The organism is Nocardia sp. CC227C (genome assembly GCF_030767025.1).
Taxonomy (GTDB): Bacteria; Actinomycetota; Actinomycetes; order Mycobacteriales; family Mycobacteriaceae; genus Nocardia.
Genome location: NZ_JASITE010000005.1, coordinates 401,908 through 459,100, shown reverse-complemented (window position 1 = coordinate 459,100; position 57,193 = coordinate 401,908). Strand labels below are relative to the sequence as shown.

At 69.6% G+C, this 57,193-nt stretch carries 52 protein-coding genes (2 of these 52 running past the window's edge); 27 read left to right on the top strand and 25 right to left on the bottom strand.

Annotated features, from left to right (window positions below; all coding sequences use genetic code 11):
- On the bottom strand, window positions 1-1,469 hold the 5' portion of the coding sequence (locus QMO76_RS13170; protein ID WP_306361530.1) for a VWA domain-containing protein. 154 nt of this gene lie to the left of the window's left edge; only the first 1,469 of its 1,623 coding nucleotides appear in the window; the start codon lies at window positions 1,467-1,469; its stop codon lies off the left edge, out of view.
- A gap of 210 nt (window positions 1,470-1,679) precedes the next feature.
- Here QMO76_RS13170 and QMO76_RS13165 point away from each other — a divergent pair, with 210 nt between their 5' ends.
- Entirely contained in the window at window positions 1,680-2,333 is a 654-nt protein-coding gene (locus QMO76_RS13165) for a TetR/AcrR family transcriptional regulator (RefSeq protein WP_306361529.1), read from the top strand.
- On the top strand, window positions 2,330-3,184 hold the full coding sequence (locus QMO76_RS13160) for a 3-hydroxyacyl-CoA dehydrogenase (RefSeq protein WP_306361528.1): 855 nt from the start codon (window positions 2,330-2,332) through the stop codon (window positions 3,182-3,184). Before QMO76_RS13165 ends, QMO76_RS13160 begins: the two co-directional genes overlap by 4 nt.
- A 21-nt stretch (window positions 3,185-3,205) precedes the next feature.
- Here QMO76_RS13160 and QMO76_RS13155 read toward each other — a convergent pair whose 3' ends face one another.
- Window positions 3,206-4,813, bottom strand: coding sequence for a putative glycoside hydrolase (locus QMO76_RS13155; protein ID WP_306361527.1), 1,608 nt, complete (start codon window positions 4,811-4,813; stop codon window positions 3,206-3,208).
- A gap of 106 nt (window positions 4,814-4,919) precedes the next feature.
- On the opposite strand from QMO76_RS13155, the gene QMO76_RS13150 reads away from it, so the two are divergent.
- Window positions 4,920-5,909, top strand: coding sequence for a polysaccharide deacetylase family protein (locus QMO76_RS13150; protein WP_306361526.1), 990 nt, complete (start codon window positions 4,920-4,922; stop codon window positions 5,907-5,909).
- Between the two features lie 26 nt (window positions 5,910-5,935).
- Here QMO76_RS13150 and QMO76_RS13145 read toward each other — a convergent pair whose 3' ends face one another.
- From QMO76_RS13145 to QMO76_RS13135, 3 genes are read right to left on the bottom strand one after another with little or no spacing between them, the layout of a single operon-like run.
- Window positions 5,936-7,300, bottom strand: coding sequence for an aminotransferase class I/II-fold pyridoxal phosphate-dependent enzyme (locus QMO76_RS13145; protein ID WP_306361525.1), 1,365 nt, complete (start codon window positions 7,298-7,300; stop codon window positions 5,936-5,938).
- Complete coding sequence (locus tag QMO76_RS13140) at window positions 7,297-13,638, bottom strand: SDR family NAD(P)-dependent oxidoreductase (protein ID WP_306361524.1); 6,342 nt, start codon at window positions 13,636-13,638, stop codon at window positions 7,297-7,299. Before QMO76_RS13140 ends, QMO76_RS13145 begins: the two co-directional genes overlap by 4 nt.
- A 56-nt stretch (window positions 13,639-13,694) precedes the next feature.
- Window positions 13,695-14,324 (bottom strand): GNAT family N-acetyltransferase, encoded by a 630-nt coding sequence (locus tag QMO76_RS13135; protein WP_306361523.1) that lies wholly within the window; start codon window positions 14,322-14,324, stop codon window positions 13,695-13,697.
- Window positions 14,325-14,681: 357 nt separating this feature from the next.
- On the opposite strand from QMO76_RS13135, the gene QMO76_RS13130 reads away from it, so the two are divergent.
- On the top strand, window positions 14,682-14,966 hold the full coding sequence (locus QMO76_RS13130) for a hypothetical protein (RefSeq protein ID WP_306361522.1): 285 nt from the start codon (window positions 14,682-14,684) through the stop codon (window positions 14,964-14,966).
- Window positions 14,967-15,018: 52 nt separating this feature from the next.
- Here QMO76_RS13130 and QMO76_RS13125 read toward each other — a convergent pair whose 3' ends face one another.
- From QMO76_RS13125 to QMO76_RS13115, 3 genes are all read right to left on the bottom strand, one after another.
- Entirely contained in the window at window positions 15,019-15,429 is a 411-nt protein-coding gene (locus QMO76_RS13125) for an RNHCP domain-containing protein (RefSeq protein WP_306361521.1), read from the bottom strand.
- Window positions 15,429-15,809, bottom strand: coding sequence for an RNHCP domain-containing protein (locus QMO76_RS13120; RefSeq protein WP_306361520.1), 381 nt, complete (start codon window positions 15,807-15,809; stop codon window positions 15,429-15,431). Before QMO76_RS13120 ends, QMO76_RS13125 begins: the two co-directional genes overlap by 1 nt.
- 254 nt (window positions 15,810-16,063) lie before the next feature.
- Window positions 16,064-17,629 (bottom strand): adenylate/guanylate cyclase domain-containing protein, encoded by a 1,566-nt coding sequence (locus QMO76_RS13115; protein ID WP_306361519.1) that lies wholly within the window; start codon window positions 17,627-17,629, stop codon window positions 16,064-16,066.
- 106 nt (window positions 17,630-17,735) lie between these two features.
- Here QMO76_RS13115 and QMO76_RS13110 point away from each other — a divergent pair, with 106 nt between their 5' ends.
- The gene (locus tag QMO76_RS13110) at window positions 17,736-18,755 is read left to right on the top strand and encodes an MsnO8 family LLM class oxidoreductase (RefSeq protein ID WP_306361518.1); all 1,020 of its coding nucleotides are present in this window, start codon (window positions 17,736-17,738) and stop codon (window positions 18,753-18,755) included.
- Between the two features lie 79 nt (window positions 18,756-18,834).
- Window positions 18,835-19,416: a TerD family protein gene (locus QMO76_RS13105; protein WP_306361517.1), complete on the top strand. Its 582-nt coding sequence runs from the start codon at window positions 18,835-18,837 to the stop codon at window positions 19,414-19,416.
- Window positions 19,417-19,437: 21 nt separating this feature from the next.
- Here the strand turns inward: QMO76_RS13105 and QMO76_RS13100 are convergent, their stop codons facing one another.
- Both QMO76_RS13100 and QMO76_RS13095 read right to left on the bottom strand, forming a co-directional pair.
- Window positions 19,438-21,915, bottom strand: coding sequence for a phosphoketolase (locus QMO76_RS13100; protein WP_306361516.1), 2,478 nt, complete (start codon window positions 21,913-21,915; stop codon window positions 19,438-19,440).
- Between the two features lie 575 nt (window positions 21,916-22,490).
- Window positions 22,491-23,093 carry a TetR/AcrR family transcriptional regulator gene (locus tag QMO76_RS13095; RefSeq protein WP_306361515.1) on the bottom strand — a complete coding sequence of 201 codons (603 nt, stop codon included), beginning with the start codon at window positions 23,091-23,093 and terminating at the stop codon, window positions 22,491-22,493.
- Window positions 23,094-23,163: 70 nt separating this feature from the next.
- Here QMO76_RS13095 and QMO76_RS13090 point away from each other — a divergent pair, with 70 nt between their 5' ends.
- A complete protein-coding gene (locus tag QMO76_RS13090) occupies window positions 23,164-24,306 on the top strand; it encodes an acyl-CoA dehydrogenase family protein (RefSeq protein WP_306361514.1) in 1,143 nt (380 codons plus the stop codon).
- A 17-nt stretch (window positions 24,307-24,323) separates the two neighbouring features.
- Here the strand turns inward: QMO76_RS13090 and QMO76_RS13085 are convergent, their stop codons facing one another.
- From QMO76_RS13085 to QMO76_RS13075, 3 genes are all read right to left on the bottom strand, one after another.
- The gene (locus QMO76_RS13085) at window positions 24,324-24,515 is read right to left on the bottom strand and encodes a hypothetical protein (protein WP_306361513.1); all 192 of its coding nucleotides are present in this window, start codon (window positions 24,513-24,515) and stop codon (window positions 24,324-24,326) included.
- A gap of 161 nt (window positions 24,516-24,676) precedes the next feature.
- Window positions 24,677-25,243: a hypothetical protein gene (locus tag QMO76_RS13080; protein ID WP_306361512.1), complete on the bottom strand. Its 567-nt coding sequence runs from the start codon at window positions 25,241-25,243 to the stop codon at window positions 24,677-24,679.
- A gap of 654 nt (window positions 25,244-25,897) precedes the next feature.
- Complete coding sequence (locus QMO76_RS13075; protein ID WP_306361511.1) at window positions 25,898-26,767, bottom strand: LysR family transcriptional regulator; 870 nt, start codon at window positions 26,765-26,767, stop codon at window positions 25,898-25,900.
- A 19-nt stretch (window positions 26,768-26,786) separates the two neighbouring features.
- Here QMO76_RS13075 and dapA point away from each other — a divergent pair, with 19 nt between their 5' ends.
- Window positions 26,787-27,725 (top strand): 4-hydroxy-tetrahydrodipicolinate synthase, encoded by a 939-nt coding sequence (gene dapA / locus QMO76_RS13070; RefSeq protein WP_306361510.1) that lies wholly within the window; start codon window positions 26,787-26,789, stop codon window positions 27,723-27,725.
- 18 nt (window positions 27,726-27,743) lie between these two features.
- Here dapA and QMO76_RS13065 read toward each other — a convergent pair whose 3' ends face one another.
- Genes QMO76_RS13065 through QMO76_RS13055 form a run of 3 tightly spaced genes read right to left on the bottom strand, consistent with a single transcriptional unit; the run spans window position 27,744 to window position 28,545 of the window.
- Entirely contained in the window at window positions 27,744-27,905 is a 162-nt protein-coding gene (locus tag QMO76_RS13065) for a hypothetical protein (protein ID WP_306361509.1), read from the bottom strand.
- 44 nt (window positions 27,906-27,949) lie between these two features.
- Window positions 27,950-28,336 (bottom strand): 50S ribosomal protein L7/L12, encoded by a 387-nt coding sequence (gene rplL / locus QMO76_RS13060; protein WP_306361508.1) that lies wholly within the window; start codon window positions 28,334-28,336, stop codon window positions 27,950-27,952.
- Between the two features lie 41 nt (window positions 28,337-28,377).
- Entirely contained in the window at window positions 28,378-28,545 is a 168-nt protein-coding gene (locus tag QMO76_RS13055) for a hypothetical protein (protein WP_306361507.1), read from the bottom strand.
- Window positions 28,546-28,733: 188 nt separating this feature from the next.
- Between QMO76_RS13055 and QMO76_RS13050 the strand changes: the two genes are divergently transcribed.
- The 8 genes from QMO76_RS13050 to QMO76_RS13015 all read left to right on the top strand — a co-directional run bounded on the left by QMO76_RS13050 (window position 28,734) and on the right by QMO76_RS13015 (window position 36,461).
- On the top strand, window positions 28,734-29,729 hold the full coding sequence (locus QMO76_RS13050; protein ID WP_306361506.1) for an alpha/beta hydrolase: 996 nt from the start codon (window positions 28,734-28,736) through the stop codon (window positions 29,727-29,729).
- A gap of 1 nt (window position 29,730) precedes the next feature.
- Window positions 29,731-30,624 (top strand): SDR family oxidoreductase, encoded by an 894-nt coding sequence (locus QMO76_RS13045; RefSeq protein WP_306361505.1) that lies wholly within the window; start codon window positions 29,731-29,733, stop codon window positions 30,622-30,624.
- A 1-nt stretch (window position 30,625) separates the two neighbouring features.
- A complete protein-coding gene (locus tag QMO76_RS13040) occupies window positions 30,626-31,546 on the top strand; it encodes a ferritin-like domain-containing protein (RefSeq protein WP_306361504.1) in 921 nt (306 codons plus the stop codon).
- On the top strand, window positions 31,543-33,060 hold the full coding sequence (locus QMO76_RS13035; RefSeq protein ID WP_306361503.1) for an NAD(P)/FAD-dependent oxidoreductase: 1,518 nt from the start codon (window positions 31,543-31,545) through the stop codon (window positions 33,058-33,060). Before QMO76_RS13040 ends, QMO76_RS13035 begins: the two co-directional genes overlap by 4 nt.
- A 98-nt stretch (window positions 33,061-33,158) precedes the next feature.
- Window positions 33,159-33,938, top strand: a complete 780-nt coding sequence (locus tag QMO76_RS13030; RefSeq protein WP_306361502.1) for a MerR family transcriptional regulator — start codon at window positions 33,159-33,161, stop codon at window positions 33,936-33,938.
- A 233-nt stretch (window positions 33,939-34,171) separates the two neighbouring features.
- A complete protein-coding gene (locus QMO76_RS13025; protein WP_306361501.1) occupies window positions 34,172-35,206 on the top strand; it encodes a Gfo/Idh/MocA family oxidoreductase in 1,035 nt (344 codons plus the stop codon).
- Window positions 35,207-35,418: 212 nt separating this feature from the next.
- Complete coding sequence (locus QMO76_RS13020; protein WP_306361605.1) at window positions 35,419-35,709, top strand: helix-turn-helix domain-containing protein; 291 nt, start codon at window positions 35,419-35,421, stop codon at window positions 35,707-35,709.
- A 14-nt stretch (window positions 35,710-35,723) separates the two neighbouring features.
- Window positions 35,724-36,461, top strand: a complete 738-nt coding sequence (locus QMO76_RS13015) for a DJ-1/PfpI family protein (protein WP_306361500.1) — start codon at window positions 35,724-35,726, stop codon at window positions 36,459-36,461.
- Between the two features lie 5 nt (window positions 36,462-36,466).
- On the opposite strand, the gene QMO76_RS13010 is transcribed toward QMO76_RS13015, so the two are convergent.
- Both QMO76_RS13010 and QMO76_RS13005 read right to left on the bottom strand, forming a co-directional pair.
- On the bottom strand, window positions 36,467-36,976 hold the full coding sequence (locus tag QMO76_RS13010) for a nitroreductase family protein (RefSeq protein ID WP_306361499.1): 510 nt from the start codon (window positions 36,974-36,976) through the stop codon (window positions 36,467-36,469).
- A gap of 10 nt (window positions 36,977-36,986) precedes the next feature.
- Window positions 36,987-37,592, bottom strand: a complete 606-nt coding sequence (locus tag QMO76_RS13005; protein ID WP_306361498.1) for a phosphoribosylanthranilate isomerase — start codon at window positions 37,590-37,592, stop codon at window positions 36,987-36,989.
- A 54-nt stretch (window positions 37,593-37,646) separates the two neighbouring features.
- Between QMO76_RS13005 and QMO76_RS13000 the strand changes: the two genes are divergently transcribed.
- From QMO76_RS13000 to QMO76_RS12980, 5 genes are all read left to right on the top strand, one after another.
- Complete coding sequence (locus QMO76_RS13000; RefSeq protein ID WP_306361497.1) at window positions 37,647-38,381, top strand: TIGR02206 family membrane protein; 735 nt, start codon at window positions 37,647-37,649, stop codon at window positions 38,379-38,381.
- Between the two features lie 143 nt (window positions 38,382-38,524).
- Window positions 38,525-39,907: a hypothetical protein gene (locus QMO76_RS12995; protein ID WP_306361496.1), complete on the top strand. Its 1,383-nt coding sequence runs from the start codon at window positions 38,525-38,527 to the stop codon at window positions 39,905-39,907.
- A gap of 145 nt (window positions 39,908-40,052) precedes the next feature.
- The gene (locus QMO76_RS12990) at window positions 40,053-40,919 is read left to right on the top strand and encodes a metal ABC transporter substrate-binding protein (protein WP_306361604.1); all 867 of its coding nucleotides are present in this window, start codon (window positions 40,053-40,055) and stop codon (window positions 40,917-40,919) included.
- Entirely contained in the window at window positions 40,916-41,680 is a 765-nt protein-coding gene (locus QMO76_RS12985) for a metal ABC transporter ATP-binding protein (protein WP_306361495.1), read from the top strand. The genes QMO76_RS12990 and QMO76_RS12985 overlap by 4 nt, the downstream gene beginning before the upstream one ends.
- Before the next feature lie 2 nt (window positions 41,681-41,682).
- Window positions 41,683-42,567 (top strand): metal ABC transporter permease, encoded by an 885-nt coding sequence (locus QMO76_RS12980; protein ID WP_306361494.1) that lies wholly within the window; start codon window positions 41,683-41,685, stop codon window positions 42,565-42,567.
- A gap of 4 nt (window positions 42,568-42,571) precedes the next feature.
- Here the strand turns inward: QMO76_RS12980 and QMO76_RS12975 are convergent, their stop codons facing one another.
- The 3 genes from QMO76_RS12975 to QMO76_RS12965 are packed head-to-tail and all read right to left on the bottom strand — an operon-like array spanning window position 42,572 to window position 44,272.
- Window positions 42,572-43,411 carry a helix-turn-helix transcriptional regulator gene (locus QMO76_RS12975; RefSeq protein WP_306361493.1) on the bottom strand — a complete coding sequence of 280 codons (840 nt, stop codon included), beginning with the start codon at window positions 43,409-43,411 and terminating at the stop codon, window positions 42,572-42,574.
- The gene (locus tag QMO76_RS12970) at window positions 43,408-43,944 is read right to left on the bottom strand and encodes a DUF6879 family protein (protein WP_306361492.1); all 537 of its coding nucleotides are present in this window, start codon (window positions 43,942-43,944) and stop codon (window positions 43,408-43,410) included. The genes QMO76_RS12975 and QMO76_RS12970 overlap by 4 nt, the downstream gene beginning before the upstream one ends.
- A complete protein-coding gene (locus QMO76_RS12965) occupies window positions 43,913-44,272 on the bottom strand; it encodes a hypothetical protein (RefSeq protein ID WP_306361490.1) in 360 nt (119 codons plus the stop codon). The genes QMO76_RS12970 and QMO76_RS12965 overlap by 32 nt, the downstream gene beginning before the upstream one ends.
- 202 nt (window positions 44,273-44,474) lie before the next feature.
- Here QMO76_RS12965 and QMO76_RS12960 point away from each other — a divergent pair, with 202 nt between their 5' ends.
- On the top strand, window positions 44,475-44,927 hold the full coding sequence (locus QMO76_RS12960) for a hypothetical protein (protein WP_306361489.1): 453 nt from the start codon (window positions 44,475-44,477) through the stop codon (window positions 44,925-44,927).
- Here the strand turns inward: QMO76_RS12960 and QMO76_RS12955 are convergent.
- Window positions 44,903-45,355 (bottom strand): helix-turn-helix domain-containing protein, encoded by a 453-nt coding sequence (locus QMO76_RS12955; RefSeq protein ID WP_306361488.1) that lies wholly within the window; start codon window positions 45,353-45,355, stop codon window positions 44,903-44,905. The genes QMO76_RS12960 and QMO76_RS12955 overlap by 25 nt on opposite strands.
- Window positions 45,356-45,449: 94 nt before the next feature.
- Window positions 45,450-47,744 (bottom strand): esterase-like activity of phytase family protein, encoded by a 2,295-nt coding sequence (locus QMO76_RS12950; RefSeq protein WP_306361603.1) that lies wholly within the window; start codon window positions 47,742-47,744, stop codon window positions 45,450-45,452.
- 325 nt (window positions 47,745-48,069) lie between these two features.
- On the opposite strand from QMO76_RS12950, the gene QMO76_RS12945 reads away from it, so the two are divergent.
- Window positions 48,070-48,528, top strand: a complete 459-nt coding sequence (locus QMO76_RS12945; RefSeq protein WP_306361487.1) for a hypothetical protein — start codon at window positions 48,070-48,072, stop codon at window positions 48,526-48,528.
- A gap of 44 nt (window positions 48,529-48,572) precedes the next feature.
- On the opposite strand, the gene QMO76_RS12940 is transcribed toward QMO76_RS12945, so the two are convergent.
- The gene (locus QMO76_RS12940; RefSeq protein ID WP_306361486.1) at window positions 48,573-49,187 is read right to left on the bottom strand and encodes a TetR/AcrR family transcriptional regulator; all 615 of its coding nucleotides are present in this window, start codon (window positions 49,185-49,187) and stop codon (window positions 48,573-48,575) included.
- 99 nt (window positions 49,188-49,286) lie between these two features.
- Here QMO76_RS12940 and QMO76_RS12935 point away from each other — a divergent pair, with 99 nt between their 5' ends.
- The 4 genes from QMO76_RS12935 (at window position 49,287) to QMO76_RS12920 (ending at window position 56,612) form a co-directional block, all read left to right on the top strand.
- Entirely contained in the window at window positions 49,287-51,518 is a 2,232-nt protein-coding gene (locus tag QMO76_RS12935; protein WP_306361485.1) for an MMPL family transporter, read from the top strand.
- 86 nt (window positions 51,519-51,604) lie between these two features.
- Window positions 51,605-51,856: a hypothetical protein gene (locus QMO76_RS12930; protein WP_306361484.1), complete on the top strand. Its 252-nt coding sequence runs from the start codon at window positions 51,605-51,607 to the stop codon at window positions 51,854-51,856.
- Window positions 51,857-52,221: 365 nt separating this feature from the next.
- Complete coding sequence (locus tag QMO76_RS12925) at window positions 52,222-54,870, top strand: ABC transporter ATP-binding protein/permease (RefSeq protein WP_306361483.1); 2,649 nt, start codon at window positions 52,222-52,224, stop codon at window positions 54,868-54,870.
- Complete coding sequence (locus tag QMO76_RS12920; protein ID WP_306361482.1) at window positions 54,867-56,612, top strand: ABC transporter ATP-binding protein; 1,746 nt, start codon at window positions 54,867-54,869, stop codon at window positions 56,610-56,612. The genes QMO76_RS12925 and QMO76_RS12920 overlap by 4 nt, the downstream gene beginning before the upstream one ends.
- 197 nt (window positions 56,613-56,809) lie before the next feature.
- Here QMO76_RS12920 and QMO76_RS12915 read toward each other — a convergent pair whose 3' ends face one another.
- A protein-coding gene (locus tag QMO76_RS12915; protein WP_306361481.1) for an ABC transporter permease crosses the window boundary here: on the bottom strand, window positions 56,810-57,193 show its final stretch. Its footprint extends 405 nt past the window's final position; only the last 384 of its 789 coding nucleotides appear in the window; its start codon lies off the right edge, out of view; the stop codon is at window positions 56,810-56,812.

Here is a 57,193-nt window from a genome sequence, read left to right as displayed (position 1 = left end):
GTGTCCAGTCCGTCGCCGCCCTCGGTGTCGGCCCCGTCGGTCATCAGGATGATCAGTTGTTTGCGGTCCGGTTCGGCCGGTCCGCTGAACTGGTCGGCGGCCGCGGACAGACACCGGTAGATGCCGGTTTGGCCGCGCGGCTTGCTGTAGTGCACGGCATCGCGCAGCTGCTCGAGTTCGCCCGCCGCATTGCCGCGGATCCACGGGGTTGCGTGTGTGTCCTGGTCGAACAACAGGATGGCGGTGCGGTCCTTCGGTCCGGTCTGGAGCAGGTATTTCTTCGATTCCACGGGGTCGAAGAGCAGATCGGCGGCGCGCCGCACCCCCGCCCACCCCTCGTTGCCCGCCATGCTGCTGGAGGCGTCGATGCAGTAGACCAGGTCGGTGGGGGTGCGGTAGACGGTCTGGTAGTTCTCCAGAGCGGCGTTGATGACCGGTGCGGACGGATAGGTGATGGGCTGCTCGGTGAGGGTGGCGCGAATCCCCCAAGCCGGGTCGAACGCCGTGGTGGGAGCATCGGGCAGGGACAGGCCGATACTGGTGATGGGCCGTCGTCCCAGCTCCGCCAGCCGCCGCTGGGTGTCGGCGTCGAGCAGGAAATCCTGGAGGCGCTGGAAGTTGCGCAGCTTCTCCGGATTGTCGCCGTGCGGCAGGAATCCCAGCGGCGCGTCCGAGATGGCCAGGACGCCCGCCGGATAGATGACGTGCAGCGGCTCCTGACCGCTGCGCACCAGCTCCTGATTGCGCTCGATCACCAGATCCTCATAGGTGAACAGCGTCTTGCACCGCTGCGGCGCGGCCAGGCATTCGTCCATGAGCAGGCCGGTGGACGGCGGCGTCTTGGCGAACGCGCGGGCGAAGCGGGTGATGCCCGCACGCACCGGTTCGGAGTCGAGCTGTTCGCGGGTGAGCGGCTCGCCCGGACCGTTGCCCGCGAAATAGTTGAGGAAGCCCAGCAGAACCGTTGCCCCGGAGTTGGATTGGGTCGGATTGGTCATCCACGCGGTGGTCCGCTTCGTTTCGACCGCGGCGAGGATCTCCTCGATGCCGACGTCGCGGCCGGTGAAGCCCAAGGCGTCCAGTTCCGCTCGGCGGCCCGCGAACACCAGCGGGGTACCGAACATGGGCCGTGCCTCCCGCAGCCGATGCCCGGTGTCGCCGAGTTGCTGGAATACGCTGCTGGCGAACCAGAACGCGTCGTAGGGCGCATCGCCGCCGTCGAGCAACCGCGCCTGATCGACCGATCCGAGCCTGGTCATGGTGCAGGTCAGCCCCTGCTCCGCACACCACGGCCGCACGATCCGCTCGAATACCGCCTCATGTTCGGAACCCGCCACGATATTCAGCACGTTCGCACGGTCGTCGTAGCTGGTGATCGGCCCGGTCTCCGGCTCGTCCGCACATCCGGCCACCGTCGCGGCCACTGTGATCAACGCGGCGGCAAGCACTTTCACGTACCGGTAGGTCACTGGCGATACCTCCCCCTCGCTGACGCGATCAAAGCACGGGACGGCTCGCGGCGGGTGAACGATCGATGACGGGTGGGAGAAACCTCATCGGCCGGTGCGGGCCGCTCGACAGCGGTGGGTGGCACGGGCAAGCTGGGGTGGGTTGCGCGATCGGTTGCCGCGAGTACGCTCATTAATGAGTGCACTCACTGATAGGCAGGGAGGTGCGACATGGTTCACTCGCCTCGGGCAGCCCAGGCCGGGCGGCGAGCTCGGAAGATGCTGGACAAGCAGGACCGCATCTTCGAAGCGGCCGCACATCTTTTCGCCGAATACGGTTTCGAGCGGGTGACCACGCAGCAGATCTCCGATCGCGCGGATATCGCCGCCGGGACGCTGTTCCGGTACGCGGCGTCCAAGGGGGAATTGCTGCTCATGGTCTACAACGAGGAGTTCCGGGCGGCGCTGGCCGCCGGGGAGCGGGTGGCGCGGGAGCTGGCCGAGCCCGTGGCGGCCGTCACCGCGCTGGTGCGCCCGGTGCTGGACCTCGCCGCGCGCCGGGCCGAGAACACCATTGCCTACCAGCGGGAACTGCTGTTCGGGCCGCCCACCGAGAAGTACCGCGCCGAGGGGCTCGCCCTCGTGCAGCGGCTCGAATCCACCATCGCCGACCTACTCGCGGCATCGGCCCGATCGCGCGGGGCCGAGCCGCCGGACCTGGACGAGCGGGCCGAACTGGCCGGGCGCAGCGTCTTCGCCGTACTGCATCTGGCGCTCGCACAGCCCGCCACGGGCGCTCATCCGGGTCATGACGCCGCCGCGGACCTGCGGGGGCAGATCGCGCAGATCGTCGCCGGATTCCTGGCGCGGAAAGGAGAGCAATGAGCATCGAGATTCGCAAGGTCACCGTGCTGGGCACCGGAGTGCTGGGTTCGCAGATCGCCTTCCAGACGGCATTCAGCGGGTTCGACGTCACCGCCTACGACATCGACGGTGAGGCACTGGACGCGGCGCGCGAACGGTTCGCCAAGCTGGCGGGCATCTACCGCTCCGATGTACAGGGCGGTGGCGACGGCAGGGCCGAGCAGACAGCCGAATCCATCACGCTCACCTCGGATCTGGACGAAGCGGTACACGACGCCGACCTGGTGATCGAGGCGGTGCCCGAGGTGCTGTCCATCAAGCAGCAGACCTACGAGAAGCTGGGCGCGCTCGCACCCGAGCGCACCGTCTTCGCCACCAACTCCTCCACGCTGCTGCCCAGCGCCATGAAGGATTTCACCGGGCGGCCGGACAGGTTCCTCGCCCTGCACTTCGCCAACCAGGTGTGGAAGTCCAACACCGCCGAGGTCATGGGCACCACCGACACCGACCCCGCGGTCTTCCGGGCGGTGGTCGACTTCGCCGCGGCCATCGGCATGGTCCCCATCGAATTGCACAAGGAGAAGGCCGGTTACGTCCTCAACTCGCTGCTGGTGCCGTTCCTCAACTCCGGAATGGCCCTCGCCGCGGGCGGATACGCCGAACCCGAGGCCGTCGACAAGACCTGGCGCATCGCGACCGGCGCACCCATGGGCCCGTTCCAGATCCTGGACGTCATCGGCCTCACCACCCCCTACAACATCCTCGCCAACGGCGACGAGAACGGCCAGCAGCTGGCGAAGTGGTTGAAGGACAACTACATCGACAAGGGCAAGCTCGGCATCGCCACCGGCGAGGGCTTCTACAAGTACTAGCGCGGGCTCGGTTCGGATCCCTCAACTCGGGTCCATCGCGCCGCCGTGGTAGCGGGACGCGGCATTCCACAGGAAGAAGCTGTCGATGCCGCGGGCCGCGGTGGCCTCGATCTGGGCGCGGACCTCGGCGTCGCCGTAGGTGACGCCGAGGCTGAAGTCCTGGAGCCAGGGGATGACCTTGGCATCGGTGCCCTCCACCTGGCGGTGGAAGTCCTCCAGCGAGCGGAAGATGATGTCGTAGGGCTGGGCATTGGGATTGGCCACGCCGTACTCGCCCGGATTCCAGTGCGAGGGGTAGAGCATCGGCGCGACGTAGTCCACGTGCGGAGCCATCAGCCGGATGTCCTGGGCGATCTGGTCGGGGCGGGTGGAGGCGATGCCGAATACCGCGGCGCTCTGGTACGCGCCCGCGTCCCGCACGGGAGCGCGGCTCTCGCGCAGGAATTCGGCGATGGAGACGCTGGCGTCCTCGGTCAGGCCGGGGAAGGCCATGCTGGACAGGGAGCCGTCGGGGCGGCGCACGTAGTCGTACATGACCTCGTCGAAGCCCAGCCGCGCGGCCTCCACCGCCAGATCGATGTTGTACCTGCGGATCTCCGGGTGGGCGAAGTTCGTGAACGCGATGGCCCCGTAATGACTGGAGTACGGCGCGCCGCCGCCGTTCTGGATCACCCAGTCGCGGCGACCGTGGTGCCAGGCCCACTCCGCCATGGTCGGGTCGCGGAAGGCCACGATCCGGCCGACCACCCGCAATCCCATGTCGTGCAGCGTCTTCAGGGCCGCCGGAGCGTCGTAGATGGGGTTGGCCGCGCCCGACTCCCGGGCCAGCGGCACCTGGGAGTCGTAGCCGACGACGCCGTCCTCGTCCTTGATATCGAGCTGCACGGTGTCGATCCGGCCCTCGCGCGCCAGATTCAGCACCGCCTCCCGCAATCCGTCGTGCGACCAGGCGTGCGCGGTTACGTGCACCGCGCGAATCCGCGGCACCTCCACCCGGGTGGTGACGGGCTGCCTGGTCTCGTTGCCCGCGGCGTCGGCGGCCACCAGCGCCGCGCCGACCGGGGCGTTGGGCAGGGTGACTTCGAAGGTGCCGTCGTCGGCCACCTCGATCGGCTCCCCCTCCAGGGTGAGACTTTCCGCGCCGGAGACCGTGCCGCGCAGGGTCACCGGTTCGCGGTAGGACCCGACCGATTCGGGCTGGGAGACCTCGAGCGCCGGCGGCTGTGCGTCAACCAGGAAGGTGCCCGTCGCACCCGGTCCGGTGCGCAGCGCACCGAACGGCCCGCCCGGCGGGATCTCGGCGGTCAGGGTGTGCGTGCCGTCGGCGAGCTCACCCGGCCGGAACACCACGGTGTCGCCGGACACCTCGCCGGTGACCGTCTTCCCGTCGAGTTCGAGCCGCACCGCCTCGGCGTCGTGCCCGCTGGCGTCCACCACCAGCGTCAGGTCTCGCAGCGCCTCGGCGTTCACGACCCCGTCGGGAAGTCCGTTGAGCGCCATGCCCTCCGGGTCACCGCGCAGCGCCCCCGCCGTGAGCGCGGCGACAACGACCACCACCACCGCGATCGCGCCGCCCGCCGCCGCCCGCATCCGTCCGGTCCGCGGAATCCGCTTCAGCAACCTGTACACCCACTCTCGTTCGATTGCCTTCCCAGTCTCCACCGCGAAGGCGGTCCGTCATGTCATCTTCACCACTCTGGTACCAAATCGATTGCCTGACAGTAGGGTTGGATAGGTGCGCGGAACGACGCTGATATTGGCGCGCCTGGCCGCGGTGGGCCTCGCCCTCGCCGCCTGCGCGGCACCGGAAGACAGTGAACCCACCCCCCGGGTCGAGTCGGTCGCCCCGACCACCACGGCCGCCCCCGACCCGGCGGCGGTCGGCGCGAACGAGCTCGGACTCGTGCCGGTGCTCATGTATCACCAGCTGTCGCCCGCGCCCGCGGGCGAGTACGACCAGACGCCGGAGGAGTTCCGGGCCGAGCTGGAGCGGCTGTACCGGGAGGACTATCGCCCGATCACCGTGTCCGACTACATCTCCGGGACGATCGACATCCCCGCGGGCACCCATCCGGTGGTGCTGACCTTCGACGATTCCACCACCAGTCAGCTCGCCTTCACCGCCGACGGCGAACCCACCCCCGACAGCGCGGTGGGGATCCTGGAGGAATTCCGGTCCCGCTACCCCGATTTCGCCCCCACCGCCACCTTCTTCGTGAACAACGACCCCTTCGCCAGGGAGGAGCGGGCGCTGCCCTGGCTGGCCGAGCACGGCTACGAGATCGGCGCGCACACCGCCTCGCATGCCAATCTCGCGAGTCTCGACGCGGCGGGTGTGCAGCGGGAACTGGTGGAGAACGTCCGCGCCATCACCGCGGCGGTGCCGGACCAGCCGGTGCGCGCCATGGCGCTGCCGCTGGGCATCTTTCCCGGTGATCGCGCCCTGGCCGCGGCCGGTGGCTGGGACGGCACCTCCTACGCGTTCGAAGCCGTCATGCTGGTCGGTTCCAATCCCGCGCCGTCGCCGTACGGTCCGGTCGATCCCGCCGCCGTGCCGCGCATTCGATCGGGCCGCGGCACGGTGCCGTTCGATTCCGCCTACTGGCTGGACCGGCTGGCCGAGCAGCGCTACACCTCCGACGGTGATCCGGCGCGCATCTCCTTCCCCCGGGAGCTGGCCGGTGACCTGGCCGCCCGCTGGGCCGACCGGGCCAATCCCTACTGATCCCTACTGATCCCTACCGACCGCCGTCAGACCGCCGCCAGCTCCGGAATCCGGTCCGCCAGCCCGATCACCTCGGCGAGCAGATCGGCCGTCGACCGCAGCTGTTCCTCGGTGTGCTCGGAGGTGACGAAGAAGCGCAGCCGCTCCTTGCCCGCCGGCACCGCCGGGGCAGAGATGGCTCCGGCGTACACGCCGCGCTCCAACAGGGTGGCGGAGACGAATCCGGCGCGGAGTTCACCGGGCACGATCACGGGCACGATCGGAGTCCCCTGGGAGTCACCCAGATTCAGCCCGTGTGCACGCAGCGCCGCGTTGAAGGTCCGGGTGTTGTCCCACAGCCGCCGCACCCGCACCGGTTCCGCCTCGAGCAGGTCCAGACCCGCCGCCGCGGCGGCGATGGTGGACGGCGCGGGACCGCCGGTGAGCATGGCCACGCCCGGCGCGCTCGCCTTCATGGCCCCGATCAGATCGGTGTCGGCGGCCACGAAACCACCGCAGCTGCCCAGCGCCTTGGACAGCGTGCCCATCCAGATGTCCACCTCGGCCCCGGCCATGGCGTAGTGCTCGCGGATGCCGTGCCCGCGCGCGCCGAGCACGCCGAGCGAATGGGCCTCGTCCACCATGACCGCGCAATCGAATTCCCGTGCCACGGCCGCCAGTTCGGCCACCCGGCCGATGGTGCCGTCCATGCTGTAGTGGCCCTCCAGCACCACCAGCGCCCGGTCGAAGCCGCCGCGCGACATCTTGAGCACCGAGCGCAGCGAATCCGGGTCGTTGTGCCGGAAGTTGATGCGCCGGCATCCCGCCCACTGGGTGCCCGAGACCACGCTGCCGTGGATGAGCGCGTCGCAGACCGCCACATCGCCCTCGCGCAGCAGGAAGCCGATCACACCGGCATTGGTGAGGTAGCCGCTGGTGGTGACCATGGCATCGCCCTGGTCGTACAGCTCGGCGAGCCGTCGCTCCAGGTCGCCGTAGAGCGGGATCTCACCGGCGACGATGCGGCTGGCCGAGGCCGAGGCGCCGTATCGGTCCAGGGCCTCCTTGGCAGCGGCCACCACCCGCGGATGGCTGGACAGGCCCAGGTAGTTGTAGGCGCTGAAATTCACCAGCTCCCGATCCGCCGCCCGGATCACCGTGTCGTTCGGGGTCTCGCGCGGCAGGAACAGCGGATTGGTCAGGCCCGACTGCGCACTGATGGCCCTGATGGCCGCCTGCTTCTGGACGGTCGCCGCTACCTCGGGGTGATCGGCGAACTGACGGCCCGGCCCGCGCGGGGCGCGAGCCGGTGCCGCGACCGGGCGCGGTGGCGCTGTCCGTGCCGCCGGCTCGCCCTGGCCGCGCTTGTCGGCCAGCAGTTTCCGCGCCAGCTCGCGCGCCGATTCACTCACGCCGCTTCCTTTCCGGCCTGGTCGCCGCCGACCAGGACCTCCGCCGCCCGCGCCCCGGCCTGCGCCAGCGTGAAGGAACGACCCACCTTCAGCGACATCAGGTCCACGCCCACGGATTTGCCGACCAGCGCGCCGAATTCGACCGCCATGAGGGAATCGAGGCCGAGTTCCGGCACCGGGACGTGGATATCGATCGTGTCGGCGTCCACGCCCATGACCGTGGCCAACTGCTCGGCCAACATGTGCGCCACCACATCCCCGCGCTGCGCCTCGTCGAGTTCGCGCAGCGTCGCGACCAGATGCGAGGCCGCCGAATCGTCTTCGGCCGCCGCGGCGATGAGTGCCGCCACCCGGCCGGTCATGCCGAAGATCGGTGCGGTGCTGCCGACCGTGCGCCAGTCCACCGGAATGATGGCCACCTGGTGGTGGATATCGAGTTCCAGTGCCTTCTCCAGGAATTCGGTGCCCTCATCCATATCGATGGCGTCGAATCCGGTGGTGCGCAGGTAGCGCGCCACATTCTCGTCGGCCTCGGCCATCCCGCCGCCGGACATGTGGCCCCAGCCGACCGCGAGCACCGCGCCGCCCGCGCGCGCCACCACGTCCGCGACCGATTGCAGGGCGATATTCGCGGCCGTGTAGGCGTACTGCCCGGTGCCCGCGAAAATGGCGCTGCCCGAGGAGAACAGCACGAACATATCCAGTTCCGCACCGACGGCGGCGATGCCGTGGCGCAGGGCGTGCACGCCCTCGATCTTCGGCCGGTACACCGCTGCGAGGCTGTCGCGGTCCATGACCGAGACGCGCTTGTCGTCCACCACGCCCGCGGTGTGGAAGACACCCCGCAGCGGATGGTCGGCGTCGTGCGCCCGCGCCAGCACCGCCGCCATCGCCTCGGCGTCGGTGACGTCGACCTGTTCGGTGACGATCTCGACCCCTTGCTCCCGCCAGGCGGCGAGTTGGGCTCGGCTGGCGTCGGTGCGCGCACCACCGCGTCCGAGCAGGGTGAGGTGACGTGCGCCGCGGCCGACCAGCCAGCGGCCGACCGCCAGGCCGAACGCGCCGAAACCGCCGGTGATGAGGTAGCGGGCCGCCGGATCGACGGTCACCGGGCGGGTGTCGGGTCGCACCAGCGGGGCGGGATCGTCGAGGCTGAGCGCGATCCGGCCCATGCGGGTGGAGCGGGCGACGTCCTCGAAGGCCCTGGTCACGTCATCGGTGCGGTACATCTCGAACGGCAGTCGCCGGTAGCGCCGGGCCGCGAGATGCTCGTTGACCCGGCCGATCACGCGCATGGTCTCGTCGCGGCGCTTGGCCAGCATGCGGTCCAGATCGAAGGAGTGGTAGGAGACGTTCTTGTCGAACAGCCGCATATCGAGCACGCCGCCGCCGTAGATGTCGGCCTTGCCGATCTCCACGATGCGACCGAATTCGGCCACCGCCTTGAAGTTCCGGCGCAGGATCTCCCCGGGCGCGGTGCTGATCACCACGTCGGCGCCGCGCCCGTCGGTGAGCCCGAGGACGTCGTCGGCGAAGTTCAGCGAGCGGGAGTTCAGCACGTGGTCCGCGCCCTGGTCGAGTACGTAGGCTCGCCGCTCGGCGGTGCCGGCGGTGCCGATCACGGTCGCGCCGTGCAGTTTCGCGATCTGCACGGCCGCCGAGCCGACGCCGCCCGCCGCGCCGTGCACCAGCACCACATCGCCCGCGCGGACCCGCGCCAGCTCCAGCAGCGCGTAGTCGGCGGTGGCGAAAGCCGTTCCGCTGGTGCATGACCCGGGTTCGGCGTCGGTGTCGTACTTGATGATCAGATCGCGGGGTGCGGTGTGGTAGCGGCTGATCATGCCCTTGGAGGTGAGCGTCACGGCGTCGCCGACGGCCAGATCGTCCACCCCGGGCCCGACCCGCACCACCACGCCGTCGCCCTCCATACCGGGCAGGGTGCCGAAGAAGGTCTCCGCCATATCCTGCTCGGTGAGCACGCCGATCACCTTGAGCGGATCCTTGTAGTTGAGGCCGATGGCGCTGATCCGCACCTCCACCTCGCCCGGTCCGGGTTCCCGCCGCCCGCAGCGCCGCCAGCCGAGCCGGGAGAGCACCCGCGACTTGGGCAGTTCCAGCGCGAAGTTCGCCTCCGGATCGGTGAGCGGCACCGCCTCGTCGAGCTTGTCGAGCCGTTCCGGCAAGGTGGCGGCCACCACCGTCACCCAGCGCAGGCCGTTGCGCAGGATCACCTCGTCGGCGTTGTCGTAGCTGAAAGCGCCGGGCACGGCCAGTTCCGCGGCCAGGTCCGCGCCGGTGATATCGGACTCGACGTCCACCAGCCGCCAGCGCAGCCGCGGCTGCTCGTTGAGCAGGACGCGGCGGGCGCCGGCGAGCGCGGCCTGGGACGGGTTCGGCGCGGCATCCTCGTCGGGATGGGCGTAGGCGCGCTCGGTGATCAGGCTGACGTGGATGGAACCGTCACCGGTCATGGGCATCTCGTCGCCGTGCTGTTCCAGCCACACCTCGAGGAAGCCCTCGATGGTGACCGCCAGGCGGCGCAGCGTCCACAGCGCATCGAGATCCGCGTACTCGGCGCCCGCCACCACGGCCACGTGCAGGCGTTCGACACCCTCGGTGGCGACCGCGGCCCGAAGCCGTTCCAGCATCGCCTCTTCCAGGTCGTCGCGGTTCGGATCACCGGTCGCCAGCAGTGCGGAGCGCGGCGCGGTCGCGGCCACGGCGGCGGCGCGCGCGCCCACCTCGGTGCCGAGTTCGACGACCAGCGTGAAAGCGTCCTCCGGCGACGGCAGCGCGCCGCGGTCCACCGGATCGCGCAGCTCCCAGCGGTCCTCGAAGAAGATGTCGGTCATCCGTTGCAGCGCACCGCGTCCCGGGGCGATGGAACCGAAACGCATGCCGACGATCTGCAGGACCACATTCTGTTCCGCGTCCAGCAGGTCGATATCGGCGACGGGCGCGCCGGTGGTGTCGAGCCGGGCCACCACCGTCACCTCGTCCGGAATGGCCCCGAAGGCGCGCACCCCGGCCACGGCCACCGGCACCATGGCGCCGTCGTCCGCGCCGCCCGCGCCCGCCAGCAGTGCCGCCACGCTCTGGAGCGCGGCGTCCACCACGCAGGGGTGGGCGAGGTGGCCGGAGTCGCGGGCCATCGAACCGTCCAGGGTGGCGACCACGGTCGATCCGGAGACGCGAACGGCGGTGGCGCGGCGGAAGGCCGGGCCGTACCGGAGTCCACGTGCCGCCAGCCCGTCGTAGAACGCCGTCGGGTCCAGGGCGTACATATCGTCGACGTCGGGCAGCGGCACCTTGGTGGACTCGAAGACGCCGCCCTGGATCAGCCGTCCGGTGGCATTGGTTGTCCAGAGGGAACCGGCCATATCCCGGGAGCGGATGGTGAACCGGCCGGTGGACTCCTCCACGCGCAGTTCCACGACCGGGGCCGCGCCCTCGTCGATGACCAGCGGTGCGATGAAACGCACCTCCTCCACCGCCACCCGCGTCGATTCGGTGCGCAGCGCGACGGCGCTGAGCGCGGCATCCAGATAGGCCGCGCCGGGCAGGATGCGCGCCCCGCCGACGACATGGTCGGCCAGCCAGGGCATCGCGCCCACGCTGAGCTGAAGCCGCCACGAGGCGGTGGCGTTGTCCAGATCCGGATCGCCCAGCATCGGATAGCCGTCGGGGGTGCCGTGGCGGCGCTGCTGGAAGACGGGATCGAGGTTCCGCAACCGGGTCCGCTGCCACGGGTAGCGCGGCAGGTCGACGTGCGGGGTCACCGTCTCGGCGAACAGCGCGCCGATATCGAGGGCTCCGGCCGTGTACAGCCCGGCGATGATCTGCCGAATGCTCTCGGCGTCGGACCGCTTGCGGTCGAGGGTTGGCACCGTGGTGCCGGATTCGCCCGCGCCGATGAGGATTTCGCGAATGTTCGCGCCGAGCACCGGATGCGGTCCGACCTCCAGGAACACCCGGCTGCCCGCCCCGACGAGGGCGGTCACGGCATCGGCGAAGCGCACCGGCTGCCGGACATTGGCACACCAGTACTCGGCATCCCAGTCGGCCGCGGTGACCCGCTGTCCGGTGACCGTCGACCAGAGCGGAATGCGCGGTTCGGCCAGGGTGAGATCGGCCAGGGCCGTGCGCAGTTCGTCGAGGATCGGTTCCATCAGGTAGCTGTGGTACGGCACCTCGACGTGCAACCGCTTGGCGAAAGTGCCCTGCTCGGTCAGGATTTCGGCGATCTCGTCGAGGCGCGCCTCGGACCCGGCCAGCGTCACCGCGCTCGGACTGTTGACGGCGGCGACATCCACCAGCTCGTCACCGTCGATGAGGTCCCGCGCGGCGGCGGGCGGGAGCCCGACGGCCAGCATGCCGCCCGATCCGGCCGTGGTGGCCTGCAAGCGGGCCCGGTGGTAGCTGACCAGCAGGGCGTCGCGCAGCGACAGCATGCCGGTGACGTAGGCGGCCGACACCTCGCCGACGCTGTGCCCGACCACGGCGGCCGGGTGTACGCCCAGCTCCGCCAGCATGGCGAACAGCGACACCTGCACCAGGAAGTTGGCGGGCTGCGCCACCGCGGTCGTGGTGACCTTCGATTCCTCCTCCGGCCGCAGCAGCTCCTCGATGATCGACCACCCGGCGATCTCGGTGAACACCGCGTCGATGCGCGCCGCCTCGGCGGCGAAGGCGCCGTCGGCCTCGAGCAGTTCGCGGCCCATGGCCCACCACTGCGGCCCCATGCCGGTGAAGACGAACACCGGTTCCGGATGTTTGCGGGCCACCGTCTTGATCGCGCCGCGGCCGGAGCCGTGTGCGAAATCGACCAGGGCACGCACCAATTCGGTGTCGTCACCGAAGGTCAGGGCGGTGCGGTACGGGTGATGTCGCCGCCGAGTCCAGGCCGCCTCGGCCAGTCGGGCCGGATCCGCGCCCTCGGCGATGAGCTGGGCGAACCCCTCGGCCAGCGTTCGCGCGGCCGCTTCGGTGCGCGATGAGAGCGGCAGCACCCCATAGTGTTTCGGCGGGCGGGGGGCCGCGTCGGTGGGCACGTACTCCTGCAGGATGGCGTGCGCGTTGGTGCCGCCGTAGCCGAAACCGTTGACCGCCACGGTCATCCGTTCGACCTCCGGGCCGACCGGTTCGGCTTCCAGCTGGAGCCGGATTCCCAGTTCTTCGAACGGGATATCCGGATTCGGCTCGTTCAGCCAGCCCTGCGGCGCGATGGTGCGTTTGGACACGGCCAGTGCGGATTTGATGATGCTGGCGATGCCGGACGCCGCCTCGGTGTGCCCGAGCTGCGCCTTCACCGACCCCACGCCCAGGGGCGCGGTACGGCCGGGCACCCGGCCGTAGGCATTGCCGATGGCCCGCAGCTCCAGCGGGTCGCCCACCGGGGTGCCGGTGCCGTGCGCCTCCACGTAGGTGACCTCGTGCGGCGCGATACCGGCCCGCCGGGTGACCGTCTCGGCCAACTCCTCCTGGAGATCGGCATTGGGCACCGTGATGGCGGTGGTGCGGCCGTCCTGATTGGAGCCGGTCGCCTTGACGACGGCGTATACCCGGTCACCGTCGCGCTCGGCGTCGGCGAGCTTCTTGAGTACCACCATGCCCGAGCCCTCACCGCGGCCGTACCCGTCGGCGGCCGCGTCGAACGGCTTGCTGCGCCCGTCGGCGGCGAGAAACCCGCCCTTGCACATGGATACGAACGGTTCCGGGCCGAGCAGCATGGTGACGCCACCGGCCAGCGCGACCGTGCAGTCGCCGCTGTCCAGGGCCTGGCAGGCCAGATGCAGGGCGACCAGGGAGGACGAGCAGGCGGTGTCGACGGTCAGGGCGGGCCCCACCAGGTCGAGCGCGTAGGCGATGCGGTTCGACAGCATGGTGTAGGACGCGCCCACCGCCGTGTGCATGTCCACGTACGGCAGCGCCGCGTCGGTGGTGGACACCGCGAGCTGGTCCAGGGTGAACGCGCCGAGGTACACGCCGACGGGCGCGCCGGTGACGCGCCCCGCCATCCCGGCGTCGTCGAGCGCCTCCCAGGCCACCTCGAGCACGAGGCGCTGCTGCGGATCCATGGCCGCGGCCTCGCGCGGTGAGATGCCGAAGAAGTCGGGATCGAATTCCCAGGGGTCACCGGTCATGAACGCGGCTCGCCGGGTGTACATCCGGCCCGGCGTGCGTTTGTCGGGGTCGTAGTAGCGGCGGTAGTCCCAGCGCGATTCCGGGATGTCCACCACCCCGTCGCCCTTGCGGACCAGGAAGTCCCAGAACGATTCCGGTGAATCGATGCCACCGGCATAGCGGCAGCCGATTCCGACGATGGCGATATCCGACACGACGAGCTCCTCGGCGAAACTGGAGAATGGACCTGCTGATATCCCCCCGCTGTTCGTCAATCCGCGCGGACCGGATCCGGTGGGCGCAGTACGAAATTCATCTCCGGACCGGTCTTTCCGATCCGGGTCTTGGTGACGAACTCGAACCCGAAGCGGCGATAGTAGGCGAGGTTGTCGTCCTTGGTTATCCCGCACACCGGCGCGGATTCCCGGTCGGCCGCCGCATCGACCCAGTCGACCAGCGCGCGACCCACCCCACTGCGCTGAATGTCCGGATCGATGCCGAGATAGACCAGTAGGTGGTGTGGTTCGGCGGGGGCGACCCGTGCGATGGCCTCGTCCACCCGCATGCCCCGCACCGTCGCCGGTCCCATGGCCCACAGCAGTTGTGGGCCCGAAACCAGTTCGTGCCACAGGGATTTGCGGTATCCGGCGGGATACCAGAGCATTGCGCCGACCACCCGGTCGGCGAGGACGGCGACGATCGCGCCGTCGCCGGGCAGGAAACGGTGCCGGATCATGGTCCGCAGCATTCCCGGCGTCCGGCGCTCGCGGATCGACGCGTCCGGGAAGACGTACTCCTCGATCGGATCGTCGCTGGCGAAGGCCGCCGCGACGACGCGAACGATATCGTCGATGTCATCCTCGGTGGCCCGGCGAATAGTCGGAGCGGCCGACTGATTCAAGTCTGTCCCTTACATTTTCGTGCCCATGGTCCGGCCCCCGATGCCGAACTGTCCCTGCCTGCCCTGCCGGGCGGTAGCCGGTGATGCTACTTGTCAGTAGGTTACACGTGTTCACTGATGTCGCCACCGGTAAGTGTTGTGGCATAGAACAATTCGCCGCCGCATTGCGTCGATGAGGAACATGTTCTAAGGTGGCCCGCTCGACAATGCCCGTGTGGGACTTCGTAATCGACCCGGACGGTTGAATTCCGGACATACTTCTCATTCTTCGAACTGTTATGCACAGTGGCTATTGACGTGTAGCCTGATTCCGGCCCTGAACACGACAATGCTCGTTCGGAAATGGGGACAAGCTCCGTGCCACCCACATCGGCATACGGCTGGGGAAGCGGCGTCATCGACCAGCTGTCCAGCTCACCAGAGGTAACGCAATACATGGCCCCCGAGGACACTCCCACCGCCGTCGTCACCTACCAGCAACTCGACTGGGCGATCATCGCGGTCGCCTGCGCCGCCGTCATCGCCCTCGCGGTGCTGCTGATGGTGCTGGTGACCAATGCGGAATTCGGCGAGGGGCCGCCGACCCTGCCGCCGCACCCCGAGGCATGCCAGCCCTTCTGCTCGGGCGGCATGGGCTACTGACCCGTACGGCGCCGTTCGGCCGCGACGCGCGGTCACGGCCGAACGGCGGCGGTTACAGCGATCGCAGGACGCGCCGCGCGATGAGCGGATCGGCCAGCGGGCGCAGTGCGAGGCGCAGCAGTGCCAGGGCATTGTCGTCCCCGGCCACGCGATTCACCTTGAGCACTCCGCAGACGAGACACCGGTGCACCAGCGACCATTCGCCGTCCTCGCGCACCGACATGCTCACCGCCCGCATCCGCCCGCGACAGGTTTCGGACCGGTCGCCCGGAACCCGATCCACGTGCCGACTGGCCAGGCAGTGCGGACAGTGGTTGCGGTGCGCGGTACCCGGTGCGGCGACCGGAACGTCGAGCCGACAGCTCACGCATCGGAACGCGTCACCGGACGCGCCCGCGCGGCCGTGCAGGACGGTCTTCTCCCGCTGTCGGCGCTGCCGCGCCGCGCTGTTCCGGCGCGGCATCACAGCTCGCCGAACACTTCGAGCGGGAACGGCGGCTCGGCGAGCGGACGCACGGCCAATCGCATGAGGATCAGCTGATTGTCGTCGCCGCACACCGAATGCAGCGCCAGCTCGTGACACCGCGTACAGCGGTGCACGACGCCCCATTCACCGGTGCGCGACACCGCGATGGACAGCGGAGCCATTCGCGCCCCGCAGTCCGAGACACCGCCGTCGACATGGTCGACGGTATGCCGGGAGTGCAGGCAGCTGGGGCAGTGGTTGCGCCGACTGCCGTCGGGCGCGAGGACGGCTACGGTCAGACCGCAGCGCAGGCAGGGGAAGGTACCGGTCCGCAGGGTCGGACCGGGATCGTGCTGGGTGGAGAAAGTGTCGGACAACCCGGATCACTCCTAAGCCGAGAGCTGATGTGCAGACAGCAGGAGCAGGCCGAGCGCGCCTCGATGACGCGGGTCGCTATGGACGAATCCGGGTGTGGGAGGCCATATCTCGGGCCAAGGTCACACCGTGAGGCGCTCTCGGCGCGGGCTGGCTCATAAATCATCCCCTCCGGTGGGTGCGGTCGATGTGCGCGAACTGCGCGGCGGCAACCGTAGCAGCGGCCGCGCACCCGACGCCACCGGTTTTCGGGGCGTCAAGCACGGGGCCGGGCCAGGCGGGTTTCGCGGGTGCGGCCGCGCAGCGTCACCGATTCGCCCGTATCCCACTGCTCGCGCTCGCGCGGCTCGGCGCTGTCCACGGCGGTGGCGGAGGCGAGGACGCGGCCGTCGTCCTGTTTGGCGAGTTCGCACAGGCGGGCCGCCTCGTTCACCGGATCGCCGATCACGGTGAACTCGTAGCGGCGGTGCGCGCCGACATTGCCCGCCACCACCCGTCCGGCCGCGACGCCGATGGCGGCATCGAATTCGATGGCGGCGCCGGACAATCGCCGCCGGATGGCGCGGGCGCTCGCGAGTGCGGACCCGGCGGCGTCGGTCAGCGGCGCGGGGGTGCCGAAGATGGCCAGCGCGGCATCGCCCTCGAACTTGTTGACCAGTCCGCCGTGCCGCTCCACCTCGTCCACCACGATGCCGAAGAACTCGTTCAGGATGGTGACGATCTCGTGCGGTGGCCGGGTCGCGGCCATCGCGGTGGAGCCGATGACGTCGATGAACAGCGCGGCCGCCTCGCATTCCTCCCCGCCCAGCTCCGGCTGCCCGGCCAGCGCCGCCGCCGCCACATCGCGGCCGACGTGGCGGCCGAACAGGTCCCGGATCTGTTCGCGCTCGCGCAGCCCCGCCACCATGTGGTTGAAGCCGCTCTGCAATTCACCGAGTTCGGTGCCGTCGTAGACGGTGACCGCCACCTCCAGATCACCGTCCTCCACCCGGCGCATCGCGGTGCGCACGTTCCGGATGGGCGCGACCGTGGCGGCGAGCGTCTGCGTCATGAGCAGCAGGCCGAAGACCAGCGTCGCCCCGCCGAGCGAGAGCACGCAGACCGCCAGTCGCTCGGTGCTGACATCCACCCCGGACAGCGCAAGCACCGCCACGACCATGAGCAGCGCCACCGGTGTGCCCGAACCCAGCATCCACACCAGCAGCGCGCGGCCGAATACACCGAGGCCGCGCTGCCGTCGGCGCGGCTCGGCCTCGAGCACCCGTGCGGTCACCAGCCGCAGGGCGAATTCGGTGATCAGGTAGCTGTTGGCGCACACCACGACGGCACTGAACCCGACCCCCAGAATGATCTTGGGCACGAAGGCCGGATCGACCAGGCCGTACAGCGGGGTCAGCACCGCCATCCCGCCGAACCACAGCAGCGCCTGCTGATGCACCAGCCGCCGCGGTACCCGGGAGGACGCGACGCGCTCCGCCTCGTTCGGAATCCGCTCCGGATCGGTGGCCCAGCGCAGCGTCCGCAGGCCCGACAGCGTGCCCCACACGAAACCCACCGCCAGGGCGAAGGCCACGTACACCGGGACGGCCACGAAGTTCAGCAACACCAGGTCCTGCGTGAACACCGACGGACCCGGCAGCACCAGGCCGATGAGCAGCACCGCCACCGCCACGCCGGTGAGATTCGCGAACAGCACCGGCACGGTCAGCAACAACTGCACGCGCACCCGCCGCGACGTCGCTCCCTGATCGGCGGGGCCGAGCAGGCGCGACCCGAACGGGGCCGCGCCCAGCGCCCTGGGCGTCACATCGCTGTCGACCATGGATGCAGCCTAGGGCGTGATCACCGAAGCGGCAGTTGGGAGCGGTGCCCGCGTGCGTGTTCGCGCGTGCCGGAATCACCGGGATCGCCAGGCGTTGGCATTGGGCATGAGCACCCCGCTGGCCGCCATCCGATTCTCCATCCTGGACCGTTCCCGGGTACGGCAGGGACAAGGCCATCCGGAGGCGCTGCGGGAGACCGTGGAGTTCGCCCGCCTCGCCGAGCGGTGGGGCTATCACCGGTTCTGGGTCTCGGAACATCACAGCGTGCCCGGGGTGGCCGGATCCGCGCCGACCGTGCTGGCCGCCGGGGTCGCCGCCGCCACCGCACGCATTCGGGTGGGCACCGGCGGGGTCATGCTGCCCAATCACCAGCCGCTGGTGGTGGCCGAACAGTTCGGCGTACTCGAGTCGCTGTACCCGGGCCGCATCGACATGGGGCTGGGTCGCTCGGTGGGCTTCACCGGGGGCGTGCGGCGTGCCCTCGGCCACGACAAGGACGACGCCGACTACTTCGATGCCCAGCTGACCGAGCTGCTGGACTATCTGTCCGCCGGCCGCGCGGGCGTGCACGCCTGGCCTACCGAGGGCCTGCGCATTCCGGCCTTCCTGCTGGCCGTCGGCTCGGGTGCGCAGCGGGCGGCCCGATTCGGGCTGCCACTGGTGATCGCCCCCGCCGCCGGGACGTCGGCCATGGTGCGGGCCATCGAGCAGTACCGCGACGACTTCCGACCCGGACACCGCGGTGCGCCCTACGTCGTGGTGTCCACCTCCGTTGTGGTCGCCGACTCCGCGGAGCAGGCCCATCGGCTGCTGCTGCCCGAGGCGTGGTCGGCCGCGTGGTCGCGTACCCGCGGCGAGTTCCCGCCCCTGGTCTCGCCGGAGGAAATCGACCGTATCGTCATGACCGACAAGCAGCGCGGCATCTTCACCGAATCGCTGCGCGGTCACATCCACGGCACCGAGGAGACGGTCGTCGCCGATCTGGAACGGCTGGTCACGCGCACGGGGGCCGATGAAATCCTGGTTCACACCAGCACTTACGATCGTGCGGCCCGGCTGGAATCGCATCGCCGCCTCGCCGTCGCGGTCGGCCTCGCCGCGCGCTCACCTGCTGTTTTCGCCTAGTACATCGGCTGTTTCGCCATCAGTTGCCCGGGACGAGCTGCACTGCACCGGGTTACGAATCATCGGTAGGCTGTGAGCTGTGATTACGCTCAAGAAAGAAGACGGTGCCGCGGATCTCGCGGGCATCACCAAGATGAGTGTCGGAGTGAGCTGGGATCCGTCCGCCGGTGCCAGCGGGGGACTGCTGGGTATGGCGCGTCGCAAGAAGGGCGTGGACCTGGACCTGGTCGCCATTCTCATGCAGGGCGGCGATCCGGTGCGCTTCGCCGGACTGGACTCCCTGGACCCGCTCGGCAACGGCTCGGTGGTGCACACCGGTGACGAGCAGACCGGCGCGGCCGTCGGTGACGACGAGACCGTGCACGTCACCTTCGCCAACGTGCCGACCGCCATCGACTCCATCGTGTTCGTGGCCGCGGCGTTCAAGAAGGGCAGCTCGTTCGAGAAGGCCAACAACATCTCGTTCAAGATCTACGACGCCACCGGCGGCACCTCCCAGCAGGTGGCCGATATCTGGCCGTCCCTGCTGGGCAGCGACAATGCCAATGCCATCGCCCGCGCCATCCGCAACGGCCCGAACTGGCAGCTGGAGGTGCTGGACCGCAAGGGCAAGATCAAGCAGGGCGATATGCAGGCCCTGCTGCACTTCGCCCTGGCCTGATCGGCGCTCCCCGATCCGCGCTCAGCGACCGGGGTCCGGCCAGGTCCAATCGGCGACCACCGGGATGTCCGCACCGTGTTCGCGCGTCCACTGGCGCGCGTTCCAGCGGGCGTCCACCATCTCCTGACGCAGGCCCGCGGCCGTCTCGCGCAGGGACGGCACGCGGTCGATGACGTCGGTGACCAGGTGGTAGCGGTCCAGGTCGTTGAGCATCACCATGTCGAAAGGCGTTGTGGTGGTGCCCTTCTCCTTGTAGCCGCGGACATGCAGCTCGGCGTGGTTGGTGCGGCGGTAGGTGAGCCGGTGGATCAGCCAGGGGTAGCCGTGGAAGGCGAAGACGACCGGTCGGTCCCGGGTGAAGATCGTGTCGAATTCGCTGTCCGGGAGTCCGTGCGGATGCTCGTTCTCGGGCAGCAGGCGCATCAGGTCCACCACGTTCACCACGCGAACCCGCAGCTCCGGCAGGCGATCTCGCAGAATCGCCGCGGCGGCCAGGGTTTCCAGCGTGGGTACGTCACCGGCGCAGGCCAACACCACGTCCGGGGTGCCGCCCGGGGTGTCGTTGTGGCCCGCCCACTCCCAGATGCCGACCCCGCGCGCGCAGTGCCGCGCCGCCTCGGGCACCGACAGCCACGATTCCTGCGGCTGCTTGCCCGCCACCACGACATTCACGTAATGCCGTGAGCGCAGGCAGTGGTCGTAGGTGGACAGCAGCGTATTGGCGTCCGGCGGCAGATACACCCGCACGATCTCGGGGCTCTTGTTCAGCACCACGTCCAGGAAGCCGGGATCCTGATGGGTGAAGCCGTTGTGGTCCTGCCGCCAGACATGGGACGACAGCAGGTAGTTCAGGCTCGGGATGGGCCGCCGCCACGGCACCTGCGCGCTGGCGTCCAGCCATTTGGCGTGCTGGTTGAACATGGCGTCGACAATGTGGATGAACGCCTCGTAGCAGGTGAACACCCCGTGCCTGCCGGTGAGCAGATAGCCCTCCAGCAGGCCCTGGCACATGTGCTCGGACAGCACCTCGATCACCCGGCCGGTGCGGTCCAGCTCGACGTCGAATTCGCCGATCTCGGCCTGCCAGTCGCGCCCGGTGACCTCCAGGATGTCCTGGAGCCGATTGCTTGCCAGCTCATCGGGCGCGAAGGTGAGGAAGTTGTCCGGATTGCGCCGGGTGACCTCGCGCAGCCAGCCGCCCAGCACCCGTGTCGCCTCGTGCTCGACCGCACCGGGCCGGGGCACCTCGACACCGAAGTCGCGCCAGTCGGGCAGATGCAGATCCCGCATCAGCATGCCGCCGTTGGCGACCGGATTGGCGCTCATGCGGCGGTCGCCGACGGGGGACTGCTCGATCAACTCCGGTGCCGGGCTGCCGTTCGCGTCGAACAGCTCCTCGGGGCGATAGGACTTCAGCCACTCGTCGAGGACCACGCGGTGGGCGTCGTCGTCCCTGGCCGCCGCCAGCGGCACCTGGTGTGCGCGGAAGGTGCCCTCCACCGGATCGCCGTCCACGATCGGCGGGCAGGTCCAGCCCTTCGGGGTGCGCAGCACGATCATGGGCCAGCTCGGCCGGGCGCCGTCGGAACCGCCCCGGGCGGCGCGCTGAATCCGCTCGATGCGGTCCAGGCAGGAGTCGGTGGCCGCCGCCATGGCCTGGTGCACGGCCGCCGGATCGTTGCCCGCCACCACGATCGGGTCGTACCCGTATCCCCGCAGCAGCGACAGCAGCTCCGATTCCGGGATCCGGGCGAGAATGGTGGGATTGGCGATCTTGTACTCATTGAGCGCCAGAATCGGGATCACGGCCCCGTCCCGGCCCGGATTGAGGAACTTGTTCGCATGCCAGCTGCCCGCCAGCGGCCCGGTCTCCGCCTCGCCGTCACCGATGACGCAGAACACCGTGAGTGTCGGATTGTCCAGTGCCGCACCGTAAGCGTGCAGCAGTGAATAGCCGAGCTCGCCACCCTCGTGGAAGGAGCCCGGCGTCTCGGGCGCGCAGTGGCTCGGCACCCCGCCCGGGAAGGAGAACTGGGCGAACAGGGCGCGCATACCGTCGGCATCGCGCGGAATATGGCTGTAGAGCTCGGAATACGTGCCCTCCAGCCAGCCGCAGGCATTCGGCCCCGGGCCGCCGTGGCCCGGCCCGGCCACGAAGACCGCGTCGAGATCGCGCTGGCGAATGGCCCGATTGGCATGCGCCCATACGAGATTCAGTCCGGGCACGGTGCCGAAGTGTCCGAGCAGCCGGGGTTTGACGTGCTCGGGCCGCAGCGGTTCGCGCAGCAGCGGATTGTCCATCAGATAGATCTGGCCGACCGCCAGATAGTTCGCCGCCCGCCACCAGGCGTCGATGGCGGTGAGCTCCGCACCCGACAGCGGGCCGGACGCCTCGCCGAGCCGATACGGTCGCGGCGCGACGGTGCGCCCGCCGCTGCTGTCGACATTGTCTGCCGAGGTGTCGCCGGTGGCGCCCTCGGCCCGGGCATGCTGAGCCATACGCCGACTCTCCTCACGCTCGTTCGTTTCGGACCACGTCGGATGGAGAATTCGACAACCACTCTACTGACCGGTCGTGACATCTCCCGATCATGGCCGTCGACCGGGCGCTCCGGCGCGGACATCCTCTACCGTTCGCCGGGTGCGGCGTCGGGAAGCGCGGTCGACGCCGCACACCCCATCGCCCGCACGCCAACTCTGGAGGATTCACTGTGCCGGTCGGCGGTGATCGTGAACAGTGCCAGAGTCGAGCCGGATCCCTGTGCCGCCCTTCGTCTTCGGCATAACGTTGGCCCCACACCGGATCGTGCGCCCGCCCCGCGGTGTAACCCTGCGAACCCCCACCGCCGGGCCGAGGCGCACCTATCCGCCGCTACCCACGTGCCGGGAGCCCATGGGGCCGAGCACCCCATCCGGCGCGTGGAGCTCTCAGTCGCGGCGGACGCGGCCGACCGGGGCGCGGCGAGGCACTCGCCCGACCCGGTCGGCTTTCGCGTAGCTCGGGACCGGTTGGGGCGCAATGCCGTTCGGGCGCAGGCGCAATGCCTCTCGATCGCAGGCGCGAGGCTTCTCGATCACCTGCGCAGCGCGGTGTCGGCGAGCTCGGTCCAGTCGGCGAGCACCTGCTTGCGCCGGGCCCGATCCCGGCCGACCATCTCGTCGAGGGTGGTGCCGCGCACCAGGTTGATGGTGAGCCAGAAGGCCGACTCCAGGCGGTCCCTGGTGATGCCGGAATCGATGCGGGCGGCGCAGGCGTCCAGCAGTTCGGTGGTGAGCTCGTGCTGTACCCGCAGCATTTCGCGGCGCAGTCCGCGATCGTTGGCGATGCCGACGTAGAGCTCCACCGCCGCGCGGCCCAGTTTGCCCGCGAAGGTCGCGGTCACCAGCTCGACCAGCACCGCACCGGCGCTCGCGCCCGTCAGCGACCGCAGGCGGCGCTGCATGGCCTCGCGCTGGCGCTGGGTGAGATGGCCGATGGCGTGGGCGAACAGCTCCTGGCGGGTGTGGAAGTGGTGCAGCTGCGCACCACGGGTCACCCCGGCGCGAGCGGTGATGTCGGCGATGGAGGCGCTGCCGTAGCCCACCTCGGCCAGGCTGTCGATCGCGGCGTCCAACAGCAGCGCGCGGGTGCGCAAACTCTTCTCCTGATGCTTGTTCGGAGGCAGCGATGAAACCATTCGCCCAGTCTAGACGCTTAAATTACGTGCTTCCTTGCACGTATTAAGGTGTCGGTCGTAATGTGTCGGCATGGCCGTCGACCGTATGCTGCCCACCCCGGAGGCCCGGGATCTGCTCGAGCTGACCCGCGATATCGCCGACAAGGTGCTGGAACCGCATGTCGTCGAGTTCGAGAGGGAGCAGCGCTACCCCGAGGAGGCGTTCCGCGCGCTCGGCGCGGCCGGGCTGCTCAGCCTGCCGTATCCCGAGGAGTTCGGCGGCGGCGCGCAACCGTACGAGGTGTACCTCCAGGTGCTGGAGGAACTGGCCGCGCGCTGGGCGGCGGTGGCGGTCGCGGTGAGCGTGCACAGCCTGTCCTGCCATCCGCTCTTCGCCTACGGCACCGACGGCCAGCGGGAACGCTGGCTGCCGGATATGCTGTCCGGCAATCTGATCGGCGCGTACAGCCTGTCCGAGGCGCATGCCGGATCCGATGCCGCGGCGCTGCGCTGCCGGGCCGTGGAGGTCGACGGCGGCTACCGGATCACCGGCACCAAGGCGTGGATCACCAATGGCGGCCGGGCCGATTACTACACCCTGTTCGCCCGCACGGGTGAGGGTTCCCGCGGCGTGTCCTGCTTCCTGGTGCCCGCCGACACCGCGGGCCTGACCTTCGGCAAGCCCGAGGAGAAGATGGGCCTGCGCGCCGTCCCCACCACCTCCGCCGCCTACGACGACGCCTTCCTGCCCGCCGAACGCCGCATCGGCGACCCCGGCCAGGGCCTGCCCATCGCCTTCAGCGCGCTGGATTCCGGCCGCCTCGGCATCGCTGCCGTGGCAACCGGCATCGCCCAGCGCGCCCTGGACGACGCCGTCGCCTACGCCCGGGACCGCGAAGCCTTCGGCCGCCGCATCATCGACCACCAGGGCCTCGGCTTCCTGCTCGCCGATATGGCCGCCGCCGTGGATTCCGCCCGCGCCACCTACCTCGACGCCGCCCGCCGCCGCGACGCCGGACTGCCGTACTCGCGGCAGGCCAGCGTCGCCAAACTGGTGGCCACCGACGCCGCCATGAAGGTGACCACCGACGCCGTCCAGGTCTTCGGCGGCTACGGCTACACCCAGGACTTCCCGGTGGAGCGCTATATGCGCGAAGCCAAGATCACCCAGATCTTCGAGGGCACCAACCAGATCCAGCGCCTGGTCATCGCCCGCGATCTGGCGGCGACGTAGCGGCCGCGCGCGTGCGACTACTTCAAATCGGCCAGATCCAGGCCGAGCATGGCCAGCAACTCCGTGCACTCGGCGGCGCTGCGCGCGTGGTCGGCGACCGTCTTCGCGGCTAGGGCGTTGCGCTCCAAGAGGGCCGCCTTCTCGGCGGCGCGGGCGTCGGCGAAACCGATCGCCGGGTTCGTGCAGGGCGTGCTGTGGGCCGCGGTCATGAAGGCTCCTTGCGGGTAGCCCCGACCGAAAACCTTGTGCCTGCGATCGAGGGCCGATACGCGATCACGATCCGCCGGGTGGCGGCCGACGAACGGGTTCGGCTGCCGCCGACGTTACCCGCTCGGCCGGTGCGGTACTCGATTACCCGATTACCGGCGCGTCAGCGACGCGGGCCGGGGCCGTCCGGCTCCGGGGAATCGGTGTCGCCGGGGCGGTCTTCGAACTGGTCATCATTGCTGCCGGCGCCCGCGTCGGAGCCGACTCTGCGCGGTTTGGCCATGCGCCGACCGCCCCGGGCCTGGCCTTCGGCATCGGCTCGCTTCCGCCGCGCCGCGCCGAAGTCGATCACGCTCCCGTCCTGCTCGGCACCCGCCGGATCCGGTTGCACGGTGGGCAGCCAGGCCGAGCCGGGCCCGGCCTGCCACCAACCCGTCTCCCGCTGCAATTCCGAGCGCAGCACGGGCCTGGTGGGTGCGGGATCGTAGACCGATCCGCCGCCTTCCGACCGCCATGTCTTGCGGGGGCGCTCGCCGGACTCCTCGGACATCCGCCGCGGTCGCCGCGGCAGCCGGACCGGCTTCCCCGCCTCCGACGCCCCGGACCCGGACGCCCCGGACTCGGCGGCCTTCATCCCCTCGAGTTTCCTGCGCAAATGCTCCACCGCGTCGAATCCCGGCTCCCCGGGCTCCGACGGGCGGCCCCGCCCCGGCACTTCCCGATCCGACATCGAACTAGCCACCGACAGGCGCTATGGCGCCCGCCCGCGCCCCGACCGCCGGCAACCCGAACCGACCTCTGATCTTCTTCCTGATCGCGTCACTCACGTTCGTATCCTCCCTCGGCACCACCGCGCCCGTTAGCCGCTCCGACCACCGCATACCGGAGCCAAGCCCGCACGCCGTCGCCACGTGACGAATCAACGATAACCCGACTCGGTCCGCGGGCTGGTCAACGCGGTTGTCGACGTCGGCGGGGCTCGCGCCCGCGCGCCGCCGCGACATTCCGCGTGGGCGCGGCAGCCCGTCCCGTGCGATACCGTTGTCTGGGGCCACGGCGGCTCCATCCCCGGCTTCCGCAGCTTCAACGGCATCACCCCCACCGGCCGCGCCGTCACCGTGATCTCCAACCTCCGCGCCGAAGACCCCGCGGTCACCGCCACTGCCCGAACCGTATTCGACACCGCCATCTGCGGGGCCGCCTGAACCACGGAACCCCCAGCGCGGCCGACGGTATCCGTGCTCCCCGAGACCACCCCGCGGCCGACTGCGACCTGCTGGATGCGCGCAACCAGTTCGATGAGTTGCTCACGATCGAGCTCGGCCACGCTGTGCTCTCCTGCGGCGGTGTCATCCGGATTGTGGCCCGGGTGGGCAGTCGGGGCTCAGCGCCCGTCGCGACCCCGCGTCAACGCGATGCGGGCCGCATGGATGGCGGGATGGTGGGCGGTCCCGCGGCGGTAGGCGATGTGGGTGCGGCGGCGGGTGGCGAGGGGCGTGAGGTGGATGGCCGCGGGCGGGGTGTGGATGGCGAGTTGGGGGATGAGCGCCACGCCCTGGCCCGCGGCCACCAGGGCGAGGACGGCGTCGAAATCGTCGGCGTGGTGGCGGATGTGGGGCGTGAATCCGGCGGCCTGGCAGGTGCGGATGGTCATGGTGTGGCAGAGGGTGCCGGGAGTGCCTGCGATCCAGGGGGTTTCGCGGTGGGTGGGCAGGGGTGCGGGGGAGAGGGCGGCGAGGTAGACGGTCTCCTCGAGCAGGGGTTCGGTGTCGAGCGCCGGGTCGGGGGCGACGGGGACGTAGTCGTATTCCTGGACCAGGGCGATGTCGAGGGTGTCGGTGCGCAGGGCACCCGGGGCCAGCGCCGGATCCAGTTCGGTGACCAGGAGTTCCAGTTCGGGGTGCGCGGTGCTCAGGGTGACCAGGGCGGGGGCGAGGATGGTGCGAATCGCGGTGGGGAAGACGCCGATCCGCAGTCGGCCGGTCAGTGCCGTACGGCCCGCCGCCAGTTCGGCGGTGGCCTGTTCGAGCACGGCCAGAATCGTCTCGGTGTGCTGGACCAGTCCGTGCGCGGCGGCGGTGAGCGTGACTCGGCGGCCGGTGCGCTCCAAGAGCGGAACTCCGGCTTCCCGTTCCAGCGCGGTCAGCTGCTGGGAGACGGCGGAGGGGGTGAAGTTCAATGCCGCCGCGACCGCCGCGATGGTCTCCCGGTGGGCCAGTTCGCGCAGCAGCCGCAGCTTGCGCACATCGAGCATCAGTTCAGCTTACGCTCTGATGAAGAAACGTGAACTGGACCTAACGAGCTTTGCCGGGGAGGCTCGTGCCATGACGCTCTCCGGACTCTTCGTGCCCCTGGTCACGCCGTTCACCGCCGACGACACCATTGCCGCCGACGCCCTGTCCGGGCTGGCGCATTCCGCCCTCGAACAGGGTGCGACCGGTCTCGTCGCCCTCGGCACCACGGCGGAGGCCGCGACCCTCACGGAGGCCGAACGCGAGCTCGTCGTCGATATCTGCACCCGGGTGTGCCGGGAGCACAACGCTCCGCTGATCGTCGGCGCGGGCACCAACTCCACCGCCGCCTCGCTGGCCGCCCTGGAGCGTCTCGGCTCCGGTATCACCGCCGCGCTGACCGTCGTTCCCTACTACATCCGCCCCACCGAGGCGGGCGTCCTCGCGCATTTCCGGCGGCTCGCCGAAACCAGTCCGGTGCCGCTGGTGGTCTACAACATTCCGTATCGCACCGGCCGCACCCTCGGCCCGGAGACGCTGCGAGCACTCGCCGCCGTCCCGAATATCGTCGGCATCAAACACGCCGTCGGCGCGATCGACGAGACCACCGTCGACCTGATGCGCACCCGCCCAGACGATTTCGCGGTGCTGGCGGGCGACGATCTCTTCGTCGCGCCCCTGCTCGCCCTGGGTGCGTCGGGTGCGATCACGGCGTCGGCCACGCTGGCCACCGACGCCTTCGCCGCGCTGGTCTCCACCTGGCGGCACGGGCCGCTCGACAAGGCTCGACACCTGGGCAACGCCCTGTCCGGCCTGTCCGCGGCCCTGTTCGCCGAACCCAACCCCACGGTCATCAAGGCGGTATTGGCCGCCCGAGGCCGCATCCCCACGGCCTCGGTCCGGCTTCCCTCGCTACCCGCCGCCGAGGAGAGCACGAGAGCGGCCCTTGCCGCCCTCGATGGCCTCGCCGCCGAGCTCTAATCGGTACAACTCGACGAATCAGCCCTGCTTGCGCCGACGCGTCAGTACTCCCGCCGCCCAGCCGACCGCGAACATGGCCGGCAGTACCAGCCACATACCACTGGGTCTGCCGCTGTCGTCCATGCCGTTGCTCCCGCTGTGGTCGTCCGGCCCGGAGGAGTACGGCTCCGACTTTGACACATGTGTGGCGTTCCCGGCCGCAGCCGCGCTCCCGGTGTGTCGAATTACTTCAGCGCGACACGGGCTCCGGCGGCTTCGAGCTTGAGTTTGGCGGTCTCGGCGGCGGTTTGGTCCACCTGCTCCAGGATTCGCGCCGGAGCGGACTCGACCAGATCCTTGGCCTCTTTGAGGCCGAGGCCCGGGATCACCTCCCGCATGGCCTTGATGACCTGAATCTTCTTGTCGCCGAAGGATTCCAGAACCAGATCGAATTCGGTCCGCTCCTCGGCCGCCTCGGCGGTGGGGGGCGCTTCGGTGGTGACGGCGGCGGCCGTGGGCACGGCGGCGGTCACCCCGAATTCGTCCTCGAACGCTGTGAGGAAGGCCGAAAGCTCCAGCAGCGTCATACCTTTGAAAACATCGAGCAGTTCGTCGATGGTCATCTTGGCCATAATCATTCCCCTACGAGGCCCGACCTGGAGATATCTCCAGGTTACGCGGCGCGCGGGGTGTTCTCGGGGCTCTTGCGCAGATCCTCGAGGAAGGCCCGGTGCGTGGCGCAGCGGTGCGCCGGGCCCGGGGTGACGAAGGCCGGATCCAGCCGTTGCGCGAAGGTCAGGTTGTCACGGCGCCAGCAATCGACGCATACCGGCTCGCCCATGTCGTCCTCCTCGGGCCGTTCGCGGAAATCCTGTGGGTCTCTTGATTCCCCGTTCCGAATCCGCTCAGTCCGCCGTACCCATTTGTTCCTCGGATTGTTACGCGGACGCGCCGGTCGGAGATCGTTTTATGCTCTCAGTTCAAAATGTGCCATTGACAAATGGCACATTTATGGATGATTCTCTAGCTATGACGAGAGCAAGGTCAACGGCGACCTGCGCATCGGCGGTTCCCGCCTCGGCCTCGCGACAAGCGCGGTTCGCGGCGACGGCGTCGGTGGTCGGGTTACGCCGGGTCAATGGACTGCTGCCGCGCAATCGCGTGGGCATCGAACTGGGACGCGGGCTGATCGCCGGGGTGATGGCCGCCTTCGGGCCGACGCTGCCGGGGACGCGCGTCACCCCGATCCGCGACGGCGCGGTGCGCGGCGAGTGGGTCCGGGCGGCCGGCGTCGCGCCCGGGCCGCGGGCGATCTACTACGTCCACGGCAGCGGCTACGTGGTGTGCTCGGCGCGCACCCATCGCGGGCTGGCGTCGCGGCTGTCGAAACTCACCGGACTGCCGGTCTTCCTGATCGACTACCGGCTCGCCCCCGAACACCGCTTCCCCGCGGCCGCCGACGATGTGGCGGCCGGATACCGCTGGCTGCTCGACCAGGGGCACCGCCCGGAGGATCTGGTGATCGGCGGCGACTCCGCGGGCGGACATCTGACGCTGGACCTACTGCTGCAGAACGCGGCGGGCGAATCGCCGCAACCCGCGGGCGCTTTCATGTACTCGCCGCTCATGGATCTCACCCTGGGCATGGCCGAGCGGCGCGACCGCGAGCTTCCCGACCCGATGGCCCCGGCGCGGACCGGCCGACGGCTCATCGAGCTGTATACCGAAGGGCAACGACCGGATTCGCCGCGTCTGCGGCTCACCGTGCCGCGCGGCGCGGCGCTGCCGCCGCTGCTGGTGCAGGCCAGCGCGGGGGAGATGCTCGCCGACGACGCCCGGCACCTGCACGAGATGGCCGTCGCGGCCGGGGTGCGCTGCGACTTGGAGCTCTGGCCCGGCCGCATCCATGTATTCCAAGCGCTGCCGCTGCTGGTTCCCGAAGCGACGCAGGCGCTTCGGCGCACCCGGGACTTCGTCGCGGGCGTGCTCGCCGAGGCGGCCGCCGACCGGATGAAAGTGGGCTGACATGTCGATTCTCGACGCGGTGCTGCCGGTGCTCGGCAGCCGACGATCGCACGGCGCGCGCGCCGTTGTCACCGGCGCGGGTAGCGGAATCGGCCGCGCCTTCGCCCTCGAGATCGCCGCGCGCGGTGGCGAAGTGGTGTGCGCGGATATCGACAAGGACCGCGCCGACGAGACGGTGCGGTTGATCGAGCACACCCACGGCCGCCCGGCCCACGCCATCTTCTGCGATGTCGCCCGCCGCGAGGACGTGGAGAGCCTGGCATCGCACACCGAGCTCATCTTCGGCGGCGCGCCGACCTTGGTGGTCAACAACGCCGGTGTCGGCATCGGGGGAAAGCCGGTGGGCGATATCGGTTTCGCCGACTGGGAGTGGGCACTCGGCATCAATCTGTGGGGCGTCGTGCACGGCTGCGAGGTCTTCGCGCCCCGGCTGCGCGCGGCCGGGCGCGGCGGCATCGTCAATGTCGCCTCCGCCGCCGGATTCGCGGCTGCCCCGGGCATGGCCGTCTACAACGTCTCCAAGGCCGGGGTGATGTCGCTGTCGGAGACCCTGGCGGCGGAACTGTCCGGCACCGACGTGGCGGTGACGGTGCTGTGCCCCACCTTCGTCAAGACGAATGTGGTGCGCGACGGTCGCATCGGCGCGCCCTCGGCCCGGCTGGCGGACGAACTCATGCGCCGGACCGGCTTCACCCCCGAGCGGGTCGCCCGCACCACCCTCGATGCCAACGACCGCGGTCGCCTCTATGTGCTGCCGCAGTGGGACGCCCACGCCGTCTGGCTGCTCAAGCGGACTTTTCCCGCCCTCTATACCCATGCCCTCGGTGTGTTGAATCGAGTTCTCCCGCAGGAAGATTCGTCTCATGCCGCACCGCTGGAACAGACAGGAGTCTGATATGTCCTTCGACTTCGACGCCATGTTGGCCAAAATCAAGTCCCGGCAGTGGGCGCTGGCCGACATCGACTGGGACGCACCGGGAGCCGAACTCATCGACCCCGAACTGCACGCCAAGCTGAAGCCCTTCATGGCCGACCTCATGTGGATCGAGAATGTCGGGGCGCGCGGTTTCGCGGCCATGGCCAAGAAGGCCCCGACCGATACGCTGAAGCAGATCTACCAGTACTTCCATGCCGAGGAGCAGCGGCACGCCAATGCCGAACTCGCGCTCATGCGCCGCTGGGGCATGCTCGACGGGGACGAGATCCCCGAGCCGAATATCAATGTCAAACTGGTGATCGAGTTCTTGGACTCCCACGCCGACGACATGTCGCTGTCGTTCCTCGGCACCGTCATCCCCATGCTCGAGGTGGCGCTGGACGGCGCGCTGATCAAATTCATCACCGACGAGATCACCGACCCGGTCGCGCAGGAGGTCTTCAAGAAGATCAATGCCGACGAATCCCGGCATCTGGCAACCGATTACGCGGTGATGGAGCTGCTCGGCCACACCACCGCCCGCAAACTCGCCATCGATCTGGTCGGCGGCTGGGCCAAACCCTCGTTCATCGTCGGCGTGCTCAGCTATGTGCCGCTGCTGAACAAGATGCGCGACAATATCGTCGCCATGGGGGTGGACGAGGAGAAGCTCTACGCGGCCATGCGGCGCTTCAAGGCGGTCGGCGAGCGCACCCCGATCGCCAATCGCGTGCCCATGTACCGCATCGTCAAGATGCACAGCGGCTGGGTGATCAACCGCGACCACCCCTACCACCTGTTCGCCGACGCCATGGTCAAGGTGACCGCGCGCATTCCGGACCGCTTCCTCCGGCCGCAGCCGACCTGGTCCAAGGAACTGACCTACGAGCCGGTCGCATGAGCGCGGGCCAGCCACTCGACGTGGCGATCATCGGCGCGGGCTTCGCGGGAATCGGCACCGCGATCCGCCTGCGGCAGAAGGGGATCACCGACTTCGCGCTGTTCGAGCGGGACACGCGGGTGGGCGGCACCTGGCGGGACAACACCTATCCCGGAGCGGCCTGCGATATCCCGTCGCGGCTGTACTCGTATGCCTTCGCGCCCAATCCGGACTGGTCGCACACCTACTCCGGCAGCGCGGAGATCCTCGCCTACATCGAATCCATGGTGGACGGGTTCGGCATCCGCCCCCATATTCGCTTCGGCCACACCGTGACCGGGTTGGAGTTCGACGAGGTGAGCGGACTCTGGGATATCGCCTTCGCGGACGGCCGCCGCACGGTGAAGGCGCGCAGCGTGGTCATCGCCTCCGGGCCGCTGTCCAATGCCAGCTTCCCGGACATCCCCGGTATCGAGGACTACGCGGGGCACAAGATCCACAGTGCCCGTTGGGATCACGACTACGACTTCACCGGCAAGAAGGTCGCCGTGGTCGGCACCGGCGCGAGCGCCGTGCAGATCGTTCCCGAACTCGTGGACCGGGCGGCGGCGGTGAAGGTCTTCCAGCGCACGCCCGGCTGGGTGCTGCCCCGGGCCAACCGGCGCACCAGCGATGCCACCCGGCAGCTGTACCGGCAGGCCCCCATCACCCAGAAGCTGGCACGCGACGCCTGGTTCTGGGGCCACGAGTCGGTGGCGCTGGGGGTGGTGTGGAATTCGCCGCTGACCCGGGTGGTGGAATCGGTCGCGCGGCTGCACCTGCGCGGCCAGGTGCGCGACCCGTGGTTGCGCCGACAGCTCACCCCGGACTTCCGGGCGGGCTGCAAACGCCTGCTGATCAGCAACGACTACTACCCGGCGCTGCAACGGGAGAACTGCAAACTCATCACCTGGCCGATCGCGCGGCTGTGCGAACACGGCATCCGCACCGCCGAGGGCATCGAGCACCGATTCGACTGCATCGTGTTCGCCACCGGCTTCGACGTCTCCAAGGCCGGGGCTCCCATCCCGGTCACCGGACGCGGTGGCCGCGTGCTCGGCGACGAATGGAGCAGGGGCGCATACGCGTTCAAGAGCGTCACGGTCGAGGGCTATCCGAACCTGTTCCTCACCTTCGGCCCGAACTCCGGCCCCGGCCACAATTCGGCGCTGGTGTACATGGAGGCGCAGATCGAGTACCTGACCGATGCCATCGGCATTCTGCTGGACCGCGATCTGCGCACGCTCGAGGTGCGTCGCGACCGGCAGGACCGCTACAACGCGCGCATCCAGCGCAGGCTGTCGGCCACCACCTGGAACTCCGGCTGCCGCAGCTGGTACCTCACCGAGGACGGCTTCAACGCCACCATGTATCCGGGCTTCGGCACCCAGTTCGTGCGCCAGCTGGCCCGGGTGGAACTTGACGACTACGTGCTCACCCCGCGCGACGCGGCACCCGCGAGTGCCGACCGTGGAATCGCCGTCTCCCTCGGCTAATGTCGTCTGCGAGCGTGACGCCCGTGCCGCCGACCGGCGTGGCACGGGCGGCGCGTCCGGGCGAACCGCGACCGCGACACAGGGAGGGCGAGACGAGGATGGCGGAATACCGCATCGACGATCTCGCGCGGGCCGCCGGAACCACCGCCCGCAATGTGCGCGCCTATCAGGAGCGCGGACTGCTCGCCACGCCCACCCGGCGCAGCGGCCGGGCGCTCATCTACGACGATTCGCACCTCGCCCGGCTGCGCATCATCGACGCCCTGCTCCAGCGTGGGTTCACCACCGCGCATATCGCCGACTTCATCACCAGCTGGGAGACCGGCAAGGACCTCACCGAGGTGCTCGGACTGCAACAGGCCGTGACCGCGACCTGGGGCAGCGGCGAAGAGCCGCTGGAGGTGCCGCGCGAGCTGGTGGACACCTTCCTCGGCGGCGTCGACGGCACCCCCGTCACCGGCCACGAACTGGAGCGGCTGGCCGAACTGGGCCTGGTCCGATTGCACGCCGAGACGGTCGAATTCACCCAACCCGAGCTGCTGGAGACGTTCGGGGCGCTGCACGGCTACGGATTCGGGCTCGAGGCTCTCATCGACGTCTACGCCGCCGTCGGCCGTCGGGTGGACGATATCGCGCGGCTCATGGTCACCGCGGCCAAGGACCACATCGTCGCCGAACACGGTGCGGGCTGGCTACCCGACAGCGACGCCGAGGTCGCCGCCACCACGAAAATGCTCAATCACCTGCGGGAGCTGGGCGTCACGGCGGTGCAGAACACGTTGGCCCAGGCGCTCGACCGGGTATTGCAGAGCGAACTCAGCGCCTATCTGGAAACGGCCGCCGAAAAGCGCGGCGCGACCAAACAACCGACGGACTAGCCGGACAGCTCCGTCTCGACCGGGGGCTGAAGCCGCACGGTCGGCTCCCGATGTCGGGGTGCTTCCGGGACACCGCCGTCGATGCCTGCTCCGCCGCGTCGACCAGTAGCCCGGCATGGGTACCCGCGCCTGGCGGCGGCGCGGGAGCGCGTCCGCTCGGCCGAACCGTCGCGTGCCGGGCGTCGGCGGTTACGGTGGCGTGAACGTGAGGTTGTCGGCGGAAGGGGCTCGTGATGGGTGAACTCGGTGTGGCGGTGATCGGTTACGGGCTGGCCGGGGCGGTGTTCCACGCTCCGCTCATCGCCGCCGATCCGCGGCTGCGGGTGGCCGCGGTGGTCACCTCCTCGGCCGAGCGGGCCGAACAAGCCCGGCGCGAGCATCCGGGGGTGCGGGTGCTGGCGGCGGTGGAGGAGCTGTTCGCCGATCCGTCGGGCATCGATCTAGTGGTCATCGCCACGCCCAACCGCACCCACGCGCCACTGGCCGTGTGGGCGCTGGAGGCGGGACTGCCGGTGGTGGTCGACAAGCCGTTCGCCCTGACGGCGGCGGAGGGTGAGCAGGTGGTGGCCGTCGCCGAGCGAGCCGGGCTGGCCCTGTCGGTGTTTCAGAATCGACGGTGGGACAGCGACTTTCGCACCATCGAAGCGCTCATCGGCGCTGGCCGGCTGGGTGCGGTGCGGCGCTTCGAATCCCGGTTCGAGCGGTGGCGGCCGGTGACCAAGGGCGGCTGGCGCGAGCTGGGCAGCGCCGAGGAAGGCGCGGGAATTCTCTACGACCTGGGCAGTCATCTCGTCGACCAGGCGCTCACCCTGTTCGGGCCGGTCACCGACGTGTACTGCGAACTCGACAGCCGTCGCCCCGGCGTACGGGCCGAGGACGATGCGTTCGTGGCGCTCACCCATGCCTCCGGCGTCCGCTCGCACCTGTGGATGAGCGCCGTGGCGGCGCAGTTGGGGCCGCGCTTCCGGGTGCTCGGATCCGAGCACGGCTACGTCAGCCACGGTCTCGACCCGCAGGAGCGTGCGCTGCGCGACGGCCGTCGTCCCGATGACGGAAAGCCATGGGGGACAGTCGATGCCGAGCATCAGGGCTGGTTCGGCACCGATGGGGATGTGCACCGGATCGCCAGCGAGCCGGGCGACTACCCCGCCTTCTATCGCGGTATGGCCGCCGCGGTCATCGACGGCGCTCCGGTTCCGGTGGATCCGCGTGATGCCGTGGCGACGCTGCGCGTCCTGGAACGGGCCCGCGAGTCCGCGGCGTCGTGAATCGGCGGCGTCGTGAATCGGCGGCGTCCTGAATCAGCGGCGTCGTGCCCGCCGCGGCTGCCGACCGTGCGGGGCTGCGGGCCTGACGTGTGCTGACCACGCCCGTCCGATCCGCGGTATGGCTGGATCTGCCATAGTCGTGTCGTTGACGCCATGGCGGCGACGCGCGAGGCTGATGGCATGCGGGTGGTGCTGTTCGTCGTCTTCGACGGATTCCAGCTCTTGGATCTGGCCGGCCCCGCCGATGTGTTCTCCTCGGCGGCGCTCATGGGCGCGCGTCCGGAGTACCGGGTCGAGATCGCCGCGGCGCGGTCCGGGCCGGTGCGTTCGGCCAGCGGGTCCGCATCGGCGCGGCCCGGCGACTGCTGGAAACCACCGACCAACCGCTGTCGCGGGTCGCGGCCACCGTCGGCCTGGGCAGCCCCGACACCCTGTACCGGATCTTCCACCGCCACTTGGGTATACCCCCCGGCGAATACCGCGCCCGCTTCGCCCACAACTGAAAGAGAACGCCCCCATGACATTTCAGATCGCCATCGTGCTGTATCCGGGCATGACCGTGCTGGACGCCATCGGCCCCTACGAGGTGCTGCGCCTGCTGCCCGACAGTGAATTGCGTTTCGTCTCCAACGAAGTCGGACCCATCGTGTCCGACAGCGGCGTACTCGTCCTGGGAGCCACCCACACCTTCGCCGAGACGCCCGCACCCGATCTGGTGCTGGTGCCGGGCTCGGAGGCGGCCACCACCGAGGCCATGGCCAATGGCGGACTCATCGCCTGGCTGCGTGCCGTGCACCCGAACACGCAGTGGACCACCTCGGTGTGCAGCGGTGCGCTGGTGCTGGCGGCGGCCGACATCCTGCGCGGGCACCCCGCCACCACGCACTGGTCCGCGCAGCCGGCGCTGGCGGCCTTCGGCGCCGAATCCCGGCCGCACGACCGCATGGTGCGCAGCGGCAAGATCGTCACCGCCGCCGGGGTCTCCGCCGGAATCGACCTCGGCCTCTGGCTGGTGGGTGAGATCGCCGGAACCGAACGCGCCGAAATGGCGCAGCTGGTCATAGAATACGATCCGCAGCCGCCCTTCGACACCGGCCACCCCGACAAGGCCCCCGCGGCCCTGCTCCGCCGCGCCCGCCTCGAGATGTCCAAACACGTCGTCACCCCGCGCGTCCCGCTCGACGTCGCCACCGCCCTGTGGCGGCTCACCCTCAACCGGGTGCGTGACCGCGCGGCCGGACGCGCGAAGGCGTAGCGCGCTCAGGCCCAGCGCAGCAGCTCGGCGGTGCTCAGGCGGCCGGTCGGGATGGCCGACGGTGACGGCGCCGCCGCCCGATACCCCAGGGCCACCGCATGCCGGGGCAGCCACTCCTCGGGCAGCCCCAGCAGCGCCGCCACTCGCGAAACATTCTCCGCCGGATGGAAAGTCGTCGGACACGACCCCAACCCCAGCTCCCGCGCGGCCAGACAGACCGACTGCGTCACCCGCCCCATGTCGAACAGCGTGTCCGAGAATCCGTTCGCCACCGACGCCAGCACCAACACCACCGGAGCCGCCGCCAGATGCACGGCATAGTCCCCACACCGGCTCAACTCCACCCGCAACGCCGGATCGGTCACCGCGACGAACCGCCACGGCTGCCGATTCCGGGCCGACCCGGTCCACCGCGCCGCCTCCACGATCCGCTCGACCGACTCCCGGGGAACCGGGTCGGGCCGGTAGTGCCGGACGGCTCGCAGTGCTCGCAGGTGTTCCAGTGATTCGCGCACGGCGGCGATGCTAGCGACCGGTGGCCGTACCGCGGGCCGCGGCCACGAAATCGCGCATGCGGCCGTGGTCCTTCACTCCCCGGCTGGACTCCACGCCGCTGGACACGTCCACGCCCCACGGGCGGGCTACGGCGGTGGCCTCGGCCACGTTGTCGGGGGTCAGCCCACCCGCGAGCAGCCATTGGCCGGTCGGCCGGTCGGCGGAGAGCGCGGTGAGATCCCAGCGTTCACCGGATCCGGCGACGGGGGAATCGAGCAGCAGCCATTCCTCGCCGTACGCGCCGGTGCGCACATCGGTGTCGGCGGTGAGCGAGGTGGCTCGCAGCAGGCGCAGGTCGGACAGTTCGTCGAAGGCCGCGCGCGGGTACCCACCGTGCAGTTGCAGCGCGTCCACCCCGGCCGCCCGCGCCAGCGCACCCGCCTCCCCGGCGGGGATGCCGTGCACGACGCCGACGGACAGCACCGTCGGCGGTACCTCGCGCAGCAGACGTCGCACCAGCTCGACCGGAACCTGCCGGGGGCTGGCGGTGAACACGAACCCCACCGCGTCAGCGCCGACGGCGACCGCGGTCGCCACATCGGCCTCGGTACGCAGGCCGCACAGCTTCACGAACATGGGAAAACCCTAGGCGACGCGATGCGGCCGCCGCCGCGGCCCATCCTCCGTAGAGTGTCGACTGTGGAGCTGGTGGCGGCGCGGTCGGAGTTCTCGGCCTACGGACTGTCGCACTGGATCGTGCTGGCCGTCTTCGCGGTGGGCGCGGTCGCGGTGGTGTGGATCGGACGCGCGCACCGGAACGACCGGGCGGCAAGGCTTTTCACCCGGGCGTTCGGTGCGGCGACGCTGCTGTCGTACGCGGTGATCTATCTCGTCGCCATGATCCCGTTCACCGCCGACCACTCGATACCGCTGCGCCTGACCGACCTCGCCACCCTCGTCGCCGGATACGCCCTGTGGTCGCACGCCCGCTGGGCCTACGCGCTCACCTACTACTGGTGTCTCACGCTGAGCACCCAGGCGCTCATTTCCCCGGCGCTGGAGAGTCGCGATTTCCCGTCCGCCGAATTCATCGCCTTCTGGGTCATCCATCTGGCCGTTGTCTGGGCGGCCATCTACCTGACCTGGGGAATCGGGATGCGCCCCGACTGGGGCAGCTACCGCTTCGCGGTGCTGGCCACGCTGGCCTGGGTCGCGGTCACCTACACGGTCAACTCGCTCGTCGACGCCAATTACGGCTTCGTCAACGACAAACCCAGCACCCCGTCACTGCTCGACGTACTCGGCCCGTGGCCCTGGTACCTGGCCACCGTCGCCGCCATCCTGGTCACGGTGTGGGCCCTGATGACCTGGCCGTGGACCGTCCGGCGGCCGGACCGGAGCGAGGTCGGCCACCCAGGTCGGTGAGGACGGCCGCGGTGAAGTCGTCCAGGTCGCCGGGATCGCGCGAGGTGATCAGGGTCGCTGGCCGAGTGCCCGAGGGCGCGGGGCAAACCGCCACACCGCAGGTCGCCGGGTCATTGCCGAACCGTCTGGATTGGGTCATTGTTGTGGGTGTGCGGCGCCTGCGCGCGGGATTCGAAGCCGGAACGGTGTGCCTGACGGCCGCCCTCGCCGGGCTTACCGTCATGGTGCCGATCGACCCCTTCGAAGACCCGTCCGCGCACTCGGTGGCCTCGATAGACCTGGCTGTCTTCCAGGTGCCGCGGGCCACCATGACGGCGGCCTTCGTGACCATTCTCGCGGCGGTGTTCGCCCTGATGATGAGTACCGCCATTGCCTGGGCCACCATCACGCTGACCGGTATCGCCCTGTTGATCGACCAGTTGCTGTGGAGTAGCGCCATTGCGGCGGAGGCGACGCTCACCTACATCGATTCGGCCCTGGCCGGTGTGCTGATGGGCGTCGTCGGCACACTGGCCTGGCCGCGCAGAGCCACCGCGAGCGGATTCCTGTTCGGCGCCATGGCGGGCATTCTGCTGGGCGACTTCACGCCCGCGCCCGCTCCCGGCGAATCGCCCGCGCCGGTGGATCGGCTGCTGCTGGACGCGCCGTCGGTGGGGCTGTCGGCGGTGCTCGTCGTCGCGGCCGGAGTGTGCGCCTTCGAGCACCGGCGGCAACCGGTGACGGTGCGACGACTGGTCGATGTGGTGCCGCTGCGTTCGATTCTGGCCGCGGGCATCATCTTTCCCACCATCCTGCTGACCTCGGAATGGTTCGCGCGCGACGGCCGCGACCTGTCCGTGCTGACCGTCGGCGTGCTGCTCATCGTGGTGGCGGCCACCGTCGCCGCGCTGTTCCTGCCCGGCCGCGACGGCCTGCTGTTGCTGCTCATGGTCGCATTCGCCGCGGCCGGGAGCACCCCGGTCACCGTGCCGCGTCCGGACTGGGCGGTGCCGCTGTTCGTCGCCGCCATCGGGCTCGGCCTGTACGTCGGCTACCGCCGCGGGCTGCCGCTGGTGGCGGCGGCGCTCACGGCGGTGCTGGCCGTGGCCGCGGTGCTGGCGGTCGCCGCCGGGGTGCACGGTCAGGTGCCGGCCGTCGTGGGCGGGATCGCGGTGGCGTTCGTGGGTGGCTACTGCCTCGGCGCGGCGACACCGCTGTTCCCCACGGTGCCGCCGCTGTGCATCGCCGTGCTGTTCGTGCCGTCGGCGGCGGTTGCGTTGTGGGGCAGGGATTTCGAACGAGTCGCCTATTCGCCGGGCTGGTATCGCCCGACCGAGCCGGTGCGTGCGCTCGCGCCCGGCGTGGTCGCGCTGGCGATCACCGCGGGCTGTTCGGCGGGCATGCTGCTGGTGTATCGCCTGCGGCCGGACACCAAGGAGGCGATTCGCCGCCGCTGGGCCCGCATCCGGGCGACCGCCGCCACCACCTCCGCCCGGCCCGGTGCGGTGGTGGTGCGGCCGAGTCGTCCGGAGCCGCCACCAGCATGACCTACCGGTCGTTACGGTTTCTTTGGAACTCTGGACTTGAAATTTAGGTAAGCCGAACTTTACGATTCGACAGGTGAAGGTTTTGCTCCACCCGTTGCATCGTTCGCTTTTCCGCGCGTTCGCCCTGGCACTGCTCGCCGTCGCCATGGTGGCCGTGAGCGCCTGCGGCAGCCCCGCCGACCGGGACGGGAAGCCGGTGGTGCTGACCACGTTCACCGTGCTCGCCGATATCGCCCGCAATGTGGCCGGGGACCACCTCACCGTCGAGTCGATCACCAAGGTCGGCGCGGAGATCCACGGCTACGAGCCGACTCCGGGTGATATCCGCACCGCGTCGACCGCGGACCTCATCCTCGACAACGGATTGAACCTGGAAGCGTGGTTCGCGCAGTTCGTCGCCGATCTCGATGTCGAGCACATCGTGGTCACCGAGGGGGTCACGCCCATCCCCATCGGGGAGGACGCCTACGCGGGCAAGCCCAACCCGCACGCGTGGATGTCACCGCTGAACGTGAAAATCTACGTGGACAACATGGTTCGCGCGTTCTCCGACCTGGACCCGGAGCACGCGGCCGACTTCCAGGCCAATGGCGCGGCGTATCAGGCGCAGCTGCAACAGGTGCACGACGAGCTGACCGGCACCCTCGCGGAGCTGCCCGCCAACGAGCGCGCCCTGGTGACCTGCGAAGGCGCGTTCTCCTATCTCGCCAGGGACGCCGGACTCACCGAGAAGTACATCTGGCCGGTCAACGCCGAACAGCAGGCGACGCCGCAGCAGATCACCTCGGCCATCGAGTTCGTGCGCGCCAACCGGGTTCCGGCGGTGTTCTGCGAGTCGACCGTCTCCGACGCGCCCATGCGACGCGTGGTCGAGGCGAGCGGTGCGCGTTTCGGCGGCACGCTGTACGTGGATTCGCTCTCCGAGGCCGACGGCCCGGTCCCCACCTACCTGGACCTCATCCGGCACGACGTCCGGACGATCACCACCGCGCTGAGGGGAGCGAGATCATGACTCGCGCCATCGAGACACCGGCCATCGAAATCGACGATGTCGCAGTCCATTACGGTGAAGTGCTGGCGCTGGACGGGGTCGGCCTCACCCTGCGGCCCGGGCGGGTCTGCGGGCTGATCGGCATGAACGGCTCCGGCAAGTCGACGCTGTTCAAGGCCATTATGGGCCTGGTGCAGCCGGATCGGGGCACGGTGCGCGTGAACGGCGGCGCACCCGCGACCGCGCGCCGCTCCGGCGCCCTGGGCTATGTGCCGCAGAGCGAGGACGTGGACTGGAATTTCCCGCTGTCGGTGCGTGATGTGGTGATGACCGGGCGGTACGGCCGGATGGGATTCAGCCGTCGGCCGCGCCGCGCCGACCGCGAGGCGGTCGCGCACGCGCTGGAGCGGGTGGAACTCACCGAGTTGGCCGACCGGCAGATCGGCCAGCTCTCCGGCGGACAGCGCAAGCGGGCCTTCGTCGCACGCGGAATCGCCCAGGGCGCAACCATTCTGCTGCTGGACGAACCGTTCGCGGGGGTGGACAAGCGTTCCGAGGCCACCATCTCGGCGCTGCTGCGGGAACTGGCCGACGAGGGCGCCACCGTCCTGGTGTCCACCCATGATCTGCACGCGCTGCCCGCACTGGCGGACGAAGCGGTGCTGCTCATGCGTCGGGTGCTGGCGCACGGCGACCCGAACGAGGTGCTGCGGCCCGAAAAGCTGGCGCTGGCATTCGGTATGGATGTCTCCGACAGCGGTGTACTGGCGCAGGCGAGTTGACCATGACACTCACCGAACTGTTCGTCGATCCGCTGCGCTACGAGTTCATGGTGCGCGCCCTGGCCACCACGGTGATCACCGCCGTGGTGTGCGCGACGCTGTCCTGCTGGCTGGTGCTGGTCGGCTGGTCGCTCATGGGCGACGCGGTCGCGCACGCGGTGCTGCCGGGCGTGGTGCTGGCCTACATCGTCGGCGCGCCGTTCGCGGTGGGCGCGGTGTTCTTCGGTTTCCTGGCGGTCGCCCTGATCGGCGTGGTGCGCGATACCAGCCGGGTGAAGGAGGACGCCGCCATCGGCATCGTCTTCACCACGCTGTTCGCCCTCGGCCTGGTCCTGGTGTCGGTGACCCCCAGCAATACCGACCTCAACCACATCATCTTCGGCAACCTGCTCGGCGTGGGCCGCTCGGAACTGATCCAGATCGCGATCCTCGCCGCCATCGTCATGGCCGCCCTGGTGCTCAAACGCCGCGACTTCACCCTCTACGCCTTCGACCCCACCCACGCACACGCCATCGGCCTGCGCCCCCGCCTGCTCGGCGCCGCCCTCCTGGCCCTGCTCGCCCTGACCGCGGTCCTCGCCCTGCAAGCGGTCGGCGTCATCCTGGTGGTGGCCATGCTCATCATCCCGGGCGCGACCGCGTACCTGCTGACCGACCGCTTCGGCCACATGCTGCTCATCGCCCCCACCATCTCGGTGGTGTGCTCGGTCGCCGGTCTCTACATCAGCTACCACGTGGACACCGCCCCCGGAGGCATGGTCGTCGTGGTCCAGGGCATCGCCTTCACCCTGGCCTACCTCTTCGCCCCCACCCGCGGCATCATCACCCGCACCATCGGCACTCGCCGCCGCGGCCGAACCCAGGAGACCGCCGAGGTGCCGGTGTGAACCGTCACGGGGTGCTCCGCGCGGCTATCGCCTTCCGGATCAGTCCCCGAGCTTCGTCCCCGGTGACGGACCGGCGTGCCAATGTATCGAACGCCCGCCCATAGAGCGCGAGTTCGCGCGGTTGGGTGATGCTCAGCTCGGCTGTGATCGACTCGACGGTCACCAGCCGGTTGTCGAACATCACGAAGTTCGTCGTCTGCATGGGTGGAACCGACCGGGCCGGGATGATGCCGAGCAGAACTCGTGACAGCCCGACCACCGCCAGGAGTCTGTCCAGCTGTCCGAGCATCACGTTGTCGGTGCCAACCGACGTGTGCAGCGCCTGCTCGGCGACGAGTATGTGAAACCGACGGTCGCCGCGGTACAAGAACTGCTGGCGCTCGATCCGTTCGGCGACCGCGCCGTCCACATCGTCGGGTAGCCGGTAGAACTCGACGGAGTGCCGCAGGATGCTCTCGGCGTACTCGGCTGTCTGAAGGATGCCGGGGATGATGGTGGGCTGGAAGATGCGCACGATTTTCGAGCGTTCGGCCAGTCTGGCCGACTTCTGTTGCCCCCGTTGCAGTCCCGCCGCGTGCTGACGCCGGTACTCCAGGTAGGCAGCGTCGATGTTGTGGACGGTGGCCAGCAGGTCGTCGAGTTGGTCACCCGCGCCCGCATGTGTGCAGTAGGCACGGATGTCGGCATCGGATGGTTTGACCCTGCCGTATTCGATCTTGGAGACCTTGGTCTCGTGCCAGCCTGACAGGCGCGCGAGCTGACGGCCCGAGATGCCAGCCCTTCGCCGGATCTCTCGAAGTCGCTGCCCGAGCGCCTGCCGAGCCTCCTGAACGCCGCTACTCACCTCCGGATGTCAGCCGCGTGCTCACCGGCGTAATCCGCGTACGGGGTGGACAGGGGCCATAGGCGCTCTTTCGTCTGTCGACACTGTTCCGCGATCCGAGGGTCGGTGGTCATGGCCGCCGCTCCGGCAGCGCGCCCGTTCTCATCGACAAGGTTGAACACCACCCGGGCGTCGTCCAACAACCAGAAGTCGTCCGCGGGCACGGTCCCGGCCAGATGTCTGGGCAGGTACCGAATATCCTCTCCCGCTGCGGTGTTCAGCGCCGCGAGCGCGAGCAGCCACCGCTGGTAGTCCACATGCGGGACGGTGACGACGCGAACACGGGTCACCCGCACACCCCGCTCGGTCGTCGCCCGCATGAGCTGCGCCCACGGTTCGAACCAGCTGCTGTCGTCCGGCTCTCCATTCAGAAACCGCCGCAACGGTTCCGACTCGTCCGGCACGGCGTAGGTATCTCTGACCTCGAGGTGGAACGCTTCTCGATGGCACTGTCCGAACAGGTCAGGCCACGGGTTGCCGCGAAGCAGTTGCACCGTAGAACGTCCTTTCCACCTTCGGAACCTCGATAGGCGCCTCATAGGTCTCCATCGCGAGCTGGTCCAGCGTCTCACGCTCCGTGATGGGGCGACCGGATACCAGGAATGTGCCTCGGCCGGTGTCCTCCAACCGGGCACCGATGAATGTGTTCGGCTCCAGGAAGCCGAGTAGCAGGTGCGGGATCTCGACTGTCCCCGTCCGGTCGGTGGCCCAACCGATGACCGCGTAACTGCCCTGGTCGGTTGCGAAGAGCGTCGGACAGTCGTTCAGGCCCGATCCGCCCTTGCCGAGGAAATCCAAGAGCATGGTCAGCTCCGTTTCCATCTATATGCACGGACTTTCCGTGCTGTTGTTCATGATCCGCCCGTTCGATTCATAGATCCAGCAGTTCAGCGAAGATGGGAAAGTTTTGTCATACTTCTGGCCCTGCGGACGCTCCGATTCGTAGCGTGAGATCCGGAACCTCGTTTCTCGTTCCGGTCCATTCGGGCCATTCGATGTCGGTCACCAGTGAGGAGCGGTCGAAATGAATGTGCGTACCGGGCTTTTCGTGTTCCCCGGGGGTGTCCTGGAATACCAGGAGAGGCCGCGGCGAGTTCCCATGCGTAGTAGGCCGACGGCGATCGGTTATCTCCGGACCGATGTGTCCGGCACCGCGCGGCTCCGGGATCAGCGCGAGATACGCAGGGTCGCGGCGCGACTCGGCTACGACTTCGCGGACATGATCGTCTACGACCCGAGTTTCGGGCGTCCGCCGCTGGCCCGGTTGAAGGCGCAGGCGACCAGGCTCGATGCCGAAGCCGTGATCGTTCCCGGGCCGGAGCACTTCGACGGCGGGCGGGTGCCGGAATCGCTGGTCGAGCGGCTCGACGTGATCACCGTGCGGCCGGAGCAGACCTACGCCCGGTGTGCGGTCCCGCCGGACCCGGACTCGCCCGATGCCGCGGATCCGGCTCAGCACAGTCCGGCGAGTTTGTAGAGGACCAGTGAAACCGCCACCGCCACATTGAGACTCGTGCCTGAGACTCGCGCCGGTCCCGACCATGGGACCTCGACCGCCGTATCCAGGCGCTCGTGGTGTCGCGGCGTGCCCGCGTCGGACCGGGTGTGCCCGGCGCGTCGACGGTATGCGGGCTTCCGGCAGGATTTCGGCCTGCCCACCGGCCCGCCCCGCTCGCGTCGCTGGGCGCCGCCGCCCGTCACTCCGACGGCTTGCTGACCGGTTCGGCCCACGAATTCCGTTCGCGCCTCGGGTGTTCCGATCTCGCCGACCGGGCCGACCACGGCGTCCAGCTTGGTCTCGTAGTAGTTGAAGAAGGTGCGCGGCGAGACCCCGACCGCCTTGGCGATGTCGTCGGTCGTCGTCGCGTCCAGGCCCTGTTCGGCGGCGAGCCGTCGTGCCGCCATGCACAGGTCGAGTCGGGTCTGTCGCTTCTTGCGCTCACGGCGAAGGAACGGCCGCGGATCACTCGGTCCGCGGCCGTCCCTTCGCCGTTGCGGGTCAGTCCAGGGTGCCGAGGCGGAGCAACACCGTTTCGCCGGTGGCGTCGTCGAGACCGTCGTTGTCGGTGACGACGTAGAGCTCACCATTGCCCGCGATGGCCATGCCCTCGACCTTCTCCTGCACCCAGCCCCGGGTGGCGCGCAGGTCGGGGAGCAGATCGTGGGCGGTGGTCTTGGTCAGCACGGTCGGCGCGTCGGTGCCCGTCACGCCCGCCTCGGTCGGGATGGCGACGCGGGTGACCGCCTTGAGCGCCGCATTCGGGCCACTGAGCTTGTCGCGCTCCAGCAGCAGCAGGGAATCGCCGTCGACCGCGATCTCGGACAGGCCGATCCAATCGCCCTCGGTGTCGGTGCCGTCCAGCCGGTAGCCGTACCACTGCCATTCGCCCGAGGCAGGCCGGTACTTGCCGATGCGGGCCACACCCTTCGGATCGGACTTCAGCTCGCGTTGCAGCACCACCCACACGGTCTCGTCGTCGCCGGAGCCCTGCACCGCGACGCCCTCCAGGCCCTGCTTGCCGAGCCCGGCCGCGATCTCGGCGGGCAGCTGGATCCGCTGCTCGATCGCACCGTCGGCCGCCACCCGCAGCACCTGGTTGCCGGGGCCGTCCGCACCCTCGACGGCCAGATAGAAACCGCCGTCGGCTCGGGCCGCCAGGCCCTCGATATCCAGTTCCGCGGGCGTGCCGTTGTCGGTGACGGCGATCTGGGTGTCGATCACGGCCGGTGTCGCCGAGACGTCCACGCCGAGGATACGGGCCGGGCCGTAGGCATTGTCGGTGGCGGTGAACAGCCGGTCGGCGGCCGCCGGATCGGGGCTCAGCGCGCCGAGCGCGCCCCAGCCGATCGGCTTGCCGTCGGCGTCGGCCGAGACGATCGACGGGAACTCGGGGACGCCGCCGTCGGCGAACTCGGAGCCGTAGCCGAACAGGCCGACGGTGCCGCGCACCCCGGCCTCCGCGTCGTCCACCTCGGAGGAGACGGCCAGCAGATTCCGGTTCGGAATCGGCACGATGCCCTCGGGGCCGACACCGGTCGCCAGCACCTGCCGGAACACCGGATCGGCCGGATTCGAGACGTCGTACACCGCAACGAAATTGCTGCGCTCCGAACCGACCAGCACCACCGGGACGCCGTCCAGCTCGGTGACCGCGATGCCCTCGGGTTCGGTGCCCTTGGCCGCCGCGCGCTTGTCGTTGAACAGGCCGACGCGCACCGCCAGCTGCTCGAACGAGTTACCCGCGTCCCACACCACCGCGCCGGAGGCGGCGTCGAAGACGGTCCAGCCGCGCGAGCCGCCTTTCCAGTCACCCTCATTGGCGGTCACCACGTGGTCATCGCCGATCCAGGCGATCGAATCCGGTTCGCGCGCGACATCTTTCAGCGATCCGCTCTGGTCGATCCGGCCGTCCTTCGCGGTGTCGATGCCATCGGCCGACACCTGTCCGGCGGAGAACACCTTCCGCACGGTCGCGGCGGCGGCGTCGATGATCGCGATGCCGTTGTTCTCCTGGAGGGTGACGGCCACCTCGCCGCGGGCATTGAAGCTCACGTACTCCGGCTCGAGATCCTCGGGCGCTGCCAAACCGGCCGCGCGAGCGGCGGATTCGTCGATGCGCACCGGGGTGGCGGCCCACTGCCGCGGCTCGCCGGTCAGGTTCAGGACCTGCACGAAGCCGGTCGGCGGCTGCGGCAGATCGCCCTCCTCGCCGCCCGGCGGCGTGAACTCCTCGTCGCGCTGGTTCTCCATGGCGATGGCGGCGCGGGCGCCGTCCTCGCTGACCGCGATCGAATCCGGCTGCCCGCCCAGGTCGATGCTGTGCACCTTGGTGCGGTCGCTGATGCGCACCACGTCCACGCGCCCGGACGGCGCGGTGAAGTCGCCGCCGCTGCTGTCCACCACGACCAGCACGTACTCACCGGCGACCGCTACCGAGGTGGGTTGATCGTCGGCGTGGCCCAGCTGCTCGAGCGACAGCGTGCCGACGCCCTTCGGGGCGGCCGGATCGCTGAGATCGACGAAACCGATGCGCTTTCCGGCCGCGTCGGTGTAGATCAGGGTGTTGCCGTCGGCGGTGACCGCCGAGATCTCCGCGGAGGTCTCCGCGTCGGCCGCCACCCCGTCCGGGCGATTCTCGAAGATCGGATAGGTGGCCAGCCGGTGGTAGCTGTTCGCGGCGTCGCGCTCCCAGCCCGGCGCGGCCGCCGGACCCGCCTGCCGGTCGTCGGACCCGCACGCCGTGGCGAGCACCGCCACCGCGGCGACCGCCGCACCCAGTCGCCACTGTCTCATCCCGGCCACACCGTACTCCTCGCAACGATCTTCTCCCCTCGGGCGGGGGAACCCGGTGATCGTGGCGGAGTCGGGTAGCCGTCAGGTAGCGCCGGAATGAACTCGTGACCGTCGAACACCCACGGGACCGACAGCAGCCAGCCGCCGCTGCGCAACCGGATCCGCAACCGCGCCTACCGGCTGGCCGAGACCGAGGAAGAGTCCGCGCGGACGGAACACCACGGGTGACCGCGGGGTGTACCTCGATTGAGGCATTGCCCGCATCAATCGGTGCTGTCCGGGTAACGCCGCCGTAGAGGTTCCCACATCTGACGAGGAGGCAGCTATGCCGATGTCCTGCAACAAGATCGTTCGTACCACCGTGGCCGCCGGGTTCATCGCGGCCGGGGCGATGCTGGCGGCCTGCGGGGACGACGAGCCCGGCGTCGAGGACACCACCACCATGACCACGCCGGATCTCGCCACCACCACGGCGACGGCCACCACCGCTCCCGGCGAGGACGAGGACGTGGTGACGCCCGCCGCCGCCCAGCAGCTGTGCGACATGATCGAGCCCGAACTCGACAACTGGCGCGACCAGGGCGCGACCCTCGCCAAGGTCACCTTCAACGGCACCGTGCAGAACTGGGCCATCCGCAACGAGGGACTCAACGACGAGGTGATCGCCGATACCACCATCATCGACGAGGCCACCACCAACACCTGCCCCGATGTGCGCCAGCAGGCCCTCGAGGTGCTCGAGGTGGAGAACCTGTCCGACGCACTGGTCGGTTTCGGTAACTGACCGCATCGCTGCCTGGACACGCGCTCCGCGGTATCCGCACCGCGTCAGCGGCGAGCGAGTTCGGTGAGGTAGCCGCGCAGGGCGCGCTTGGTCTCGCGGATCAGGGCCGTGCGTTCGGGTTCGGCCGCGGCGACGATGGCGGGCATGGTCGCCCGCACGATCTGGACCGCGATGAGGGCGCCGCGGCGGCGGTCGGTGGTCGGCAGGTCGGGGTAGCGGGTGGCGATGACCGTTTCGGCGCGGCCGAGGACGGCGTCCTGGAGGGGTTTGGTGCCCTGGGCGAGGGTGGGTGGCATATCGGGGTTGGTGAACAGCGCCTTGGCCCCGGGGTTGTCGAGGTTGAAGGCGATCAACGGGTCCAGTAGGTGGTCTATGAGCTCGTCGAGGGGGAGTTCGGCGAGATCGGAGCGATCGAAGGCGGAGGCGTGCGCGGTGCGGAAGGCGTCGACCAGGCGGGTCGAGAGGGCCTCCGCGATGGACTCCTTGTTGGCGAAGAACTGGTAGAGCGAACCGGGCGAGACACCGGCGCGGGTGGCGATGGCATTGGTCGAGGTCGCCTCGTAGCCGAGTTCGCCGAACAGTTCCAGTGCGGCGTCCAGGATGACGGACATGCGCTGCTTGCCGCGCTCCTGACGGCGGACGGGGCGGGCTTGGGGCATCGCACCTCCTGTTGACAAATACGAGAGGTCTCTCGTAATTTCAAAAACACGAGACGTCTCTCGTAATCGCCAAGGCTAGCAGACCGACGGAGTCCACCCATGCCTGTACTGCACCGACTCGGCATCCTTCTCGCCCACCGACCCCGGCCGGTCCTGGCCGCCGGGCTGCTGCTCACCATCGTGCTGGGGGTGATCGGCGCGGGCGCGATGGGTGCGATGATCCTGAACCGATGGGAGGCTCCCGGCACCGAATCGGTACGCGCGCAGGAGCTCTTGCAGCGCGAATTCCACACGGGAAACGCCAATTTCATCCTGCTCGTGACCGCGCCCGAGGGCGATGTGGACGCCGACCGGGTCGCCGCCGCCGGGCGGGAGCTCACCGCGGAACTGCACGCCGATCCCGCCGTCGCCGACGCCTGGTCGTACTGGTCCGAGGACGGTGATCCGACCATGCGCAGCGGGGACGGTCGGCACGCGGTGGTCCTCGCCCATGTCGCGGGCTCGGCCACCGAGGCGCGCGCCGAGATCGTGGACCGGCTGCTGCCCGCCTACACCCGATCCGACGACACCGTGCGGGTGCAGGTGGCGGGCGCCGAGGCGGCCTCCGGTCAGATCAGCGCCCAGGCCGCGCAGGACTTCCTGCGCGCCGAGGTGATCATCCTGCCCGTGATGCTGCTGCTGTTGCTCCTGCTGTTCCGGCGCACCCGGCTCGCGCTGTGCACGCTGGGCGTCGGCGTGTTCTCGGTGGTCGCCACCCTCGCCGCGCTGCGCGGGGTCGCCGCCCTCACCGACGTCTCGACCTTCGCGGCGAATATCACGCTGGTGATGGGGATCGGTCTGGGCGTCGACTACAGCCTGTTCGTCATCACCCGGTTCCGTGAGGAACTCGACAGGGGCGCAACGGTTTCCGATGCCGTCATCACCTCGGTGCGCACCGCCGGGCGCACGGTGCTCTTCAGCGGCGCGACGGTCGCGGCGGCGCTGGCGGTGCTGCTGGTCTTCCCGTACTCGTTCCTGCGGTCGTTCGCGTACGCGGGGGTGCTGGTGGTGTTGATGGCCTGCCTCGGCGCACTGGTCCTGCTGCCCGCGGCGCTGGCCGTGATCGGCCACCGCGCGCAGCCGCGCCGCCCCCGCGCCGCCGCCGACACCGAAGGCGGCTTCTGGTATCGCTTGGGCGATGCCGTCATGCGCTATCCGGTGCGTTTCTCGATCGCGGGCCTGCTGCTGATCGCCGTGCTCGCCGCGCCCGCCCTCGGTATGCGGATCGGCCTGCCCGACGACCGGGTGCTGCCGCCCAGCGCCTCGACCCGGCAGGCGTACGACGAACTGCGCGCCGGCTTCACCGTCGAAGCCAATGACGCCGTCCACTTCGTCGCGCCGGACGGTCGGCAGGTGGACGCGGACCGCATCGCCCGCTACGCCGCCGAGCTGTCCCGCATCGACGGTGTGGCACAGGTGAATTCGGCCGCCGGTGTCTATGTGGACGGTCGCGCGGTGCGCGCCGCGCCGCATCCGGAGCGCTTCGTCGGCGACACCGGCGCTCGGCTGGAGGCGATTCCGCTGCGGGAAGTGCTCGCGGGCACCGACGTGCCCGGATTCGTGGCACAGCTGCGCGCGGTCCCGACGCCGTTCGACACCGTGCTGGTCGGCGGCTATCCCGCCGAGCTCACCGACTTCCGCGCGACGCTGACCGACCGCATCCCCCTGGTCGCGGTGCTCATCGCGGTGGTCACCTTCGTGCTGGTGTTCCTCATGTCGGGCAGCCTGCTGATCCCGCTGAAAGCCATCGTCCTGAACCTGCTCAGCCTCGCGGTGATGTTCGGCGCACTGGTCTTCATCTTCCAGAACGGGGCGCTCGCATCGACTCTCGGCTTCACTCCGATCGGCACCCTGGATCCGGCCTTCCCCATCCTGCTCTTCTGCGTCGCCTACGGCCTCTCCATGGACTACGAGGTGTTCCTGCTCTCCCGCATCGCCGAGCGCTACCGCGCCACCGGTGACAACCGCCGCGCCGTGCTGGAGGGCCTGCAACGCGCCGCCCCGCTGATCACCGCCGCCGCGGTCATCCTGGCCGTCTCCTTCTCGCTCTACGCCACCGGCCGCGTCATGTACCTCCAGATGCTCGGCATCGGCACGGCGGTGGCCATCATCGTCGACGCCACGATCATCCGCGCGATCCTGGTCCCGGCCTTCATGCGCCTGGCCGGTCGCGCCAACTGGTGGGCTCCCGCACCGTTGCGCAAACTGTCCGCCCGCTTCGATTCCCACGACGACGACCTGCCCGGGACACCCGCGCGGGCGGGGGCCCAGCCGTCGATGCCGGTCGGATAGGCGAGCGTGCGCAGACGGGGCAACTCGAGTTCGAACCGGACGTCGCGCACGAGGCCGCCGAACTGGCATCGGAGGTGATCGGAGAGGTGATCGGAGAACTGCGCGCCAACCGGCTGGTCGCCGAGCGGGTCACCTTCAGCGCGGCCGGGCGCACCTACGCCATCGCCGCTGCCACCCTGCCCGAACCGCAGGTGATGGTGGAGGGGATCGACATTCCGACTCAGCCGAACGGCTCCGGCGGTTCCGGCGGCCGTCACGGACGAACGCCGGTCCCTCATGCGACGGCGCGGCTAGGCGCGGTCGGATTCGTCCAGTGCCGCCAGGGCTTCCCGGCGTAGGCGCGCGATCTGCGCGTCGAAGCGGGTGTGACCCCAGGCCGAGCGGTTGGGGCGTGGCCGCTCGGTGGGCGTGTCGGCCATCTCGGTGTTGGGCGAGCGGAATTCCGTACGTTTTTTCGACATCATCGTCGGCCTCCGGGTTCGGTTCGACTCCACGATGGCTCGCTGGGCAGGGAGTACCCGAATCCGGCCGGGTCGAATCTTCGATCTTGTCGGCGTGGATCGGTGGCCGTCTACTGGTCCGAAGCGTGCCAAGTATGTGTAGGCTACCCAAAGTCGGAGGTGGGAACCCCAGCTGAGAGACTGTGCGGCTGGCGCTGAGGTGGGGCCGCCTCCGCCGCACATCGATCGGAGGACAGGCGATAATGGCGCGCAGAGGGTTTCAGGGGGCGGTGCTACGCGGCTTCGGCGTTCAGTACCACACGGCAACGGTACTCGACACCGAACAGACGACGCCGCGCATGCTGCGGGTCTGGCTGACCTCGCCCAGCCTTTTCGAGGAGATCACGCTCGAACCGACCGCCTGGTTGCGGATCTGGTTCCCGGACCCGGAAGGCTCCGACTCCGAATTCCAGCGCGGCTACACCATTGCCGAGGCGGATCTCGAAACCGGGCGCTTCGCCGTGGATTTCGTGCTGCACGAACCCGCCGGACCGGCCTCGGCCTGGGCCTGCCGGGTCACAGGTGGGGAAACGGTCGAGGTGGCCTCGTTCGGCTCCAAGGGTTTCCCGATCCCCGAGGATCTGCCCGCCGGGTACCTGTTGATCGGCGATTCCGCCTCGATCCCGGCCATCAACTCGATTCTGGCCGCCGTGCCGCCGCAGGTGGCGATCGAGGTGTACCTGGAGAAGCACCACGACGACGATCTGCTCATCCCGCTCACCGAGCATCCGCGCGCCCGGGTGCACTGGGTGCCCCGCACCTCGGAGAACTCCTTCGCCGCCGCGCTCGAGGCCCGCGACTGGTCCAACTGGTACGCGTGGGCGGGTCCGGAGTCCAAGTCGCTCAAACACATCCGCGCGCGGCTGAAGGACGACTTCGGCTTCCCCAAGAGCGATGTCTACGCCCAGGCGTACTGGGTGCACGGTCGGTCCATGGGCAAGGAGCGCGACGGCTCCGAGCGCGCGCAGGCCGCGAACGCCCCGGCCGCCGCCGAGGCGGCACCGGTCGACGAGACCGTGACGGTCATCGAACCGGCCGTCGACACCCCGGCCGCCCCCGCCGTGAGCGCACCGAGCGCCGACACCCCCGCCGCCGCGCCGCGCGGACGCTGGCGCTCCCAGGCGGGCAGCCGCCTGTTCGCCGATATCCGCGCCAAGCTGTGGGTGGCGGGCATCCTCCAGGTTCTGGTCACCCTGGTCCAGCTCGCGCCCTTCCTGCTGCTGGTGGAGTTGGCCCGGGAGCTGCTGGCGGGCGGCGACGAATCGACCCTGTGGTCCCTGGGCCTGTGGGCGCTGGGCCTGTTCGCGTTCGGCGCGGTGCTGGAATCGGCGCTGCAACTGTGGCTGCACACCGTGGACGCCCGGTTCAGCCGCGATCTGCGCGGCCGCCTGCTGAGCAAGCTGGCCCGGCTGCCGCTGGGCTGGTTCACCGCCCGCGGCTCCGGCAAGATCAACAAGCTGATCACCGGCGACACCCTCTCGCTGCACTACCTGGTGACCCACGCCGTCACCGACGCGGTCGCCGCGGTGGTCGCGCCGCTGGCCGTGCTGGGCTACCTGTTCTGGGTGGACTGGCGGCTGGCGCTGGTGCTGCTGGTCCCGGTGCTCGGCTATGTCTTCACCATGCTGACCATGATGGCGTCCTCCGGACCCAAGATCATGCAGTCGCAGCGCTGGGCCGAACGCATGAACGCCGAGGCCACCTCCTACCTCGACGGCCAGCCGGTGATCCGCGTGTTCGGCGGCGCGGCGGCGTCACCGTTCCGGCGCAGCCTCGACGACTACATCCGCTTCCTGGACAACTGGCAGCGGCCGTTCGTGGGCAAGAAGTCCGCCATGGACCTCATCACCCGCCCGGTCACCTTCCTGTGGCTCATTCTCACCGTGGGCACCGCGCTGGTGGTGTCCGACCGGATCGACCCGGTCGACCTGCTGCCGTTCCTGTTCCTGGGCACCACCTTCGGCTCGCGTCTGCTGGGCATCGGCTACGGCCTGTCCGGGCTGCGGGAGGGCCGCCTCGCCGCCCAGCACATCCAGGTGGCCTTGGACGAGCCCGAACTCGCGGTGCGCGACGGCGACTCCGGGTCGGCGGCGGAGAAGCAGCCGGGCCATGTCGAATTCGACGACGTCACCTTCGGCTACCGCCCGGGTGTCCCGGTGGTCGCGAACATCTCGCTCACCCTGGAGCCGGGCACCGTCACCGCGCTCGTCGGCCCGTCCGGGGCCGGTAAGTCCACTCTGGCCGCGCTGCTGGCGCGTTTCCACGACATCGAGAGCGGTTCGATCCGGGTCGGCGGGCGCGACATCACCAGCTTCACCCCCGACGAGCTGTACACCCGCATCGGCTTCGTCTTCCAGGACACCCAGCTGATCCGCGGCACGGTGCGCGAGAACATCGCCCTCGCCGTCCCGGACGCCTCCAACGACGCCATCGAACGGGTCGCCCGCGACGCCCAGATCCACGAGCGAATCCTGCGGCTGCCGCAGGGCTACGACACCGAACTCGGTTCCGGCACCACGCTGTCCGGCGGTGAGAGGCAGCGCCTCACCATCGCGCGGGCGCTGCTCGCCGACACCCCGGTGCTGATCCTGGACGAGGCCACCGCCTTCGCCGATCCCGAATCCGAATACCTGGTGCAGCAGGCCATCGACCGCTTGGCCGTGGGCCGCACCGTGCTGGTGATCGCGCACCGGCTGCGCACCATCACCGAGGCCGACCGGATCGTGGTGCTCGAGGAAGGCCGCATCACCCAGACCGGCACCCACGGCGAACTGATCGCCGCCGAGGGCCGCTACCAGCAGTTGTGGCAGGCCGGAGCCGTCGCCGCCGATGTGAAGGAGACCGTGCGATGACGCGCACCATACTGATGCTGCTGCCCGCCGAGCAGCGCGGCCTGGTGGCCCGCTATCTCGCGCTGACCGTCATCTCCACCATCCTGCGCGCCATCGCGGTGGTGTTCGTGGTGCCGCTGGTCTCGGCGCTGTTCGGCGACACCCCCGCCGACGCCTGGCGCTGGGTGGCGCTGCTGACCGTCGCGGTGGCGGGCGGCTGGATCGTGGACTCGATCGCCTCCCGGGTCGGCTTCGACCTCGGCTTCACCATCCTCGACCATGCGCAGCGCGACGTCTCCACGCAGGTGGCGCGCATTCCGCTGCGCTGGTTCAGCGAGGACAACGCGGCCACCACCCGCCGCGCCATCGCCACCACCGGACCGGATCTGGTGGGTCTGGTCGGCTATCTGGTGACCCCGGTGATCCAGGCGATCCTGCTGCCGATCGCCATCGCCCTGGCGCTGATTCCGATCGCCTGGCAACTCGCGCTGGTCGCGCTGCTGGCGGTGCCGCTGCTGCTGGGCGCGCTGTGGGCGACCGGGCGCATCACCCGGCACGCTGATCGGGTGGCGGCCGAGTCCAACAGCGCGCTCACCGAACGCATTCTGGAATTCGCGCGCACCCAGGCCGCGCTGCGCGCGGCCCGCCGGGTGGAACCCGAGCGCAGCCAGACCGGCGCGGCGCTGGCCGCCCAACACGGTGCCACGGTTCGCCTGCTGCTGTTGAACATCCCCGGCCAGGTGCTGTTCAGCCTGGCCAGCCAGATCGCGCTGCTGCTGCTCGCCGGCACCACCGCGTGGCTGGCCGTACGCGGCACCATCGGCATTCCGGAGGCCATCGCGCTCATCGTGGTCGTGGTGCGCTTCCTGGAGCCGTTCGCCGCCATGGGCGATCTGGCTGCCGCGGTGGAGACCAGCCGAAACGCCCTGCGCGACATCCGGACCGTCATCGACGCGGGCGGACCGGCCGGCGCGCCCGCGGCGGACCGGGCCGACGGCGAGCCCGCCGCGGTCGAACTGCGCGACGTGCGTTTCACCTACGGGGACGGCGCGCCGGTGCTCGACGGACTGGATCTGGAATTCCGGGCCGGGGAGACCACCGCCGTCGTCGGCCCGTCCGGCTCCGGCAAGAGCACCCTGCTCGCACTGGTGGCGGGCCTGGAGACGCCCACCTCCGGCAGCGTCCGGATCGGCGGCGTCGACCGCGCGTCGGTGGACGCGGCGCACCGCCCGGCCGATACCAGCATGGTGTTCCAGCAGCCGTACCTGTTCGCCGGGACGATCCGGGAGAACGTGCTCGCGGGCAATCCCGACGCGGATGACGAGCAGCTCGCCACCGCCCTGCGGCTGGCGCGGGTGGACGCCTTCGCCGACCGCCTGCCCGACGGCTTGGACACCCTCGTCGGCGATGAGGGCACCGCGCTGTCCGGCGGTGAGCGGCAGCGGGTCTCGATCGCCCGCGCCCTACTGAAGGAGTCCTCGGTGCTGCTGGTGGACGAGGGCACCAGCGCGCTCGACGCGGAGAACGAGGCCGCCGTGGTCGCCGCCATCGGTGACGATCCGCGCGGTCGCACCCGCATCGTGGTGACCCACCGGCTGTCCACCATCGCGGGCGCGGACCGGGTGCTCTTCCTGGAGGACGGGCGCGTCGTGGAGGACGGCACCGTGCGGGAACTGCTGGACGCCTCGGGGCGCTTCGCGGAGTTCTGGGCGCATCAGCAGAACGCCGCGGGCTGGCGGATCGCCGCCGCCGAACGGGTCTGACCGCCCGGCGGATTCGCGCGCACGTCCGCGAAGGACCGAAGCCCACGAAGGACCGAAGGCCGCGAAGGACCGAAGCCCACGAAGGACCGAAGGCCACGAAGGACCGAAGGCCGCCCGGCGGGAACCCGAAGGTTCCGGCCGGGCGGCCTGTTCGTATGCGGTTCGTGCTCGCGGGGTACGGCGGCGAATTACTCGCTCTACTCGCTTCGGGTATCGACCATGGACAGCCGCACGGTGCCCACCACGAAGATCACCACGCACAGTGCCGCGAAGTAGACCAGCGAGCCGTTCTGCCCACCGAAGTAGCTCTCGATGGTCGCCAGCTGACCCACGCCGAGTTCACCGTTCTTGAACGGCGACAGCCGTTGCAGCAGCAGCCCGAGATCGCCCGGAATGAAGGTGACGAACACCTCGATGCCGAATTTCCACAGCAGCACGATCATGACGACCAGGCCGGGCTTGGGCACCAGCGCCGAGAGTCCCAGCCCCAGCGCGCAGATGAGCAGGGCGAAGATCGGCACCGCGATGAGCAGGCGCACGCCGTCGGCGGAGAAAGCGTCGACCTCACCCCAGATCTCGGG

Bases quoted from the DNA above. Each gene is read 5' to 3' on its own strand.
- QMO76_RS12920 (WP_306361482.1), top strand. From the start codon at position 54,867: ATGACGCGCACCATACTGATGCTGCTGCCCGCCGAGCAGCGCGGCCTG.
- QMO76_RS13100 (WP_306361516.1), bottom strand. From the start codon at position 21,915: ATGGCTCAGCATGCCCGGGCCGAGGGCGCCACCGGCGACACCTCGGCA.
- QMO76_RS12985 (WP_306361495.1), top strand. From the start codon at position 40,916: ATGACTCGCGCCATCGAGACACCGGCCATCGAAATCGACGATGTCGCA.
- QMO76_RS12960 (WP_306361489.1), top strand. From the start codon at position 44,475: ATGAATGTGCGTACCGGGCTTTTCGTGTTCCCCGGGGGTGTCCTGGAA.
- QMO76_RS12980 (WP_306361494.1), top strand. From the start codon at position 41,683: ATGACACTCACCGAACTGTTCGTCGATCCGCTGCGCTACGAGTTCATG.
- QMO76_RS13165 (WP_306361529.1), top strand. From the start codon at position 1,680: ATGGTTCACTCGCCTCGGGCAGCCCAGGCCGGGCGGCGAGCTCGGAAG.
- QMO76_RS13045 (WP_306361505.1), top strand. From the start codon at position 29,731: ATGTCGATTCTCGACGCGGTGCTGCCGGTGCTCGGCAGCCGACGATCG.
- QMO76_RS13050 (WP_306361506.1), top strand. From the start codon at position 28,734: ATGACGAGAGCAAGGTCAACGGCGACCTGCGCATCGGCGGTTCCCGCC.
- rplL (WP_306361508.1), bottom strand. From the start codon at position 28,336: ATGGCCAAGATGACCATCGACGAACTGCTCGATGTTTTCAAAGGTATG.
- QMO76_RS12935 (WP_306361485.1), top strand. From the start codon at position 49,287: ATGCCTGTACTGCACCGACTCGGCATCCTTCTCGCCCACCGACCCCGG.
- QMO76_RS13015 (WP_306361500.1), top strand. From the start codon at position 35,724: ATGACATTTCAGATCGCCATCGTGCTGTATCCGGGCATGACCGTGCTG.
- QMO76_RS13095 (WP_306361515.1), bottom strand. From the start codon at position 23,093: ATGGTTTCATCGCTGCCTCCGAACAAGCATCAGGAGAAGAGTTTGCGC.
- QMO76_RS13160 (WP_306361528.1), top strand. From the start codon at position 2,330: ATGAGCATCGAGATTCGCAAGGTCACCGTGCTGGGCACCGGAGTGCTG.
- QMO76_RS13025 (WP_306361501.1), top strand. From the start codon at position 34,172: ATGGGTGAACTCGGTGTGGCGGTGATCGGTTACGGGCTGGCCGGGGCG.
- QMO76_RS13080 (WP_306361512.1), bottom strand. From the start codon at position 25,243: ATGTCGGATCGGGAAGTGCCGGGGCGGGGCCGCCCGTCGGAGCCCGGG.
- QMO76_RS13115 (WP_306361519.1), bottom strand. From the start codon at position 17,629: ATGGTCGACAGCGATGTGACGCCCAGGGCGCTGGGCGCGGCCCCGTTC.
- QMO76_RS12945 (WP_306361487.1), top strand. From the start codon at position 48,070: ATGCCGATGTCCTGCAACAAGATCGTTCGTACCACCGTGGCCGCCGGG.
- QMO76_RS13040 (WP_306361504.1), top strand. From the start codon at position 30,626: ATGTCCTTCGACTTCGACGCCATGTTGGCCAAAATCAAGTCCCGGCAG.
- QMO76_RS12990 (WP_306361604.1), top strand. From the start codon at position 40,053: ATGGTGGCCGTGAGCGCCTGCGGCAGCCCCGCCGACCGGGACGGGAAG.
- dapA (WP_306361510.1), top strand. From the start codon at position 26,787: ATGAAGAAACGTGAACTGGACCTAACGAGCTTTGCCGGGGAGGCTCGT.
- QMO76_RS13075 (WP_306361511.1), bottom strand. From the start codon at position 26,767: ATGCTCGATGTGCGCAAGCTGCGGCTGCTGCGCGAACTGGCCCACCGG.
- QMO76_RS13055 (WP_306361507.1), bottom strand. From the start codon at position 28,545: ATGGGCGAGCCGGTATGCGTCGATTGCTGGCGCCGTGACAACCTGACC.
- QMO76_RS12955 (WP_306361488.1), bottom strand. From the start codon at position 45,355: ATGGCGGCACGACGGCTCGCCGCCGAACAGGGCCTGGACGCGACGACG.
- QMO76_RS13085 (WP_306361513.1), bottom strand. From the start codon at position 24,515: ATGACCGCGGCCCACAGCACGCCCTGCACGAACCCGGCGATCGGTTTC.
- QMO76_RS12950 (WP_306361603.1), bottom strand. From the start codon at position 47,744: ATGAGACAGTGGCGACTGGGTGCGGCGGTCGCCGCGGTGGCGGTGCTC.
- QMO76_RS13110 (WP_306361518.1), top strand. From the start codon at position 17,736: ATGAGCACCCCGCTGGCCGCCATCCGATTCTCCATCCTGGACCGTTCC.
- QMO76_RS13090 (WP_306361514.1), top strand. From the start codon at position 23,164: ATGGCCGTCGACCGTATGCTGCCCACCCCGGAGGCCCGGGATCTGCTC.
- QMO76_RS13125 (WP_306361521.1), bottom strand. From the start codon at position 15,429: ATGCCGCGCCGGAACAGCGCGGCGCGGCAGCGCCGACAGCGGGAGAAG.
- QMO76_RS13005 (WP_306361498.1), bottom strand. From the start codon at position 37,592: ATGTTCGTGAAGCTGTGCGGCCTGCGTACCGAGGCCGATGTGGCGACC.
- QMO76_RS13035 (WP_306361503.1), top strand. From the start codon at position 31,543: ATGAGCGCGGGCCAGCCACTCGACGTGGCGATCATCGGCGCGGGCTTC.
- QMO76_RS13030 (WP_306361502.1), top strand. From the start codon at position 33,159: ATGGCGGAATACCGCATCGACGATCTCGCGCGGGCCGCCGGAACCACC.
- QMO76_RS12965 (WP_306361490.1), bottom strand. From the start codon at position 44,272: ATGGAAACGGAGCTGACCATGCTCTTGGATTTCCTCGGCAAGGGCGGA.
- QMO76_RS12940 (WP_306361486.1), bottom strand. From the start codon at position 49,187: ATGCCCCAAGCCCGCCCCGTCCGCCGTCAGGAGCGCGGCAAGCAGCGC.
- QMO76_RS12925 (WP_306361483.1), top strand. From the start codon at position 52,222: ATGGCGCGCAGAGGGTTTCAGGGGGCGGTGCTACGCGGCTTCGGCGTT.